Origin of the sequence: Streptomyces luteolus, assembly GCF_029968015.1 — a bacterium.
Taxonomy (GTDB): Bacteria; Actinomycetota; Actinomycetes; order Streptomycetales; family Streptomycetaceae; genus Streptomyces; species Streptomyces luteolus.
Genome location: NZ_JASCIS010000022.1, coordinates 56740 through 114410, shown reverse-complemented (window position 1 = coordinate 114410; position 57671 = coordinate 56740). Strand labels below are relative to the sequence as shown.

Below are 57671 nucleotides of genomic sequence, written 5' to 3'. Positions count from 1 at the left end.
ACGCGGGCCTCCTGCCGGGCGGCATGGTGGACGGGCCTGGCTTGGCCGGAGTGTCCTTGTCGCCGGGGCGGTCGCCCTTGCCGTCCTTCGTCGTCGGCTTCTCGTCCTTCGGCTTGTCGCCTGCCTTTCCGTCCTGGCCGGGCTTCTTACCCTTGTCGTCGTCCCCGCCCGAACCGTCCTTGCCCTTCTCCCCGTTGCCGCCCTTGTCCTTGCCGAGCTTCTGCGCCACGCCCTTCAAGCGGCGGCCGACCTTCGAGACGTACTTGCCGATGCCGCTGAGCAGAGCCTCGTACGCGAGTTCAAGGAGGGCCACGATCCCGGCCGCCACCGCCTTCGCGAAGAGCACGCCGGCGCCGCCCCTGCGGACCGACTTCAGCCACTCGATGACCGCGCCTATCGCACGCAGGATCTCGCTGAGCGCGCCGATCGCCGTCTTGATCGCGTCGATGACAGCCATCACCCAGCCCGCGCCGGGGATCAGCTTCGCGATCACCTTCGTGATGACGATCTCGCCGATGATGAAGGGCAGCATCGGGACGATCGCGTCCCAGGTCTCCTTGGCGATCTTCTCCAGGCTGTAGCCACCCTTGATGAGCTTGTCCAGGATGGCCTTCGGGACACCGATGATCTCTTCGATCTTGGACTGGAACCAGTCCTTCACAGCGGACTTGACCTCGCGGAACAGATGGTTCTTCGCGCCGTCCACCGCCGAGTTCTTCGCGCCGCTGAGCCAGCCGCCCGGGTCCGACATGAAGTCGACCGCGATCATCATGAACTCGCCCAGGGCGCCCAGGAGTTTGGACGCGTACTCAAGGACCGTCTTGATCGCGTCCACAACGGCCTTGACCACGTCCATGAGCATCTTCTTCAGGACGCTCAGGATGCTGCTCAACGCCTTCGCGATTCGGTCGAGCAGGTCCGTGATCGCCTTCTTCAGGGCAGCCGCGAGCTTGGTGACGAACGCGATCGCCGCGGCGACCAGGTCCGTGATGAGCTTCCAGATCCGCTTGGCCAGCTCGACGATCGCCTTGACCAGGTTCTTCGCGAACTCGATCAGGTCCTTGATGAGTTCCTTGACCGCTTCGACGATCGCCTTGCGGGCCGCGTTGATCCAGCCCTCGACCCGCTCCTTGAACTCCTTGATCTTCTCGACGATCGCCCTACGAGCGGCCTTGATGGCCTCGACGATCTTGTTCTTGATCTCGATGACCTTCTTCTTGAGCCAGTCGAAGGCTTTCGAGACCCAGTTCCCCGACTCGTTCGCCGCGGTCTTGGTGTGGTTCTTGGCTTCGTCCTCGCCCTGCTTGCCCCTCCTCTGGATCCTCCCGTCGTTCTCCTTCTCCTCCGTCTTCGCCTTCTCGTCGGTCTTCTTCTCTTCGTCCTCGACGTCCGTACGGGCCTTCTTGTGGCGCTCCGACTTCTTGGTGCCGAGTTTCTTGAGCTCCGCGTCCTGGTCCGTACGCCACGTGCCGCGCTCCGTCTTGACCTCGGCCTTGGCCTTCGCGCGCTCGTCCGCCTGTTCCCTGGTGCTCTTCGCTACCTCGGTCTTGACCTGCCGTTTCTGCTTCTGCTCCGACTCGCGGAAGCCCTGGTCCTTGGTCTTGCGCCCCTCGGACACGCCCTGCGCGCCCTTGCTGAACGCCCCCTGGAACTCGGCCTTCCGGTCGTGCTCGGCCACCTTCGACGCGGCCTCCGCGGGCACCGCGCCCGTCGACGCCTTGCCCGTACGCACCCCGCCCTTGCCGGCCTCGCCGCCCGGCACCTTGGCCTTCAACTGCTCCTTGGGCGCGTCGGGGTAGACCTGGTCCTCGCCCATCGAGCGGCCGGCGTCGTCCCGGCCGGTCTCGACCGCTTCCTGGCCCTTGCTGTCGACCGCCTCGCCCTGCTCGTTGGCCTTGTCGTCCGCGGCGCCCTTCATCTCCACGCCCGGCGCCTGGCCCGACTTGGCCTCCTTGAGGGCGTCGTCCCCCGTCGGCAGACCGGCGAACTTGGCGGCCAGTTTCTGCTCGTCCACCACGGGTTCGTCGGCGCCGAAAACGCTCGCGATCCCGTTCACGAGCTTCCCGCCGACGAAGCCCAGGCCCATCATGAAGGTGTCCCAGCCGCCGGGCTCCTCCATCTTCTCGGCCTCGATCTGGCCCTCGGGGTTCTTCGCTCCCTTGACCTCGGCCTTCTCGTCCTTGGGCGCGTCGGACTTCTTCGCCGCGTCTTCGTTGTACTGGGCGGGCGCGTCGGTCTTCGGCTTCCCCTCCAAGGTCTGCGGCGAGCCCGCCGGACGCTCCACGTTCGGCGGCGCCGAGGCGAGCTTCTTGTGCTCGTCGCCGACCGTACGGTCCACCGAACCGCCCACGCCGCCCATCGCCTCAAGAGCCCTGTGCGGCTTCAGCTTTGACGCCGACGACAGGCCGGCCTCCGGCGACACCTGGGACAGGTTCGGGGCCGGGGGCGAGTCCTTGCTCTTGCCCTTGCCGGAAGCGGCTCCCTTGGCGCCACCGCCACCGCCACCGCCACCGCCACCGCCACCGCCCCCGCCACCCCCGCCGCCCGGCGCCTTGGGCGCGGGGGCCGCCTTGGGCGACGCGGCTGCCGGTTCGTCCTTCGCGGCCGGCTCTTCCTTACGCGCCTTCGTCTCCTGCGCCGTACGCTTCGGTGGGTCCTTCGGCGCGGGCTCCGACTCCTTCGGGGTCGCCTTGGGCGACGCAGCCCGCGTCTCCTTCTCGGCACCCGAGCCCTGCGCCGCCCCGGACTCCGCCGAGCTGCTCGCGCCGCCCGTCTCGGCCCCGTTCGAGCCGCCGGTGACATGTGAATCCCGTGCGGGGGACGGGGACTTGTCGTCCTGCTGCTTACCGTCGGCCTGGCCCGCCGAGTCGCCGCCGCCCTGCTCGGCCTGACCCTTGGACGCGAGGTCCGACTCCGACTTCTGCTGGCCGTCGTTCTTCTGCTCGTCCTTCTTGGACTCCCCGCCCTTGCCCGCCGTCTCCGAGGCGGCCGCCGTACCGCCCGCCGCCTGCTGGGAACCCTTCTCCGGGGCCGCCCCCGCCTTGTCGCCCGCGGCCGGGGAGCCCTTCTCCTCCTTGGCCGCGGGCTCCTTGGCCTCGCCGCCGCCCTCCGTCCTGCCCGGTGCCTCCTGCGCCACCCGCTGCGCGGCGGCCGGACCGTCCTTCGGGTCGGCCCCGTCCTTCGGGTCCTTCGACGGTGAGCCCGGACCAGGACGCTGGTCGGCGCCCTCCAAGCCCGCCCGCTCGTCGCCCTCGGGGCCGCCCTCCGTCTCGACCGACGGCTCGGGCTCCGCGGCCCCCTCCGCCTCCACCGCCTCCGGTTCGGCCTCGGCCTGCTCGTCCTCGGCGTCCTCCGCGTCCCGCTCCGCCTGCACCTTCTCGGCCTTGGTCGGCGGGGGAGCAGGGAACGTCGGGGCCCGGGCCGTACTGGCCGAGTCGGGGCCGATCTTGTCGGCGGTGGGCACGCCGGACACGTCGAGGTCCTTCTCCGGCAGGTAGTCCTCCGGGGCCAGCTTGGTGTCCCAGGCACTCTTCTCGGCGCCGCCGACGTCCACCTCGGAGACGCTGCCCGACCCGAACGGGTCCTCGTCCGCCCGCTCCTCGTCGTCCAGCAGGTCCTGGTTGCGTACGGCGTCCAACCTGCTGGTCCTGCCCGGGAGTTGAGTGTCCCGGCCCACTGCGGGAGAGCCCTCCGGCTGCTTCGCCCCGGCCTTGTCCTCCTCCTTCGCCCGCTGACCCGCCGCGAGCGCGTCGGCCGCGCCGGGACGGTTCTTGGCGGCCGACTCCTCCTTGCTCTCTGCCTCCGCCGCCTGCTGCTCCGGCTGCTCCGCACCCTGCTCGCCGGCCTTCTCCTCCTTGCCGGCGTCGTCCTTGCCGCCCTTGTCGGAGCCGTTCTTGCCCGAGCCGCCCTTGTCGGAGCCGCTCTGCTGGGAGTCCTTCGCGCCGGACTCCTGCTGCTCGCCGCCCTTGGAGGCACCGCCCGACGTCTCCTGATCGGGCGCCTCGGACTCCTGGGCCCCCTGCTCGCCGCCCTGCTCCTGCTTGCCGCCGGTCTGCTCCGGTGACCGTGAGCCGCCGCCGCTCTCCGCCGCCGAGTCGGGCCGTTCCTCCCGCTGGTCCTCCTCGCCCCCGCGCGGCGCATCCGCGCCCTGCGGGGTGCTCCCGCTCCGCGGCGTACCGCCGTTCTGCGGTGTGCTGCCCTGCGCGCCGTCCGCTACGGCCCGGTCCTTCTCCGGGCCCGGCGCCGCGTCCGGCCGTTCCTCTTCGGCCTGCGACTCCGCGGCCGTCTCCTGCTCGGCGGTACGGTCCGCCCGCAACTCGCCCGCCGTGTCCGCCTCGACGGCCGGGGCGTCCTGCGCGGCCCACTCCGCCGAGTCGGCGCCCAGCTCGCCCTGCGCCTCGATCTCGTCGATGAAGTCGAGCACCCGGTCGTGCTCCGAGCCGAGCAGCCGGTTCTCGAGGCGTACGAGAACTTCGTCGACGAACTCCTCGGGCAGCCGGGCAAGCCGCCGGCGGGTCCGCTTCGACAGGTCCTCCGGGTCGCCGCGCAGCGAGCGCACCACGTCGTTCGCCAGGCGGTCCACCAGGGACGACGGGTCGATCTGCTCGGCGCGACTGCGGTCCGCGTCGACCGTCGCGTACCGCAGCCACCCAGGAGTGCCCTGGCCCTCCTCGACGTCGACGGCCGCCCCGTCCCCCTCGGCCCGCTCCGTCGACGTGGGCTCCACCAGCGCCTGCGCCGCCGACTCCGCCTCCCGCTCGATCGCCTGCTGCGCCAGACTCACCGCGCCCAGGTCACGACCCGCGCGCAGCGCACCCAGGCCGTGCGGGTTCTGGATCGTGTGCAACAGCTCATGCGCGAGCAGCGCACGCCCCTGCTCCGTGCCCGGCTGGTACTTGCCCTCGCCGAAGAACACGTCCTGCCCGACCGCCACCGCGTCCGCGCCGAGCAGCTCGGTGAGCGTGCCCGCGTCCCGGTCCGTGTGCAGCCGTACGGAGCCGAGGTCGTGGCCGAGCTGTTCCTCCAACTCCCGGCGTACGCCCGCGTCGAGGGGCTGGCCCGCGCCGCTGACGATGTTCTTCGGCTCGGGCGCCCGGTTCTTCGCGGCGCGTTCCTTGCGTTTGCGGCGGCGTTCCGCCGCGGCCTGATCCGCCGCCTGCGCGTCCTGCGATGCGGACGTGGTCACCGTGCCACCTCCCCGCGCCCCGACAACCCCGAGTGCACCGCGCGCGCCAGCTCCTGGCCCAGGCGGCGCGCCGACAACCCCGCCGGCAGCGGCGGGAGCCCGGACAGCGCGTCCACGGACAGGCCGCCGTCGGCCGCGAGCGGCACTCCGTGTTCGCGTACGAGACGGGTCAACTCCCGCTCGAACGAGGCCGATACGCGCCCGGCGTCCACCGACGGCCCGAAGCCGTCCAGGACCAGTTCGCCGATGTCGACGCGGATCTCCCGCGGCTCGGCCGGCCTGTCGCGATGTGCACCGTTCACACCCATCCGCGGACCTCCGTCGGCGTCAAGGAGCGCTCCAGCTTCAGATACTCCGTACGGGCCGCCGCCAGCATGTGCCGCATCTGCAGCCGGTCGCCCTCCTCGGCGGCGAGGAACGCGCCGGACAGGGCGATGTTGCGGATCGAGCCGCCCGCGACGGTGAGTTGGGCGAGGAGGGCCGGGTCGACGCCCTTCGTCGGGGTCTGCGGCGGCAGCACCCGGCGCCAGATCTCCGCGCGCTCGTGCTCGGCGGGGAACGGGAAGTCGACCACGAAGCGGATGCGGCGCATGAACGCCGTGTCCAGGGCCTTCTTCATGTTCGTGGTGAGGATCGCCAGGCCCCGGTACGCCTCCATGCGCATCAGGAGGTAGCTGACCTCCAGGTTCGCGTACCGGTCGTGGCTGTCCTTGACCTCACTGCGCTTGCCGAACAGCGCGTCGGCCTCGTCGAACAGCAGGAGCGCGCCGCCGCGTTCGGCCGCGTCGAAGACCTTGCGCAGGTTCTTCTCCGTCTCGCCGATGTACTTCGACACCACCTGCGACAGGTCGATGATGAACAGGTCGAGGCCCAGTTCCTTCGCCATCACCTCGGCCGCGAGCGTCTTGCCGGTGCCCGAGCCGCCCGCGAACAGCGCGGTCACACCGAGGCCGCGCCGCAGCGTCGCCGCGAAGCCCCACTCCTGGTGCACGGTCGCCCGCTGCCGTACGTGCGCCACGATCTCCCGCAGCACACTCGTCTGCCGCTCGTGCAGCACCAGATCGCCCCAGCCCGCCTCCGGTTCGATACGGCGGCCCAGCTCGTCCATGCCGATCCTGGCCTCTTCGAGGGCGGCGTTCCAGGCGAGTCGCGCGGGGTCGGTCGCGTCGTCCGCGGTCAGTCCCGGCGTGTCGCGACCGACGATCGACGCGGCCGTACGCACGACATGCGGCGGCAGCTGGAACTGGGCCACCAGGGACCGCAGTTCGTGTTCGTCCATGTCCGTCACACCCTCGAACGCGCCCGCCCACAGGCCGAGTTGCTCCTCGTCGTCGAGGCGCGGCACGGTCACGCGCTCGCCGCGCGCCTGTTCCGTGCGGCGGGGGTCGGGGCTGGACACCACCATCGGCACGGCCGCGCCCGCGAGGAACGCGTCGGTCGCCGCGTGCTGGTCCCGGTCCAACTCGCCGACCTCGACCAGGAGCGCCGCGGGCAGCAGGATCGCCTCGCGCTGCCAGAGCCGGGCGAGCCGGTCGCGCTCGGCGGCGTCCGTCGGGATGTCGTCGGCGGCCATCGCGTACAGGCCTAGCCCGGAACGCGCCGCCGCCGCTGCCGCGATGTCGGCGCGGCTGCGCAGGTCCCCGCCGACCACCTCCACGAGCATCGGCGTGTCGGGCCGCGCCCCCGCCGTCCACGCCCCGGCGAGCCGGCTCGCGGCCAGGTCGTACGACGGCGGCAGCGTGTCCGGCACCGGGGCGCGGCGCAACTGGCCGTGCAGCCGGGCGTCCAGGTACGGCGAGTCGAGCAGGAAGTGCAGGATCCGCTCGTCGAGCCGGAGCCGGGAGGTCGTCAGACGGGTGTCGTCCTCCAGGTCGAGCAGCCGCCAGCGGCGCAGCGGCGCGACCGGCGTGAGCGCGCTCCAGTGCGGCTCGGCCAGCGCGGCGAGCGCAAGGGAGAACGTCGGGTACGCCCGCTCCGGATCCCCGCTCGCGGCGGCACACCGCGCGGCCGTGGTCGGGTCCAACTCCTGGGCGGCGGTGAGGAGTACGAGGTCCCGCTCGAACGTGGAGAGCCCGAAGCAGGTGGCGAGCGCGGTGAGGGGCACGGAGGCGGTGGACACGGCGGGGGTGGTGTCCGGGAGCGGGTTTTCGGTGAGCCCGCCGGTCCGACCCTTGTCCTCCCGCGCGTCGCGGCCGCCCGACCGCGCCGCGTGCGCGTCGATGCGCGCCAGTACGCGGGCGATCTCGGCGGTCAGCGGCAGCGCGCCGCCGCGTATGTGCGCCGAGTCGCCGCTGCCGCCCGCCGCCATGTCCTCACCTGCCCCGGAATTCGCCACGCCCTCGCCTCAGCTCTCCGCGTCCGAGCCGGTGCCGGTGCCGGTGCCGGGGTCCGTGTCCGAGTCGGACTGCGCGCGCTTGCGGGTACGGGGGGGACGGGGGGTACGAGATGTGCCGGACGTACCGGAGCCTCCGGTCGTACGGGAGCCTCCGGTGGCACGGGAAGAGGAAGCGGCCTTCTTCGCCGACCGCTTGGCCGGAGCCTTCGCCGGCGCATCAGCCGTGGCCGGAGCCTTCCTGGGCGTGTCGGACTCGTCCGGTGAGGTCCCGGGAACCTCGGCCTCGGGCGTGTCGGCGGCTGCCGGCCCGGAAGGCGGCTCGGGAGACGGCCCGGACCTCCCCGGCCGTTCCGGCGCCCCCGGAGCCCCGAACGGCGCCACCCGTACGGTGTGCCGCTCCACCGGCCGCGGCGACCGCGGCACTTCGCGCCCCTCGATGAAGATCAGCGCCGCCTGATACACCACGGACAGCGTGTACGGCGTCTGGTGCAGCATGCCCCAGAGCTTGGACGTCTCGTCGATGTCCATGACCGTGGGCGTGAACCGCACCCGCTGCACCGCCTCGGCCAGGTCGCTGCCGACCAAGTACGGCCGCTCCCCGGCGAGTTCGATGACATCGGCGGGAAGGACAGGTATCTCGTGCAGCGTCCGCACCACCGAACCGATCAGCCGCTGTCCGACGAGCTCGCTCTCCTCGCCGTACGCGCTGATCAGGAAGTGCACGTCGAGCGCGGCGGCGGGCCGCTTGAGGAGCGTGCCGTCCGAGGCCCGCGTGGGCAGGTCGTTGTTGCGCTGCGAGGTGTTGGGCGTGACCTGGTACGGGAACACGGTGATCGTCGGCTCGGTCGGCGGGTCGGCCGGGGGTTTGCGCGGCTCGACCTTCACGGCCATGTCGATCTCGGGCTGCAGGTTGGCCTCGATGAGCAGGGCCAGGGCCTGGGTGACGTGGGCGATGGCAAGTGCGTTGCTCATGGGGTCGGTTCCTCGCGTCCCTCGTGCCCTACGGATTCCACCGTGCGTACGTGTACGGCGTCGTTCACTCGCGCCCCCGTGCCAGGTAGTCGGAGAGGCTCACCGTCGCCTCGCGCCGCTCCCGCGCGGCCGGGCGCCGGGCCGTGGGCGCCTGCCCCCCGGCGGTGACCTCAAGGCGCCCGATCTGCACCTGCACGACCTGCTCCGGGGGCTGCCCCCGGCGTCGCGCACCGCTCTGCCGTACGGCCTCCCGGGCGGCCGCCGTGTCGACGCCGCTGGGGCGCAGGGGAGTGGCGGGGCCGGGCGTGGCGGTGCGGTCGGCGGCCGAGGGGCGGACGGGCGCGGGCGTGTCGCGCCGGACCGCCGAATCGGCGTCGCTGTCCGTACGGCGTGTCGCGTCCGGTACGGGCCGCAGCCGGGGCGCGGCGGCGGCCGCGGGGCGAAGGAGCGGCGCGGGGAGGGCGGCGGGGGCCGCCGGGCGCGGTTCCCGCGCGGGCTCCGCCGCGCGGTCCCGCTCTGTGCGGACGACGGTCCGCTCCCGCTCGGTCAACTGCCGCACTTCGCGTAGGGGTGCCCCCAACTCCCCTTTCGAAGCGGGGTGTTGAGCTGCGGTCGGCCACAGAGGTGCCGTCCCCTCCGGCTCTTCCGCGCCCCCGCGTACCGCCTCGGCGCGCTCGAAGGGACCAGCCAGGCGTGGCTGGACGCGTACGACACCGGGGCGCGCCGGAGCGGCCGGCCGGTGCCGGGCGAGCAGCCGGTCGAGGAAGTCGGGGTCACGGTCGCGGGACGCCCCGGTGGAGTCGGTCATGGTGCGCACAGCTCCAGGTAGTAGCGGCGCCGCAGCGGGCTGAGCGCCAGGATCTGGGGTTCGCTCCAGCCGTAGGCGGTGGCCAGGAGGTGGACGTCGAGAAGTACGTCTCGGGCCCAGGCGTCCAGTTCGGTCCACAGGTAGGAGGCGATGTCGAGTTCGGAGCGGGTGGCCGTGGCGCACTCGGGGCAGCTGATCGTGAGGTTCACGTCGGCCGCCGGGTCGGCGGCCTCGGCGGCCTCGGCGACGCGCCGCTCCAGTGCGGCGGGCAGCGAGTCGACGGGCAGCGGCTCCCCGTCGCGTACGACCGCCGTCACGCAGCTGTGGAGCAGCGCACGCCGTGGGTCGGGCCGCCGGGCCGCCGCCGCCAGATCGGCGACGGCCGGCAGCCGGAACTCCACCTTCCAAGGGCCGTCGGAGATGCTCAGCGCCCCGTCGTCGGCCGGGGCGGGAGAGCGGGCGAACTCCCCGGCGTCCAGGTCGAATTCGAGGTCCTCTCCGCACGCGGAGCAGTCGAGCCGCACCTGCATACGGTCCCCGAAAAGAGCCCGGCGCAGCGCGAACAGATCGGCCTCGCGCGCCCCGACGGGCAGCGCGAGCAGCGCCCCGCTGTCCCCGGCGAACTCGGGGCGGGCGGTGCGGTGCAGGAGCAGGGCACGGCCGAAGCCGTCCTGCCCGAGACCGGCCTCCCAGGTGGCCAGGAGGTCGGCGGCCTGTGCGCTCACCTTGCCCGCCCCCGTTTCTTATACCGCGTCGCCCCGACTGTGCTGGTGGTGCCGTTCCCTCAAACCTCAACCGGCCCTTTATCAGGCCGGGTTGAGGAAGGAGGGCTCCTGCGGTTCTGGGACTTCGTAGTCCCGCTCCCAGCCCTCGCACTCCAGCTTCAGCGACTGGATCGCCACCGCGTTGGCGTTGGCGTCCATCTCGCCGAGCACCTGGTACTCGCTCGGCCAGCTGCGGTACAGCTTGTGCGAGACGGCCACCTGACCGGCTTCGTTGAGGACCTGGATGACGATGTCCTTGCGGAAGTCGGCGAGCGACACCTCGGAGCCGAGCCCGGCGCCGACCTGCCAGACCTTGTTGGCCCAGCGGTCGAACTCGGGGTCGTGCGTGACGCCGCGCTCCAGGGTGACGCCCTCGAACTCGGAGCGGCCCGGCGACTTCCGCGGCGAGCTGGGGTCGCCGCCGTGCCGGTGCTTGACGACCTCGGTGGTCCGCTTCAGCGGGCTGATCTTGCTGATGCCCGCGACCGTCCGACCGTCCCACAGGACCAGGAACTTGAAATTCTTGTACGGATCGAATCGTTGGGCGTTGACTGTGAACTCAGGCATCGGGATTCCTTCTCGATCTGCAGGGTTCGTTCTGCAGGGCTCGTTCTGCAGGCTCGTTCCGCAGGTCTCAGAGCGCGAACTGGCCGGCCGTCTGCTGGAGTTTGACGATCACGAACTCGGCGGGCTTCACCGGCGCGATGCCGACGAGCACGTTCACCACTCCGTTCGCGATGTCGTCGTCCGTCGTCGTGTCGTGGTCGCACTTGACGAAGTACGCCTCGCGGGGCGTGCCGCCCTTGAAGGCGCCCTGCCGGAACAGGTTGTGCAGATACGAGGAGGCGCTGAGGCGGATCTGCTGCCACAGGTTCTCGTCGTTCGGCTCGAACACGACCCACTGCAGTCCGCGGTGCAGGCTCTCCTCGACGTGCAGCGCGAGCCGCCGCACCGGCACGTACGCCCACTCGCTGTCCAGGGCGTCGGAGCCCTCCAGGGTGCGCGCGCCCCAGACCAGCGGGCCGGCCATCGGGAAGGTCCGCAGGCAGTTCACGCCCAGCGGGTTGAGCAGGCCGTTCTCCCGGTCGGTGAGCTTGACCGTGAGCGAGTGCACGCCCGCGAGCCGCGCCTCGGTGCCGGCCGGGGCCTTCCACACGCCGCGCTCCGCGTCCGTACGCGCGAACACGCCCGCGATGGCGCCGGACGGCGGGAAGGAGCGCAGCCGGCCCGTGAGCGGGTCGGTGAGCTGGATGTGCGGGAAGTACAGGCCCGCGTGGTTGCCGCGCACCGGCTCGAACGCGGCGAGCCCGGCCCGCGCGGTGTCGACGCTGACCCAGGTACTGGGCGCGTCCACGAGCAGGAAGATCCGCCGCTCCTGGCACAGCCGCTGCGCGGCCGACACGACGGTGAGGATGTCCTCGACCGATTCGTACGCGGCCAGCTCGGGCAGTGCGAGGAGGTTGACGTCGGGCTCGTCGCGCAGGGCCTGGATGCCGGTCTTGCCGGACTCGCTGCCGATGAGGTCGCGCGGCCCGGGCGGGTCGCCGTCCTCGCCGCCCTCCAGCGGGAAGACGGGCGGATTGACGGAGGCTTCGAGGCCCAGGTCGTTGGCGCACTCGCCGACGAAGCGGACGACGTCCTCGGGGTCGGTGGAGCCCGCGACGACCTGGACGCGGCGGCCGAAGGCGGTGACCTCGGCGCCCGCGAAGGCGTGCTTGCCGGGCGCGTCCGGCAGGGCCCGCAGCTTGCGCTCAAGGAGCTGGGCGAGCTCGGTGACGTTGCACGGCGCCTCGCCGTCGCAGTCCGGGTCGTACAGCGTGAACTCGCGCTCCACCTCGCCGATCTTCACCGTCAGGTCGACGGCCAGGTCGGGGAGTTCATGACCGAATGGCTTGGAGACGGTACCCGACGGGTCGGGCCGGCCCTCGTCGAGCGCCTCCACGCGGATCAGCCGGGAACCGGAGTTGATCACCGTGGGTGCGTACCGGCCGTGCGAGGCGTCCATGGACAGGCCGGTGAAGGCCTCGCGGGCGCTGCCGCGCGCGTCGTACACGCGCAGGTTGAAGGTCTCCTCGGGGCAGGGCGTGTCGTAGTCGACGGCGACGCGCAGGCCGTTGCCCCAGAGGCCGGGTTCCTTGGCGTGCACTTCGAGGACGGGGCACTCGCTGCGGCCCTCGGTGGACTCCAGGGTGACGCAGGCCGCCTTGCCGCTGCGGGCCTTGGCGACCCGGACGATCACGGCGACGGTGCCGCCGTTGCCGAAGAACTGGTGCACCGCGTAGCCGACGGCGCTCTGCGAGCTCAGGCCACCGAAGCGGCGCTCGAACTCGGCGAAGCTGGTGATGCGCACCGGCTCGTTGAGCGGGCCGCGCCGGGTGTGTCCCACGAACGCGGTCACCGAGGTCGTGATGGTCGAGATGGTGCGGGCACTGCTGGGAAGCTCTTCGACGTAAACGCCGGGATACGTCGGCTTGGCAGCGCTCACTGCATGCGTCGGCATTCCCCCTCCTATCCCTTCTCAGGCACCGGTTGACAGGCACCAAGAGGCGGCAGAGGGATGTGACACCACGCCGCGCGCCGCCGCGTCTGGCCGGACGCGGCACCACGCGCACTTGATCAGTTTCCCCCGTCAGTGCCCGAGCGTTTCGACCGATCGGGCCAAGCTGTGCGCTTGTGACTCCTGATGCTCGAGTGCTGAACGCAGTATTAGACGCGGGGAGTTGGCGGAACAAGGTGTCTTCAGGACACCTCGGGAGGAGGTTGTGTGAAGAGATGTGCCGTGGGCGTTACTCCCCTAACTCCGCTGCAAATAAACGGAGTTGGTCATCTCCGCCTCGGCGTGGCGGGGTTGACGCGGGGAACCTCGGGAGTCGGGGTCGGGGTCGGGGTCGGGGTCGGTCGTCGGAGGTTCGGTCTGCGTGACATCCCGTCAGTCCCGTCAGTCCCCTCAATCCCGTCAGTCCCGTCAAGGGATGGTGCGGTGCGCGCCGTTGCTCGAAAGCCCCGCCGCGCCCGATCCGGGCGGCGCGCCGCACGCGGCGCACGGCTCGCGTGGCGCGTCCAGCTCGGGCGGCAGCGCCTCCCAGTTCGAGAAGCACGGTTCGAGCCCGGTGAGCAGCAGGACGCGGCGGACTCGGGGGATGCCGCGGACAAGCCGCACCTGGACGTCGCGTGCCGTGCAATGGCGTCTGATGCGGACGAGCAGCCGCAGCCCGCTCGCGTCCAGAAAGGTCACCGGACGGAGGTCCACGACGACTTCACGCCAGGGCAGTTCGACGAGCAGACCCGTCAGGCGTGGCGCCAGTACCTGATGGGCCCATGCGTCGATCTCGCCGTAAAGGACGAGCACGAGTGTCTCGCCCACTGAGCGGTGCTGGAGGCCGAAGGCCGGCTCAGAGAACTTCATGGCCCACCTGGAAGACTCAGCTCCTTATACGAGGAGTGACGAAAAGGGAGTGGCGTCGGCGGCTGCTCCGGCGCCTGTGGCCCCCCGTCAGCTGGGGGAGCGCGACCGTGTCGAAGGCATCATTCCCGCTCAGGGCATTCGTAAGCGTGTTCCGTCGGTACGGACGCCGCTTCGGCGCCACATAAGGCTCGCGTCAGCGTCGACTACGCACAGTAGTGGTACGGGAGTTGGGGCGGTCGACACCCCAACACCGCCCGGATGCAAGGGACTTGACGCGTGCGGCCTGCCTCTTCCCTATTCTTGAAACACGTTCTACCGTGTGCGCCGCCGCAGGACCGCGAGAGTCTGGAGGGGCCGTGCACCTCGAATACACGCCTGAGCAAAAGCGGTTGCGCACCGAGCTGCGCGCCTATTTCGCGGAGCTCGTACCGGATCAGGCCTACGCGCGCTACGAGGACCCCGCCGAGCAGAAGCGGTTCTACCGCGAGACCGTGCGCCGGCTCGGCGGCGACGGATGGCTGGGCGTGGGCTGGCCCCAGGAGTACGGGGGCCGGGGCCTGACCCCGATGGAACAGTTCATCTTCTTCGACGAGGCTGCGCAGGCCGGGGTCCCGCTGCCGCTGATGGCGCTCAACACCGTCGGCCCGACGATCATGCAGTTCGGCACCGACGAGCAGAAGGCGTACTTCCTGCCGAAGATCCTCGCCGGTGAGATCGACTTCGCCATCGGCTACAGCGAACCCGAGGCGGGCACCGATCTCGCCGCGCTGCGGACGAAGGCGGTGCGCGAGGGCGACACGGCCACCGGCCACTACACAGTGAACGGCCAGAAGATCTGGACCACCAACGGCGACACCGCCGACTGGGTGTGGCTCGCCGTGCGCACCACCGTCCCCGAGGAGGGCGTACCGCCGCACAAGGGCATCACCATGCTCCTGGTGCCGACCTCGGACCCCGGCTACTCCTGCACCGTCATCAACACCCTCGCCTCGCACGACACGACGGCCAGCTACTACGAGAACGTCCGCGTGCCCGTCGCGCACCGCGTCGGCGAGGAGAACAAGGGCTGGCGCCTGATCACCAACCAGCTCAACCACGAACGCGTCACGCTCGCCGCGCACGGCACGATGGCGATCCGCGCCCTGCACGATGTCCAGCGCTGGGCCGCCGGCACGAAGCTCGCCGACGGGCGCCGGGTGCTCGACCTCGGCTGGGTCAGGCAGCGCCTGGCCCGGACACACGCCAAGCTCGACGCGATGAAGCTGCTCAACTGGCAGATGGTGAGCGCCGTCCAGAACGGCACGCTCACCCCGCAGGACGCCTCGGCGGTCAAGGTGTACGGCTCCGAGGCGCGGCGTGACGCGTACGCGTGGCTGATGGAGGTCGTGGCTGCGGCGGGCCCGCTGAAGGAGGGGTCTGCGGGGGCGGTCCTCCACGGTGAGCTGGAGCGCGGCTACCGGTCCGCGGTGATCTTCACCTTCGGTGGGGGGAACAACGAGATTCAGCGGGAGATCATCTCTTGGATCGGGTTGGGGATGCCTCGGGTACGGCGGTGAGTTTCGTGCCCCGAAAGGGGCGCGGGGAACTGCGCGACCAGCCACGACGGCGGGTAAGCCGACAGTCAGCCGCTGCAAGCTTTCGGGAAGGGGCGGGGAGGGGAAAGGAGCGCGCCTCAGCCCGCAGCCGCCCGACGCAGCGCGTCAAGCACCGGGCGAATCAGCGGATGCGCCTCCGCCCCGTGCCGTACCGCCGCGAACACCTTCCGCTCCGGGGCCACCGCGTCCACCGGGCGTACCGCCGCCTCCGCCAGGTCCGCCCCGCGCAGTGCCGAGCGCGGGACCAGGGCTACGCCCGCGCCCGCCGACGCGAGGGCGACCACCGCGCGGAAGTCGTCCGATGAGTGCTCGAACTGCGGGGAGAAGCCCGCGTGTTCACAGGCGAGGACGACCACGTCGTGGCACGGGTTGCCGGGGTAGGGGCCGATCCATGTGTCCTGGGCCAGATCCCCGAGCCGGATCCACTCCGAGTCCGCGAGCCGGTGCGTGGCCGGAAGCACCGCGTCGAAGGGCTCCGCGTAGAGCGGTACGCGCGTGATGCGGTCGTCGTCCGCGCCGGGCGCGCCGCGGTACTCCACCGCGACCGCGACGTCGATCCGCCGGTCGAGCAGCATCGGCAGGCTCGCGTCGCCCTCGGTGTCCTGGACGCGGACCCGGATGCCGGGGGATGTGATTGCGAGGTGCCCGAGGGCCGGGCCGACGACCAGGCCGATGCCGGTCGCGAACGAGGCCAACGTCACCGTGCCCGCCTCGCCCGTGCTGTACGCGGCCAGCTCCGCCTCCGCCCGCTCCAGCTGCGCGAGGACGGCGTTGGTGTGGGTCAGCAGGATCTCGCCCGCCGCGGTGAGCCGGACACCCCGCGCGCCCCGCTCGACCAGCTTGTGGCCCGTCTCCTGCTCCAAGGCCGTGAGCTGCTGGGAGACCGCGGAGGGCGTGAGGTAGAGCGCGGCGGCGGCCGCCGTCACGGTGCTGTGGTCGGCCACCGCCCGGAGGATGTGCAGCCGCCGCGCTTCGATCATGTATCCGATTGTCCCAAACCGGTCAGCCGAGCCGCGCCCGGGCGTCGACGAAGGCGTCCACGGCCCGGTTCACGTCCTCGGTGGAGTGCGCCGCCGACAGCTGGACGCGGATCCGGGCCTTGCCCTGCGGGACCACCGGGTACGAGAAGCCGATCACGTACACCCCCCGCTCCAGGAGCAGCTCGGCCATCCGCCCCGCCACCGACGCGTCGCCGATCATCACGGGCGCGATGGCGTGGTCGCCGGGGAGGACGTCGAAGCCCTCCGCCGTCATGCGGGTGCGGAACAGCTCGGTGTTCGCCGCGAGCCGCTCGCGCAGGTCACCCGCCGACTCAAGCAGGTCGAGGACCTTGAGCGACGCCGCCGCGATCACCGGGGCGAGGCTGTTGGAGAAGAGGTACGGGCGCGAGCGCTGGCGCAGCAGGGCGACGATCTCCGCGCGCGCCGCGACGTACCCGCCGGACGCGCCGCCGAGGGCCTTGCCGAGGGTGCCGGTGATGATGTCGACACGGTCCATGACGCCGTGCAGCTCGGGCGTGCCGCGGCCGCCGGGGCCGACGAAGCCGACGGCGTGCGAGTCGTCGACCATGACCATCGCGTCGTACCGCTCCGCGAGGTCGCAGATCTCGGCGAGCGGCGCCACGTAGCCGTCCATGGAGAACACGCCGTCGGTGACGATCAGGCGGCGGCGCGCCTCGGACGCGTCCTTCAACTGCCGTTCCAGATCGGCCAGATCACGGTTGGCGTAGCGGAAGCGGCGGGCCTTGGAGAGGCGGATGCCGTCGATGATCGAGGCGTGGTTGAGGGCGTCCGAGATCACCGCGTCCTCGGGGCCGAGCAGCGTCTCGAAGACACCGCCGTTGGCGTCGAAGCAGGAGGAGTAGAGGATCGTGTCCTCCTGGCCGAGGAACGCCGAGAGCCGCGCCTCCAGCTCCTTGTGCACCTCCTGCGTACCGCAGATGAAGCGCACCGAGGCCATGCCGTAGCCCCAGCGGTCCAGGGCCGCGTGACCGGCCGCGATGACCTCGGGGTGGTCGGCGAGGCCGAGGTAGTTGTTGGCGCAGAAGTTGAGCACCTCGCCGGGCCGGCCGCCCGCGGTCACCTCGACACTGGCGGACTGCGGGGTGCCGATGACCCGCTCGGGCTTGTGCAGCCCGGCCGCGGTGATCTCGTCGAGGGTGCTGCGCAGGTCGTCTCGTACGTTCTCGAACACGGTGAAAGTCCTTCGGGGAGTGGGGAGTTGAGGGCGCGAGGGGATGCCGGGCTCAGCCGGTCCAGTCGAGGATGACCTTGCCGCCACGGCCGCTCGCCGCGTCCTCGAAGGCGGCGTCGAAGTCGGTGTACGCGTACCGGCCGGTGATCACGGGGGACAGGTCGAGGCCGCCTTCGAGGAGGACCGACATCGCGTACCAGGTCTCGAACATCTCGCGGCCGTAGATGCCCTTGATGGTGATCATCGAGGTGACGACGCGCGCCCAGTCGACGGCGAACTCCTCCGCGGGCAGGCCGAGCATGGCGATCCGGCCGCCGTGCGTCATGTTGGCGAGCATCTCGCGCATCGCGGCGGGGTTGCCGGACATCTCCAGGCCGATGTCGAAGCCCTCGCGCAGGCCGAGCTGCCGCTGGCCGTCGGCGATCGTGGACCGCGACACGTCGAGGGCGAGGCTGACGCCGACTTTTCGGGCCAGTTCGAGGCGCTCCTCGCTCACGTCGGTGACCACGACGTTACGGGCCCCCGCGTGCGCCGCGACCGCCGCCGCCATCAGGCCGATCGGCCCGGCGCCGGTGATCAGCACGTCCTCGCCGACCAGCGGGAACGACAGGGCGGTGTGCACGGCGTTGCCGAACGGGTCGAAGATCGCCGCGATGTCCAGGTCCACGGGCACCCGGTGCACCCATACGTTGGACGCGGGCAGCGCCACGTACTCGGCGAACGCCCCGTCGCGGCCCACGCCCAGGCCGACGGTCGCGCGGCACAGGTGGCGCCGCCCGGCCAGGCAGTTGCGGCAGGTCCCGCAGACCAGGTGGCCCTCGCCGCTGACGCGGTCGCCGACGTCGATCCCGGTCACGTCACGGCCGGTCTCGACCACCTCGCCGACGAACTCGTGCCCGACGACGAGCGGCGCCGCGATCGTCGACCGCGCCCAGCCGTCCCAGGCGCGGATGTGCAGATCGGTGCCGCAGATCCCGGTCCGCTGCACCTTGATCAGCACGTCGCCGGTGCCGATGGCGGGCTCGGGCACGTCCGCGAGCCACAGTCCCGGTTCGGCCTTCTCCTTGACCAGTGCCTTCAACGGCTCGACTCCTTCTCGTCGCGCACGCGGGCAGGGCAGGGCACGGCCCGGTACGGGGAGAGCGATGGGTGGGGTGGCGGCCGTCCCACCGCCGCGCATGACTCTTCCGTACGGGCGGCCCGGGGTCCATCGAGGTTTTCTTAAGCGCGGCCGCAGCTTTCCTGCACGCCCGCCGCGAGGCTGGCCTTGACCGGGGCAACTGGCCGATGACCGGCTGCCCCGTGCGGTCTCATCGCGGGCTGCGGGCTGGTGGGGGTTGCTCGCGCCCGCGCGGCGTAGCCGCAAATTGTCACAGCCCCGCGCCCCTGAAGGCTGCGGCTGCGCCGCGCCTCCTCAACTCCCCCCGGAGGGCCGGACGGTGACCCGTACATGCTTCATGATCGGCTGATCGCTCTGCGTGCTGTAGTCGCCGAGAGCGCACAGCACATTCATCTCCGGCATGTATCCGGCCGCGCAGCCCCGCGGAATGTCGTACGGCACCGCCAGATAGCCCTCGACCGACCTCTCGCTGCCGTCGCGCGCGGTGCTCGTGATGTCCACCGGCGCCATCTCGTCGATACCGCGCTCCCGCATGTCGGCCCGGTTCATGAAGACGAGTGTGCGCAGGTTCTTGATGCCGCGGTAGCGGTCGTTGTCGGAGTAGATCGTGGTGTTCCACTGGTCGTGCGAGCGCATCGTGCCCAGCGCGAGCGTGCCCGGCTCGGGGACGACGTTCGGCAGGGGAGCCGCGGAGAACTCGGCGCGCCCCGACGGGGTGAGGAAGACCAGCTCGCGGGCGGGCTGCTTGATGCGGAAGCCGAGGGGCAGCCGCACCCGCCGGTTGAAGTCCTCGAAGCCGTCGAGTGCTTGGGCCATGGTGTCGCGGATGCGGTCGTAGTCCTCGATGTACCAGTCCCAGGGCGTCTCGCTCTCCGGCAGCGCGGCGCGCGCCATGCCCGCGACGATCGCCGGTTCCGAGAGCAGATGCTCCGACGCGGGCCGCCTCATGCCGAGCGACAGATGCACCATGCTCATCGAGTCCTCGACGGAGGTCCGCTGGACGCCCTTGCGCTGATGGTCCTTCTCGGTACGGCCGAGGCACGGCAGGATCAACGCCCGCTTCCCGTGTACCACATGACTGCGATTCAGCTTCGTGCTGACCTGCACGGTCAACGCGCAGTTGCGCAACGCCTCGTACGTGACGGGCGTGTCCGGCGCCGCCAGGGCGAAGTTGCCGCCCATGCCGACGAACACCGTCACGTCACCGCTCCGCATCGCCTTGATCGTGGCCACCGTGTCCAGGCCGTGCTCGCGGGGCGGCTCGATCCCGCAGACCTCGGCGAGCCGGTCGAGGAACGCCTCGGTGGGCCGGTGGTCGATGCCGCAGGTGCGGTTGCCCTGGACGTTGCTGTGCCCGCGCACGGGGGAGGGGCCCGCACCCTCGCGGCCCAGATTGCCGCGCAGCAGAAGGAGGTTGACGATCTCCCGGACCGTGTCGACGCCGTGCTCGTGCTGTGTCAGGCCCAGGCACCAGCTGACGATGGACCGGTCCGCCTCCTCGTACACGCGTGCCGCCTCGAGGATGTCGGCGCGGCTCAGGCCCGACTGCTCCTCCAACTCGTCCCAGGACGTGGCCTCGCAGAGCGAGCGGTACGCGTCGAAGCCCGTGGTGTGCCGGTCGATGAACTCCGGGTCCAGGGCCTTCGGGTCCCGCGCCGACTGCTCCAGGATCGCCTTGGCCATCCCGCGCAGCAGCGCCATGTCGCCGCCGATCCGCACCTGGAGGTTGAGGGTGCTCGTCCTCGTCGTCTTGAACCGGGCCATGTCGAGGAAGTCGTGCGGCACGATCGTGCGCGTCGCGGCCGCCTCCACCAGCGGGTTGACGTGCACGATCTGCGCCCCGCGGTGGTACGCCTCGGCCAGCGCCGTCAGCATGCGGGGCGCGTTGGAGGCCGCGTTGACGCCGAAGATGAACAGCGCGTCGGCGGACTCCCAGTCCTTGAGGTCGACGGTCCCCTTGCCCGTGCCCAGAGCGGCCCGGAGCGCCCGGCCGCTCGCCTCGTGGCACATGTTGGAGCAGTCCGGCAGGTTGTTGGTGCCGAGCTCGCGGGCCATCAGCTGGTACAGGAACGTGGCCTCGTTGCCGAGCCGGCCCGAGGTGTAGAACGCGGCCCGGTTCGGGTCGTCGAGCTCCCGCAGATGCCGTCCGACCAGCTCGAACGCGTCCTTCCAGCCGATCGGGACGTAGTGGTCGGTGTCCGGGTCGTACACCATCGGCTCGGTCAGCCGGCCCTGGTCCTCCAGGTCGTGGTCGCTCCACTCGAACAGCTCCGTCACGGTGTGCGCGGCGAAGAACGCGCGGTCGACCCGCTTCGGGGTCAGCTCCCAGGTGACGTGCTTGATGCCGTTCTCGCAGATGTCCAGACGCAGGCCCTTGGTGTCGTCGGGCCACGCGCATCCGGGACAGTCGAAGCCGGTCCGCTCGTGGTTCATCTTCATGATCGCCCGTGGCCCGTCCACGAACGCGTGCTCGCGCACGAGGAACGACGTCACGCTCTTCGCGGCGCCCCAGCCCGCGGCGGGGTGGTGGTACGGGTGGAACTCGGGCTGCCCGTCGGGGGCGGGACCCACCTCGGGCTCCCGGACGTCCGGTCGCTCCTCGTCGATGCTCAAGACTCTCAGCCCTTCCGTGTACGGGTGCGGGGTTGCCCCTGTGCGAGTGCGGTGGCCCCTGTACGAGTGCGGTGGCCCCTGTACGAGTGCGGTGGCCCCTGTGCGAGTGCGGTGGGCCCCTGTGCGGGTGCGAGGTGCCCCCCGAAGGCGGGCGCCCCGGCCGGCGGTCCGGTCCTCGGGGGTCGGGGGGCCTCGGGGGTCCTCGGGGTGCGTACGCGGGGCTGCACCCTCGGTCGGCCGCACCTAGGCTGGCGCCGACCGATCGGTCCGCTTTGTCACCCTTTGGCGACGTTCTCTGCCATTCTCCGACGGGAGTCCCATGGTCGCAGCGCAACCCGTCATCACCCCGCCCGCCAAGGCCGCGGTCTTCCTGGTCGCCACCGTGAACCCCGGCGGCGAGGACACGGTGCGCGAGACGCTCCAGGACCTGGCCGGGCTGATCCGCTCGGTCTCCTTCCGCGAGTCCGCCGAGGGCCTCTCCTGTGTCGCCGGTATCGGCTCGGACGCCTGGGACCGCCTCGCCGCCGGGCCCCGCCCCCGCGAGCTGCACCCCTTCGAAGCCCTTCAGGGCCCCCGGCACGCCGCCCCGGCCACCCCCGGAGACCTCCTCTTCCACCTGCGCGCCCGCCGCCTCGACCTCTGCTTCGAGCTGGCCCGGCTGATCCTGGACGCGCTCGTCGACGCCGTCACCGTCGTCGACGAGGTGCACGGCTTCGGCTACTTCGACGCGCGCGACCTCCTCGGCTTCGTCGACGGCAGCGAGAACCCCACGGGCGGCGCCGCCCACGACGCGGTCTACATCGGCGACGAGGACCCGCCCTTCCGGGGCGGCTCCTACGTCATCGTGCAGAAGTACGTGCACGACATGGCCGCCTGGAACGCGCTCAGCGTCGAGGAACAGGAACGCGTCATCGGCCGCAGCAAGGCGGACAACGTCGAGATGTCCGACGACGTCAAGCCCGCCGACTCGCACGTCGCGCTCACCACGGTCGAGGACGACGACGGCACGGAACGGAAAATCGTCCGCGAGAACATGCCGTTCGGCCGGATCGGCCAGGGCGAGTTCGGCACGTACTTCATCGGCTACGGGCGCACGCCCGACGTGACCGAGCGGATGCTGCGCAACATGTTCATCGGCGATCCGCCCGGCACCACGGACCGCATCCTCGACTTCTCCACGGCCGTCACCGGCGGCCTCTTCTTCGTACCCAGCGCCGAGCTGCTCGAGGACTTCCCCGCCCCGCCGTCCTCCTCCGCTTCCGCTTCCGCGTCCGAGCCCGGGCGGGCCCCCGAGCCCCGACCCGCCGGAGCCCCCCTCGCCGACCCCGGCCCGTCCGCCGTGGCGGTCCTGCCCACCGAGTCCGTCGAACTCGCCGAGCCCGCCGCACCGGCCGAGGCACCCGAGCCCGCCCCGCAGCCCGTCCGCAGCGGCTCCCTCGGCATCGGAAGCCTGAAAGGAACGCCATGACGCCCCCCGCCGTCACCAACCTGCACCGCGAACTCGCCCCGATCACCCCGGCCGCCTGGGCCGAGATCGAGGAAGAGGCCCGCCGCACCTTCCGCCGCCACGTCGCCGGCCGCCGCGTCGTCGACGTCCCCGACGCCGGCGGCGCCCAGCTCTCCGCCGTCGGCACCGGCCACCTCATCGACATGACCCCGCCCGCCCCCGGAGTCACCGCCCGGCTGCGCGAGTGCAGACCGCTGGTCGAACTCCGAGTCCCGTTCACCGTCGACCGCGCCGCCGTCGACGACGTGGACCGCGGCGCCCAGGACTCCGACTGGCAGCCCGTGAAGGACGCCGCGCGCACCATGGCGTACGTCGAGGACCGCACGATCTTCGACGGGTACTCCGCCGCCCAGGTCGACGGGTTGCGGTCCTGCTCGTCCAACCCGGTCGTGAGCCTCCCGGCCGAGGCGCGCGACTACCCCGACGCGGTCAGCCGCGCCCTCACCGAACTCCGCCTCGCCGGGGTCGACGGCCCGTACCAACTCCTCCTGGGCGCCGAGGAGTACAGAGCCGTCAGCGAGACCTCCGACCACGGCTACCCGATCGCCGCCCACCTCGCCCGCATGCTCGACGGCACCCCGATCTGGGCCCCCGCCCTCAGCGGCGGCTTCGTCCTCTCCACCCGCGGCGGCGACTTCGAACTCCGCCTAGGCCAGGACGTCGCCATCGGCTACGCGAGCCACGACGCCCACCAGATCGACCTCTACTTCCACGAGACGCTGACGTTTCTCGCGTACACGGACGAGGCGGTCGTGGTGCTCGAAGCCTGACCGCACCTCCCAACCCCCTTACCTGGCACCGGAATCGACCATCCGGGGCTGTACGTGATGGAATTCCCCGTGAAAACGCCAGGTGGACGGGGGAGGACCTCAGGTGGGCAGGGCAAGGGACCGGACGCGCGTCGCGGTCGAGCGTGCGCGGGTCGCGGTACCGGCGGGTGAGGTCTTGCGTGGCGCGCACTCGGCCTGCGTGGCGATGCGGGCGCCGAGCCCCGGGAGATTCCGCCGCCCTCGCGGCCTGCGGGGTGAGCGGCGCACGCTGTACAGCTGGTGCATGGCCCCGGCGTACGTCTTCCTGATCCTCTCGACCATCAACCTGGCCTGGGACCCGTTCGACGGCAAGAAGAAGCCCCCCGGCAAGCCCTTCAGCGGCGGCTGGGACAGCCTCGCCGGGCAGCTCATCCGCGGCCTGCACCCACGCACCAAGAACGGCGCGGACACGGTCATGCAGGTCACCGACCGCCGCCTCCAGCTCGTGCACGTCTCCCACGCCGGGTCCTTCCGAGGCACCCCTCGCCGCGTCGAGGTCGGCTGGTCCCTGGACGTGCGGCATGTCAGCTGGATCCGGGACCGCAGCGACGACCACGGCGGCTGCCACGAGATCGGGTTCTCCGACGGCTCGTGGTGCTCGGTGCAGTTCCAGGGCCAGGGCTGGCGCAAGATGCCCGAAGCGTTCCCGTACCGGCTCAGCCACCTCGACCCGCACCCGTACGGAGGCTGAACCCCGCCCCTCCCGCCCGGCGCCCCGCCCGGCCTACCCTGGGTAACGAGCGGCGGGAGGTGCGCGACCGTGCGGGACGTGAGCAGCGGCGAGGGCGCGGACCCCGGGTTCTTCGGGCCCGACACCGTGACCTGGCAGATGCACGCCGACCCGATGATGTGGATCGCCGGGGTCCGCGCGCTGTACCTGCAAGCCCTGCATCCGCGCGTCGTCCGCGGCGTCCTGCAGAACAGCGACTTCCGCCGGGACGCCTGGGGCCGCCTGCTGCGCACCGCGGACTTCGTCGGCACCCTCAGCTACGGCACCACCCGGGACGCCGAACGGGCCGCCGCCCGGATCCGCCGCCTCCACCGCCGGCTCAAGGCCACCGACCCCGACACCGGCGAGGTGTACCGCGTCGACGAGCCCGAGCTGCTCCTGTGGGTGCACTGCGCCGAGGTCGCCAGCTACGTCGAAGTCCTGCGGCGCTCCGGCTTCCCGCTCACCCCGCCCCTCGCCGACCGGTACATCGACGAACAGCGCGAGAGCGCCCGCCTCGTCGGCCTCGACCCCGCCGACGTGCCCGCCGACCGGGCCGCGATGCGGGCGTACTTCGCGCGCGAACTGCCCCAACTCGCCGTCGGCGCAGAAGCGCGGGAGGTGGACGACTTCCTGCGGAGCCCGACCACACCGCCGCTCCTCGTCCCCGCGCGCGAGCTGCTCTGGCGGCGCGTGGCGAACCTCGCGTACGCCGCACTGCCCCCGTACGCCCACGAGTTGTACGGTCGGCGCGCGCCCCAGCAGGGGGTGGTGGACCTGCGGTTGCGCGCCGCCGGTAACATTCTGCGCTGCGTTCCCGCACATCTGCGCTGGCAGCTGCCGCCCAAGCACATCCTGCGGGCGATGGCGCGGCTCGGCCCCGGCAGCCGACCCGCACCGTACAAACTCCGCGGACAGGCAGCCATACTGGACGGGCCGGGGAGGGCGATGCGAGGCGACGACGGGGGCGATATCACGAGATGGCGGACACCAGGCTGATCCAGGGCCGGTACCGGCTGCTCGACCGGATCGGGCGCGGCGGCATGGGCGAAGTGTGGCGCGCCCACGACGAGTCACTCGACCGGCATGTGGCCGTGAAGTGCCTCAAGTCGCTCGGCCCGCAGCAGGGCGACCCGGGCATCGGCAAGGTGCTGCGCGAACGCTTCCGGCGCGAGGCCCGCGTCGCCGCGGCCCTGCAGCACCGCGGCATCACCGTCGTGCACGACTTCGGCGAGGACGACGGCGTGCTCTACCTCGTGATGGAGCTCCTGGACGGCCGCAACCTCAGCCAGTTGATGGACGAGAACGGCCCGGGCCCGCTCTCCGTGCCGGACGTCGTCGACGTCACCGAACAGGTCGCGCACGCCCTCGCGTACACCCACGACCAGGGCATCATCCACCGCGACTTGAAGCCCGCCAACATCATGCGGCTCACCGACGGCACGGTGAAGATCTGCGACTTCGGCATCGCCCGGCTCGGCCACGACGTCGGCTTCACCGCGAAGCTCACCGGCACCAACATCGCCATGGGCACCCCGCACTACATGTCGCCCGAGCAGATCGGCGGCGAGCCGATCGACTACCGCAGCGACCTCTACTCCCTCGGCTGCGTCCTGTACGAGATCGCCACCGGCGCCCCGCCCTTCAACCACGGCGACGCCTGGGCCGTACTCCTCGGACACCGCGACACCACACCCGAGCCGCCCCGCGGCCACCGGCCCGAACTCCCCGAGTTCCTGGAGCAGATCGTCCTCGACCTGCTCGCCAAGTCACCCGACGACCGCCCCGGCGACGCCCGCGAACTCGCCCAGCGCATCACAGCCGCCCGCGGCGGCACCCTCGCCCACCCGGCCCCACGCCCGGCCGCACCGCAGAAGGCCAACGCCCAACTGCCGGACTGGACCCGCGGCATGACCACGGGCCCCAAGGCCACCGGCGCCGTCGACCTGCGCGCCGTCCCGCTCGACGCCGCCGCGGGCCTCACCGGCGAGTGGATCTCCCGTATCGACGGGCGCCGCACCCCCGACGCCGGACAGCCCCGCCGCCCCGAACGCTCCACCGCACCCCCGGAGTTGCTCTCCGTCCTCGCCACCCGGCACACCGCGGGCCTCAGCCTGAGCCGCCTCGGCCGCTGGGACGAGGCCGTCGAGGTGCACCGCGAGGTCGCCGCCGAACGCGAACAGGCCCTCGGCGCCGACCACCCCGACACCCTCGCCAGCCGGTACGAAGTGGCCTTCACCCTCAGCCGCACCGGCCGCCCCGGCGAGGCCCTGCGCGAGTTCGAGCACGTCGCCCGCGGCCGCGAACGCGCCCTCGGCGCCGACCACCCCGACACGCTCGGCGCCCGCCAGGAGATCGCCTACGTACTCGGCCAGCTGGGCCGGCACTTCGAGGCGCACGAGGTCTACTCGGCCGTGCTCGCCGGCCGTGAACGCTCCCCGCGCCTCGGCCCCGACCACCCCGACACCCTGCGCTGCCGCCACAACCTCGCCTACAACCTCAGCCGCCTCGGCCGCCTGGAGGAGGCACACCGGACGGCCGGCGAGGTGGCCGACGCCCGCGCCCGCATCCTCGGCCCGCTGCACCCCGACACGCTCGTCACGCGGTACGAAGTGGCGTACGCCCTGGGCCAGTTGGGCCGCTGGACCGAGGCCCTGCAGAGCTACCGCGAGGTCGCCGAGGGCCGCGGACAGGCCCTCGGACCCGACCACCCGGACACACTCGCCGCGCGCTACGAGGTCGGCATCAGCCTCGGCCGCCTGGGCCACAGCGCCGAGGCCCTCGCCCTCTACCGCGACCTGGCCGCCGACCGCGCCCGCGCGCACGGCCCCGAGCACCCGGAGACGCTCCGCGCCCGGCACGGCATCGGCGTCAACCTGGGCCGCCTCGGCCGCTGGCAGGAGGCCCTGGCGGAGGCACAGGAGGTGTGCGCCGCGCGCGTACGGGCCCTGGGCGCCGACCACTCCGACACCCTGGTCAGCCGCCGCGAGGTGGCGGTCGGGTACGGCTGGCTCGGCCGCTGGGACGAGTCGCTCGCCGAGTACCACCGGATCGCCGACGCCCGCGAGCGCGTCCTCGGCCCCGGCCACCCCGAGGCCCTCGCCGCCCGCCACGACGAGGCGCAGTGCCTGGAGCAGCTGGGGCGCGGCGCGGAGGCGGCGGCACTGTACGGACGGATCGCGGCGCAGCGCAAGCAGTGACCGCCCGCCCTCCCCCGGCACCCGGGCTACGCACCCCTGGCCCCGGCCCACCCCCCGTGTTACGAAGAACCATGCCCACCCCCGTTCGCGATGCCCACGCCTATGACGCCGTGATCGTCGGCGGCGGCCACAACGGCCTCGTCGCCGCCGCCTACCTCGCCCGCGCCGGACGCCGTGTCCTCGTCCTGGAACGCCTCGACCGCACAGGCGGCGCCGCCGTCTCCAGTTACGCCTTCGAAGGGGTGGACGCGCGCCTCTCCCGGTACTCCTACCTGGTCAGCCTGTTGCCGAAGAAGATCGTGCGGGACCTCGACCTGTCCTTCGCGGTCCGCAAGCGGGACGTGTCCTCGTACACACCCGTCACCCGAGGCGGCCGCGACACCGGCCTGCTCATCACCGGCCAGGCCGCGCGCACCCGCGAGGGCTTCCGTGAACTCACCGGCTCAGACCGGGAGTTCACGTCCTGGCAGGAGTTCTACGCGAGGACGGCGCGGCTCGCCGAGCGGGTCTTCCCGTCCCTGACCGAGCCGCTGCCCACGCGGGCCGAACTGCGCGAGCGCATCGACGACGAGACGGCCTGGCGGATGCTGTTCGAGGAGCCGATCGGCGCGGCGATCGAGGCGCACTTCGACGACGACCTGGTCCGCGGAGTGGTCCTCACGGACGCCCTGATCGGCACGTTCGCCGACGCCCACGATCCGTCCCTGCGGCAGAACCGGTGCTTCCTCTACCACGTGGTCGGCGGCGGCACCGGCGACTGGGACGTGCCCGTCGGCGGCATGGGCGCGCTCACCGACGCACTCGCCGAGTCCGCGCGCGCCGCGGGCGCCGACCTGCGCACCGGCCACGAGGTGCTGCACATCGACACCGACGGCAGCCGCGCCGAGGCCACCCACCGCACCCCCGACGGCACCGAGGCCACGGTCACCGCACGGCACGTCCTCGTCAACGCCTCACCCGAGGCCCTGGCGTCCCTGCTAGGCGAGACCCCGCCCGAACCCCCGGCGGAGGGCGCTCAGCTCAAGGTCAACATGGTGCTCAAGCGGCTGCCCCGGCTCCGCGACAGTGCCGTCGACCCGCTCCGCGCCTTCGCCGGTACGTTCCATGTCGCCGAAGGCTACGGGCAGTTGGCCACCGCGTACGCCGAGGCGAGCGCGGGACGGCTGCCCACCGCGCCCCCTTCGGAGATCTACTGCCACTCCCTGACCGACCCGTCCATCCTCGGCGCGGAGCTCGCCGCCGAGGGCTGTCAGACCCTCACCCTCTTCGGCCTGCACACCCCGGCCCGCCTGTTCACCGCCGACCACGACGCGGTCCGCGACGCACTCCTGAAGTCGACCCTCGCGCAGCTCGACTCCTACCTCGACGAGCCCCTCGCGGACTGCCTGGCCGAGGACGCGCAGGGACGCCCGTGCATCGAGGCGAAGACCCCGCTCGACCTGGAACGGGACCTCAGGCTGCCCGGCGGCAACATCTTCCACCGCGACCTGTCGTTCCCGTACGCGCAGGAGGGAACCGGGCGTTGGGGAGTGGAGACCGCGCACGCCAACGTCTTGCTGTGCGGGGCGGGCGCGGTGCGCGGCGGGGGCGTCAGCGGCATTCCGGGACACAATGCCGCGATGGTCGTTCTGGGGCACTGACCAGGGACGGAGGCGGCCCGGCCGGTGTGAAAGGGTGACCCGACGGCGGAACGTGCAAGGTCTGCCCGCCGGGGAGGGAGAACCGTGAGCACTGGCCAGATCCGCACCATGGTGAGGCTGATGGCGCAGGGAGCGCCCGTGGAGGTCACCAGCATGTGGGCGACCGCGGGCAGGCTGTCCCGACTCGCCCACCTCGGTGAGCAGTTCGGCTACCAGTACGCCGACGCCCGCTATGTCAGCAAGGGCACCCAGCTCCTGATGGTCCCCGACACGCAGCCGCAGGCGCAGCAGCGTGCGCAGCAGGCGTGGGCGCAGTTCCCGCAGGCGGCGGCCGGCGGTCAGCTGCCGCCGCTGCCCCAGCAGGCGCCCGAACTCCTCAAGACGCAGGTCCACTTCGACCTCAGCGGCCGGCACAACGAGAAGCGCCGCGTCCTGGCGGTCATCCCGATCACGGTCGTGGTGCTGCTGCGTCTGATGCGGGACGGTGCGGACGCGGCGGTGTTCTGGATCCCCTTCTGGGTTTTCGCGATGTGCCTGGCTGTGGGGATGGTGTTCTACCACCGCAAGCAGCACGCCAAGTACGGGGCGCAGTTGCAGGCGGCCGGGTATGTGCAGGTCCCTGACCCGACGGGTCGGGTGCACTACGTCCCTGCGGGCAGCTCGCTCGCGGCCCATGCGGTGCCGATGGGGCCGCCGGCTGGGCAGGTTCCGCCACAACAGCAACAGCCGTACGGCGGGCAGCAGTTCGGCAACCAGTCGCCGCAGATGGCGCAGCCGCAGTACCAGCAGCAGGCGCCGCCGCAGCAGTACCAGCAGCAGCCTTACGCGCCGCAGCCCCAGCAGCAGCCTTACGCGCCGCAGCCCCAGCAGCAGTCCCAGCCTCCGGCTTACGGCCAGCAGGCGCCGTATGGACAGCAGCCTCCGCAGCAGTACTGAGGTCGGGGCGGGCTGGGGCGTTCTTTCTCCCCTACCCGCCCCTTCCCGAAAGTCCTGCGGACAGCGGCACCGCAGATCGCCCTGCGGGCTCGTCCTCAAACGCCGGACGGGCTGAGTTTGCCGGCCCTGACCGCAGACTTCAGCCCTCCGGGGTTTGAGGTTCAGTCCACCGCCCGCGGGGAGGGCGGTCGGACAGCGTGAGGGCAGGTGCCGGTGTGGCCCGCCGTGCGCGGTGTGGCCATCGCGCCCATGTACCAGTGCTGTTGAAGTGCTCTCCTCCGTGAACGGCGGAGATTCCTGCCTACCTTGCGATGGCGGGCTTGACGCGGCGTGCGCGCCTGACGACTGCCCTCCCGGCAGCCGGGATGAGCACGAGGCCCATCCGGTACAGGTGTAAGACGTTCCGGGCGGCGTTGTTGTCGGCGTTGCCGGACCAGCGGCAGTCGGGGTTCTTGCACACGAACACGGTCTGTGACTCCCGGCTGCCCGGTGTGGTGAAGCCGCACGCCGAACATCGCTGGGAGGTGCCGGGGGCGGGGACCTTGTGCAGGGTGCCACCGTTGCGGGCGGTCTTGTACGTAAGCAGCTCGACCGTGCGACCCCATGCCTCTTGGCTGATGGAGCGGTTCAGGCCGGACTTCTGGGCGACGTTCTTCCTGGGGCTCTCCACTGTTCCCTTGGCGGACTTGACCATGTTCGTGATGGCCAGATGTTCCACCACGATCACGCTGTACTTCGCGGCGATCTGCGTGGTGGTCTGGTGCTGTGCCAGTCCAGGTGCCTGCGCTTGGCTCTCGCACGAAGCGTCCGGATCTGGTCATAGGTGGCCCGCAGGCGCCGGGAGATCTTCTCTCCGTGCTTGCGGAAGGTCTTGCGGTGTGCTGCCCGCTGCTCCAGCCGGAGCAGCTTGGCCTGTTCCTTCGCGGTCAGCCATGCGTCGTGGTCGTACGTCTTTCCGTCCCGAGAGAGCGAGAGGGATGGTGACGCCGACATCGATGCCTACCTCGGGTCCGGTGTGGGGTTCAGGCTTGGGCTCGACGGTCTGGACGCGGAAGGCGATGTGCCAGCCGAGGGCGTCCTTGATAAGACGGGCGCCGGTAATCCGGTTGCTGACGTTCGCCTTCTTGCCCACGGGCAGGTCTTTGGTCCAGCGGAACCGGACGCGCCCGATCTTGGGGATGTTGACCATGCCCCAGCGGCGGTGCACGCGGACAATGTTCAGGTCCCGGCCCTGCGGGATGTCCACCGACATCACCGACCGGAGGCGGGCCTTGAAGTTGGGTGCGTCGGCGCGGCCTTCCCAGCAGTTCTTCCACCCCTGGCAATACGTTTTCAGTACCGCCTGCGCCGCCTGCGCGGAGAGCACCTCCAGCCAGTCGATCTCCTTGCGGGCCTGCCGTATCGCCGCGTCGGCAGCTGCCGGCGAACGGTGCTCCTTGGGGAGCATGGTCCACCAGTCGTGCAGCAAGTTCCACATCGTGCGGGCCGCGTGCGCCTGGTCATCCATGAGCCGGACCTGTGCGGGAGTCAGCGCCAGCCGGGCACGGTGCCCGAACTTCCGCTTCTCCCATGCCAGTTCGCCGCTCATGCGATCACTCTAGAATTTGGCTTATGCCACCATGATGGAATTCCATCCCTGATGTACGCACTGACCGTCATATCGTCCACAACCTTCATGTCTACTTGGTTTTCGTCACCAGGTGCCGGCCAGCGCATTCACCGGACGCCATGCTGAGCAGTTCAACGGCGAGGAAGGCCACGTTCACCTGCTGGTGCACTACCCGCCCAAGGTCCGGCTCTCCAAGCTGCGGTGGGGCACCACTGGCCGTCGTACGCCAGTACATCGAGAGCCAGCAACACCCGCGTGAACGGACGCTTGCGAGGCTGAAGTGCATGCGACACAAAGAATCTGACACCGCATCAGAAAATCTCTTCCGTCGGCCGACGCGCTGCGGCATCCTGCGCGCATGCAGACGGAGCTGAGCAAGAGACTCGGAGTCGAGCACGCCATCTTCGGCTTCACGCCCTTCCCCGCCGTGGCCGCCGCGATCAGCAGGGCCGGCGGTTTCGGCGTGCTCGGAGCAGTCCGCTACACCGCCCCCGACGACCTCAAACGCGACCTGGACTGGGTGCACGCCCACACCGACGGCAAGCCCTACGGCCTGGACGTGGTGATGCCCGCCCAGAAGGTCGAAGCCAAAGGGAATCAAACACTGTCGGAGGCCGATGTCGAGGCGATGATCCCGGCCGGGCACCGGGAGTTCGTCCGGGCCACCCTCGCCAAGCACGGCGTACCCGAACTCCCCGAAGGGGAGGCCTCCGGCTGGCGCATCACGGGCTGGATGGAACAGGTCGCCCGCAGCCAGCTCGACGTCGCCTTCGACTACCCGATCAAACTCCTCGCCAACGCCCTCGGCTCGCCGCCCGCCGACGTCATCGAGCGCGCCCACGCCCACGACATCCTCGTCGCCGCCCTCGCGGGCAGCGCCCGGCACGCGCGCAAGCACGCCGACGCCGGGATCGACATCGTCGTCGCGCAGGGCTACGAGGCGGGCGGCCACACCGGTGAGATCGCCTCCATGGTGCTCACCCCCGACGCGGTCGAGGCGGTCGCCCCGCTCCCTGTCCTGGCCGCCGGCGGCATCGGCAGCGGTGAACAGATCGCCGCCGCACTGGCGTTGGGCGCGCAGGGCGTGTGGACCGGCTCCATCTGGCTCACCACCACCGAGGCCGACCTGCACTCCCGCAAGCTCACCGAGAAACTCCTCGCGGCCACCTCCTCCGACACGGTCCGCTCCCGCGCCCTCACCGGCAAACCGGCCCGCCAGCTCCGCACCGAGTGGACCGACGCCTGGGAAGACCCGGCGGGCCCCGGCACCCTGCCGATGCCCCTCCAGGGCCTGCTTGTCGCGGAGGCGGTGTCCCGGATCCAGAAGTACGAGGTGGAGGCGTTGCTCGGGACTCCGGTCGGGCAGATCGTCGGCCGGATGAACGCGGAGCGGAGTGTGCGGGGTGTCTTCGACGAGCTGACTCGGGGGTTTGAGCGGGCGATTGACCGTGTGAATCGGATTGCGGGCCGATGAGCCGCTGTTACGTGTTTCGTCGTCGTCCGCGGGCCGGTGGGGGTTGCTCGCGCAGTTCCCCGCGCCCCTGAGGCATGCGGCTCCGCCGCGCCTCCCCGGGAGATGGCGCACGCAGTGCCCATCTCAGGGGCGCGGGGAACTGCGCGACCAGCCACGACGCACCCGCACCCGGCCACAAAACGAACCCGGCAGAAGGGATGCCGCAATGCCCAACCACCCCAACGGCTTCTGGGCGCAAGCGACCGCCGACCCGGACCGCACAGTCCTGCACGCCCCGGACGGGGAAGAATGGTCCGCAGCCCGCCTGCACGCCGCCGCCAACCGGATGGTCCACGCCCTCCGCGAGGCCGGCCTCGAAAAGGGGGACGCCTTCGCCGTCGTCCTCCCCAACGGCGTGGAGTTCTTCACCGCCTACCTCGCCGCCGCCCAGGCGGGCTTCTACCTGGTCCCCGTCAACCACCACCTCGTCGGCCCCGAGATCGCCTGGATCGTCTCCGACTCCGGTGCCAAGGTCCTCATCGCCCACGAGCGCTTCGCCGACGCCGCCCGCGCCGCCGCCGACGAGGCGAAGCTCCCCGAGGGGCAGCGGTACGCGGTCGGCACGGTCGAGGGATTCCGTCCGTACGACCGACTCCTGGACGGGCAGCCCGAGTCCGCGCCCGCCGAACGGACCCTCGGCTGGGTGATGAACTACACCTCGGGCACCACCGGCCGCCCCCGGGGCATCCGCCGTCCGCTCTCCGGGAAGCTCCCCGAGGAGTCGCACCTCGGCGGGTTCCTCGGCATCTTCGGCGTCAAGCCCTTCGACGGCAACGTCCACCTCGTCTGCTCGCCGCTCTACCACACGGCCGTGCTGCAGTTCGCGGGCGCGTCGCTGCACATCGGGCACCCGCTCGTCCTGATGGACAAGTGGACGCCCGAGGAGATGCTGCGCCTCATCGACCGGCACGGCTGCACGCACACGCACATGGTCCCCACCCAGTTCCACCGCCTGCTCGCGCTGCCGCAGGAGACCAAGGACCGGTACGACGTGTCCTCGATGCGGCACGCCATCCACGGCGCCGCGCCCTGCCCGGACCATGTGAAGCGGGCCATGATCGACTGGTGGGGGAGCTGCGTCGAGGAGTACTACGCGGCCAGCGAGGGCGGCGGCGCGTTCGCCACCGCCGAGGACTGGCTGAAGAAGCCCGGCACCGTCGGCAAGGCCTGGCCGATCAGCGAACTCGCGGTCTTCGACGACGACGGCAACCGGCTGCCGCCCGGCGAACTCGGCACCGTCTACATGAAGATGTCGACCGGCGGCTTCGCGTACCACAAGGACGAGGCCAAGACCCGGAAGAACCGGATCGGGGACTTCTTCACCGTGGGCGACCTGGGCGTCCTCGACGAGGACGGCTATCTCTTCCTGCGCGACCGCAAGATCGACATGATCATCTCCGGGGGTGTCAACATCTACCCGGCGGAGATCGAGTCGGTGCTCCTCGGCCACCCCGCCGTCGCCGACGCCGCCGCGTTCGGCATCCCGCACGACGACTGGGGCGAGGAGGTCAAGGCTGTCGTCGAGGTCGCCGAGGACCACACCTCCGGGGACGCGCTGGCCGCCGACATCCTCGCCCACTGCGAGGAACGCCTAGCCGGCTACAAGCGGCCCAAGTCCGTCGACTTCATCGCCGCGATGCCCCGCGACCCCAACGGCAAGCTCTACAAACGACGGCTGCGCGCACCGTACTGGGAGGGCCGCGAGCGCGCACTCTGAGGACCGCCGACGCGGCGCCGGGGCCGACGACACCGCTGGTCACAGCCGTGTGGACTGCCTCACGAAGCCCGCGTGTCGGGCCAATCCGGGCAGCGGATCACGCGCACGCCTGAGAGCGTGTGCTCATGGCTTCACAACCCGGTCCCCTCACCAAGGTCGGCACCATCGTGGTGCCCCTGCTCGCCGTCGTCGTCCTCGTCTTCACCTGGGGACGCGACCTGCCGGGGCCCGTGGTGGTGCTCGTCGCGCTCGTCCTCGCGGGAGCGGTGCTCTCCGCCGTTCACCATGCCGAGGTCGTCGCGCACAGGGTCGGCGAACCCTTCGGGTCGCTGGTGCTCGCGGTCGCCGTGACTGTCATCGAAGTGGCCCTGATCGTCACCCTGATGGCCGACGGCGGGGCCAAGACGTCCTCGCTGGCCCGGGACACCGTGTTCGCCGCCGTGATGATCACCGCCAACGGCATCGTCGGCCTCGCCCTGTTCGTCGGGGCCTGGCGCGGCGGCGTCGCGCCCTTCAGCACCGAGGGCACGGTCGCCGCCATCGCCACCATGGCGACCCTCGCCACGCTCAGCCTGGTCCTGCCGACGTTCACCACCGGCAAGCCGGGGCCGGAGTTCACCGGCGCCCAACTCGCCTTCGCCGCCATCGTCTCGCTCGCGGTGTACGGGCTCTTCGTGGCCATGCAGACCGTCCGGCACCGCGAGTACTTCCTGCCCGTCACCCGCGACGGCGAGGTCCTCGACGAGGACGACCACGCCCACCCGCCGACGAACAAGGAGACGGTGATCAGCCTCGTCATGCTGCTGGTCGCGCTGGTCGCGGTGGTCGGCGACACCAAGACCATCTCGCCGGTCATCGAGTCGGGCGTGGAGGCGGCGGGACTCCCGCAGGCCTTCGTCGGTGTGGTCATCGCCCTGATGGTGCTGCTCCCCGAGACCCTCGCCGCACACCGCTCGGCCCTGCGCGACCGCACCCAGGTCAGCCTCAACCTCGCGCACGGCTCCGCCATCGCGAGCATCGGCCTCACCATCCCGGCGATCGCCGTCGCCTCCATCTGGATGGAAGGACCGCTGGTCCTCGGCCTAGGCCCGACGCACATGGTGATGCTCGCCCTGACCGTGGTGGTGAGCATCCTGACCGTGGTCACGGGCCGCGCGACGCTGCTCCAGGGCGGCCTGCACCTGGTGCTGTTCGCCTCGTTCGTGTTCCTGGCGATCAGCCCTTGACCGTGATGGCGGCCGCCGGACAGACCCCCGCCGCCAGCCGGGCAGCCGCGCGGTGTTCGGGTCCCGGCCGCGAGGTGAGCAGCAGCACCCGGCCGTCCTCGTCGTTCTGGTCGAAGACCTCGGGCGCGGTCAGGGCGCACATGCCGGATCCGGCGCAGCGCTCGCGGTCGACGGCGAGCTCGGTGGATTCCATGGTCTTTCTCCTCTCCTCTGGCGTCTCTCCTCCGGCGTCTCTCCTCTGTCGTCTCTCCTCTGTCGTCCGGCGCGTGCTCAGTCCCGGTCCCAGGTGACCGGGAGGCTCCGTACGCCGTAGATGTTGTTCTGCTCGCGCATCGGGACCTCGGACGGGTCGACCGCGAGACGCAGCGTCGGGAAGCGGCGCAGCAGGGCCGGCAGCGCGATCTGCATCTCCACGCGGGCCAGTTGCTGCCCGAGGCACTGGTGCACTCCGTGCCCGAACGCCACATGCCCGGTGGCCCGGCGGCGCAGGTCGAGCCGGTCGGGCTCGGGGAACTGCGCCGGGTCGCGGTTGGCGGCCTGGAAGGAGAGGGTGACCGTCTCGCCCGCCCTGATGACCTGGCCGTCCACCTCGACGTCCTCCAGGGCCGTCCGCACAGCGGGGTCGGCCACCGTGAGGTAGCGCAGGAGCTCCTCTACGGCCGGGCCCGCGAGTTCGGGTTCGGCGCGGAGCGCGGCGAGCTGCTCGGGGTTGCTCAGGAGCGCGAACGTGCCGAGGGCGATCATGTTGGCCGTGGTGTCGAGCCCGGCGGCGAGCAACAGGCCGCCCACACCGGCCAGTTCCTCGTCGGAGAGGTCGGTCCCGGTGAGGTCGCTGAGCAGATCGTCAGTCGGCTCGGCCCGTTTGGCGGCGGCGAGGCCCTTCACGTACGACTCGACCGCGCCGTAGGCCGCGCCCTTGTCCTCGGTGCTCGCGCGCTGGTCGAAGAGGGTCGCCACCTGCCCGGTGAACCGCTCGCGGTCGGCGTACGGGACGCCGAGCAGCTCGCAGATCATCTGGGCCGGAACCGGGTGGGCGTACGCCTGCACCAGGTCGACGCCCGGGCCCTGCGCGGCCATCGCGTCCAGGTGCGCGGCGGTGATCTCCTCGACCCGCTCGGTGAGCAGGCGCATCCGGCGGACCGTGAACTTGCCGGTGAGCAGGCGCCGGTAGCGGGTGTGGTCCGGGGCGTCCATGCCGGTGAAGTCGCCGGGCGCGGCGGGCGGTATCTCGACGCCCTCCAGGCCCGGCATCGGCAGGTGCAGCAACTCGTACCGGGCACTGAACCGCTGGTCCGCCATGATCGCGCGGACCACGCCGTGCCCGGTGGCGAGCCAGCCGTGGTGCCCGTCCGGGTACGTCATCCGGCGCAGCGGCTGCTCCTCGCGCAGCGCGGTGAGCTCGGCGGGCGGGTCGAAGGGGCAGCCGGTGTGGCGTTCCGTGGGGAAGACGGTCACGTCGGCGGGGGTGGTCGTGGGCTTTTGCGTCGCGGGCTCTTGCGTCATGGGCTCTTGCGTCATGGGGTCCTCCGTACGACGGCAGGTCGGTGAGCGAGAGGCTCGGTGACGCCATAGTGGCACATCGATGGCGCCAATGCGAGCGTTTGTGGCGCACGTGCGGCGCCAAAGGCGCCAAAGGCGCCAAAGGCGCCAAGGGCGCCAAAAGATAAGTGGGGCCGGCGAACCGGCCCCACTCGACGCTCACGTACGGTCCCTCGCCCCGCCTACCGCTGCCGCACCTTCACCACCTTCAGCTCGGGCGAGGCGAGGATGTCCCGCTCGCAGAAGCGCGAGGTCACCCAGCGCTTCTGCGCGTAGAGCCGGGTCTGGTCGCTCAGATGCGGCGACTTCGCGTTCTCGGACTGGGAGTACGTCAGCAGCGTGCGCGCCACCGGGCAGCGGCTGCCGTTGAATCCGACCGCCTGGATGTAGCTGGAGCCGTGCGCCGCCTCCGTATAACCGGCGGCCGGGTCCCATGTGGGCTCCAGCTTGTTCCACACGCCGAGCGACTCCGTGCCGCCGTGCACCGGGATCCGGTCCCCGGCCCGCTCCACCGTCTGGTGTGCCGACAGCGGCGCGTCCGGCGCGATGCCCGCCCGGTCCAGCTCCGCGACCGCGTCCGCGAGGGCGCGCGCGAAACCGGGGTGCGCGGTGTCGAGGGTGTGCGGGGTGCGCACCGGGTCGGCGGCGGAGAACGGCACCTTCCACAGCTCGGCCGCCGGAACGCCCGCCACCAGCTTCCGCCAGAACCGGTCGAAGAGCAGCGCGCCCCGACTCTCCGGGTTCATCGTCCGGTCCCAGGCGCCGATCGCCTCACAAGCGGCCCGTACGTCAACTGCCTTGCCGTCGCTGCCCGTTGCTCTGCCGCCGGGCAGCTCCGCGCAGGCCCTCGCCACGTCCTCGGCGGTGCGGTCACCGGCCGGGACGCGGTTCGCGAACTGCTGCTTCTGCAGGTCACGCACCCTGAGCCGACCCCGGTCCGCCATCGCCGCCACGTCCTCGATCGCGCCCCGCGTCCGCATCGACCGCTGCGTGTCCACGGTGCCGAAGACCCGCTCGTACCCGGTCAGCGGCCGGTCCAGGTTGGTCAGCCACGCGCTGTCGTTGGAGTTCTCGGCGTACGGCGCGTCCTCCAGGGTCGGCATCCGGCTCGGCCCGAACACGCCGGGCTGCAGCGCGTCCGGGTCCTTGCCGAGCGCGCACTCCCCGCGCGAGCCGTCGAGCACGGCGAGCCCCGCACTCGGGTACGTGGCCTCGCCCAGCGCCGTCGAGCAGCGCTGCGCCAGCTCGTCCGTGATCCTCGGCAGCACCTGCGACTGCGTGAACAGCGTGTGCCCCGCCTTGTCGGCCGCGATCGTGTTCACCCACGGATGCCCCTGCGTACGGGCGAGCGCCGCCTTGACCTCCTTCGTACTGCGCGCCTTGTTGAGCGCGAGAGCGGCGTCGCTGAGGCGCATGTTGACGGCGTTCGGGTCGTTCAGCGCGTACGCCGTCGACTTGGTCCAGGGCAGCGGAAGGCCGGCGCCGAGCGAGGTGACGACCGGGCCGTAGCGCGTCCACCACTGGGTGCGCGTGACCTGCTCGCCGCCCTTGGTGCCGACGGTGACGGTCCGCTTCTTCATGCGGTGCCGCTCGCCGTCCACGAGGTACGTCGTCGGGTCGGACAGGTCGAGCTTCAGCTCGTGCAGGTTCATCGTCACGCCCGTCGCCACGGTGTGGCTCCACGCCATGGACGCGTTGTGCCCGATCGACACGGAGGTGGCGCCGAGCAACGAGCCGCCGGCGACGTTCAGTTCACCGGGAATCGTCTGCTGCGACTGCCAGAACCTGCGGCCGCCGTGCCACGGATAGTGCGGGTTGCCGAGCAGCAGACCACGCCCGTTCGCCGTGGTCGAGCCCGCGAAGGCGACCGCGTTGGAACCCATGTCGGCGTTCTGTGCGGAGAACAACTCCCGTGCGGCATCGGCGACTTGGTCCCGGTCGGGTGCGGGGGCCTCGGCGTCCGTGGCCGTCGGTGGCCGCGCCGAGGTGATCGCGTCGGCCGCGCGCCCCTGGCCGCCGAGCACGGCGAGCGCGAAGCCCCGCCGGGCCACGTCGAGGGAGGTGATCGGCCGCACCCACGGCTCACCCTTGCACGCCGGGTCGGTGATGCGGTTCTGCTCCAGCCAGGCGTTGTAGCCCGCCGCGTACCCGCGCATCAACTCCCGCACCTCGCGCCCCGGACCGACCGGAGAAGGCACGTCGAGCAGCTTCTCCACGGTCTTCGCGTCCCGCACCCCGCGGAAGAACAGGTCGCTGGAGAGATTCGTGGACGCGGACGACAGCGACTGGTCGGGCTTCCCCTCCGCGCCGAAGTACTTCGACCGCTCGCCGCGCAGCGTCACATGGCCGTCGGCGAGCGTGCACACCTGGTCGTTCGCCTGCGCCCACCCGGTGCCGAAGCCGAGGTTCGCGTAGTCCTTGGCCACGATGTGCGGAATCCCGTACTCGGTGTACCGGATCGTCGCGGACAGCCCGCCGCCCGAGGCCCGCTCCGCACGCCCGCCGCCGTTCCCGGCGTCGGCCGGGGCGGGGGACGCGGTGGCGGCTACGGACAGCAGGGCGGTGGTGAACAGAATGAGCCGTCTCAGGCGGTTTCGCATGGCGCTCCCAACAGGTCTGCGGGCAGGGCCGGTTGAGCGTACTAAGCGGTAGGTCAGTTGGTACAGGGTCCGGGACGGATACGCCCGACACGGCACACCCGGCACGCCCCGCGTCTTGACCGCCCGCCGCGCGGCGACCGAGGATCACGCCATGACGGACGTACGAGGCGAGAACCCCGCGCACGGCGGCGCGCGGGGCGACACGGTCGACGGGATGCTCCGGCGCAGCGCCCGCCGCACCCCCGACCACACGGCACTGCGCTACGCCGACCGCACCTGGACCTACGCCGCGCTCGACGACGCGGTCTCCCGGGCGGCCCGCGTGCTGCTCGACCAGGGCCTGCGCCCCGGCGACCGGGTCGGCGCCTACGGGCACAACTCCGACGCGTACCTCATCGGCTTCCTCGGCTGCGCCCGGGCCGGGCTCGTCCATGTGCCCGTCAACCACAACCTCACCGGCGACGACCTCGCGTACATCGTCCGCCAGTCCGGCAGCGCGCTCGTCCTCACCGACCCCGACCTGTGCGAGCAACTCCCGCAGGGCGTACGGTCGTTGGCGCTGCGCGACGCCGACGACGCGCTCCTCTCCCGGCTCCCGGCGGCTGCTCCGTACGACGGTCCGCAGCCCGGCGCCGAGGACCTGGCGCAGTTGCTCTACACCTCGGGGACGACGGCCGACCCCAAGGGCGCGATGATGACGCACCGGGCGCTCGTGCACGAGTACGTCTCCGCGATCCACGCGCTCGACCTGGGCGAGGCCGACCGGCCCGTGCACTCGCTGCCGCTGTACCACTCGGCCCAGATGCATGTGTTCCTGCTGCCGTACCTCGCCGTCGGCGCGGAGAACACGATCATCGACGCCCCGCAGCCGCAGCAGGTCTTCGACCTGGTCGAAGCGGGCCGCGCGGACAGCCTGTTCGCCCCGCCGACGGTGTGGATCGCGCTCGCCAACCACCCGGAGTTCGCCACCCGCGACCTGGGTCCGCTCCGCAAGGCGTACTACGGTGCCTCGATCATGCCCGTACCGGTGCTGGAGCGGCTGCGCGGCAGGCTGCCCGGGCTCGCGTTCTACAACTGCTTCGGCCAGAGCGAGATCGGCCCGCTCGCCACCGTCCTCGGGCCCGACGAGCACGAGGGGCGGATGGAGTCCTGCGGGCGGCCCGTCCTCTTCGTCGAGGCGCGGGTCGTGGACGAGTCGGGCAAGCCGGTCCCGGACGGCACGGCGGGTGAAGTGGTGTACCGCTCCCCGCAGTTGTGCGAGGGCTACTGGGACAAGCCGCAGGAGACGGCGGAGGCCTTCCGCGACGGCTGGTTCCACTCCGGTGACCTGGCGGTACGGGACGCGGAGGGCTATTTCACCGTCGTCGACCGCGTCAAGGACGTCATCAACTCCGGCGGCGTCCTCGTCGCCTCGCGCCAGGTCGAGGACGCGCTCTACACCCACCCGCAGGTCGCCGAGGTCGCGGTGGTCGGCCTGCCGCACGAGCGGTGGATCGAGGCGGTCACGGCGGTGGTCGTACGGCGCGGTGCGGTGGACGAGGCCGAACTCATCGCGCACGCCCGCGAGTCGCTGGCCGCGTTCAAGGCCCCGAAGAGGGTGGTCTTCGTGGAGGAGCTGCCGCGGAACGCGAGCGGGAAGATCCTGAAGAGGGAGCTGCGGGAAAAAATCAGCCCCTCCGGCGTTTGAGGAGCGGGGGTCCGGGGGCTGGCCCCCGTGACGGCTCCGGCAGCGCCCCCGCCACGATCGCCGCCAACGCCAGCGCGAAGCCCGCGAGTTGGACCAAGCCCAGGGTCTGGCCGAGGACGACCGCCCCCAACACCGCCGCGACCAGCGGTGACAGCAGGACGAGGACCGCGACAGACGTGACGGGCAGCGTCGTCGCGCCGCGGAACCAGAGGGCGTACGCCACGATGCCGCCGATCACACCGAGCCACAGGTAGCCGAGCACCGCCGGGAGGTCGATGGGCGGGAGCGCCGTGCCCTCGAAGGCCAGGGTCAGCGGCACGAGGAACAGTCCGCCCGCGGTGAGCTGCCACCCCGCGAACGCCGTCGGCCCCACCTCGGGCGGGCGGCCCCAGCGCCGGGTCAGCGTCAGGCCGAGAGCCATCGCGCCGGCGCAGCCGAGCCCCGCGAGGACCCCGACGAGATCGAACGCCGCGGCGGGCCCGATCACCACCAGGCCGACCCCGGCCACCCCCACCAGGCCCCACGCAAGGCGCCACCCCGAGAGGCGCTCGCGCAGCACCACCACGGCGAGCAGTGCGACGAGCAGCGGCTGGGCCGCCGCGAGCGTCGCGGCCACACCGCCCGGCAGTCGCTCGGCCGCGATGAACAGCAGCGGGAAGAACAGCCCGATGTGCAGCAGACCGAGTACGGCCGCCTTCCCCCACCACGATCCGCGCGGCAGCGTCCGGGTGAGCGCGAGGGTGAGGAGGCCGGCCGGCAGCGCCCGCAGCACACTCGCGAGCAACGGGTGCCCCGCGGGCAGGAGCTCGGTCGTCACGACATAGGTGGAGCCCCAGGCGAGGGGCGCGAGCGCGGTCAGGAGCGTGCGGGGGAGCGATCGCCCACGGCCGGAACCGCCGGAGTCGCCGGAACGGACGCTGCCGCCGCTGCTTCCGGCTTCGCTCGCCGTGCCGCCGCCGGAGACCTTCAGTGCGGATGAACTGGTCATGCCTCGAAGTCTCCGCCCGCCCCGATCAATGAGTCCAACACATGTTCGTCACTTCATCCATCTCGATCCGAGATGAAAGCATGGAGGCATGGACCTCCAGCAGATGCGGTACGTCGTCGCGGTCGCCGAGACGAACAGCTTCACCCGGGCCGCCGAGCGCTGCCACGTCGTGCAGTCCGCCCTCAGTCACCAGATCGCCCGTCTGGAAAAGGAGTTGGGGGCGCGCCTCTTCGAGCGCACCAGCCGCCGCGTCCGCCTCACCGCGGCCGGGGCGGCCTTCCTGCCCGCCGCCCGGCAGTGCCTGGACGCCGCCGGGCGCGCCGTCGCCGAGGTCGCGGCCGCCGTCGGAGAGGTTCGGGGACGCCTCGCCGTGGGCCTGATCCCCAGCGTGTCCGCCGTCGACATCCCGAGCGCCCTGCGCGCCTTCCACGAGCGGTATCCGGAGGTCCGCATCAGCCTGCGGGTCGGCGCGAGCGAGGAGTTCGTCGAGCAGGTACGGGACGGCGCCCTGGACGTGGCGTTCCTCGGCCTGCCGACCAGTGCTGAGCCCCGTGGTGTGGGCGCCCGCGAGCTGGCCAGGGACCGGCTCGTCGCCGTGGTCGCCCCGGGGCATCCGCTCGCCGATGAGCAGCGGGTCGACCTGCGCAGACTCTCCACCGAGGTGTTCGTGGACCTGCCGGCCAGGACCGCCGGACGCGTCCAGTCCGACGAGGCCTTCGCCGCGGCGGGCCTCGGCCGCGATGTCGCCTTCGAGGTGACCAACGCCGACTTCCTGGCCCGCCTCGTCGGCCAGGGACTCGGCATCGCGATGCTGCCGTCCGGCTATGTCGCCCAGCTCTCCGGCGTGACCACCGTCGACGTCACGGACGCCCCGAGCCGCGTCGAGTACGTCATCTGGAGCCGGGACAGCCGCACGCCCGCCGCGAGCGCGTTCCTCTCCCTCCTGGGAATGCCGACTCCTGACGCGGTGGGCTGAGCTGCCGGGACCAACGCCGTCACATGGGGAACGAGCGCAACCGCAGCTGCCCGGCGGGCCACCGCACGCCGTTCCCGTCCTCGTCCTCCCGCAACGCCGTCCACATCGTGCGCAGCGGCATCACCACCGGCCCGGTGTGCTGCTCGACCAGAACGTCCTGCTCAAGGATGTGCCAGCCGAGCCGCCCGTACAGCGCCACCAACGGCGGGCGGCAGAACAGCAGCGCGTGCCGCGGCCCCATGGTGCGCGCGTGGTCGAGCGCCGCCGAGAGGACCTGCCGGGCGAGACCCCGCCCCCGCACATCGGCGGCGACCGCGACGCCGCCCACGCCGACCAGCTCCAGGTCCTCGTCCCCGACCGTCACCGGCAACCGCAGCAGACCGGCGTGCGCCACCAGGCGGCCGTCGAGCCTGATGCCGAAGTGGACCGCCTTGGGCAGCCAGGTCAGGCCGGTGTCGGCGACGCCGAAGGGGTCGTCGTCGTTGCCGAGGATCTCGACCTGCTCGGCACGGGAGTAGGAGCCGAGCCGAACTGCGCGCAGGCCCAGGGCGGTTGAGGGGGTCACAGGTTCCGTCATGAGTCCATGGTCGCGTACGGGGGTCACGGCAGCCGCTCGGCCACGATCTGCCGCACCTTCGTAAGGGGCCACGGCAGCCGCTCGGTCACGATCCGCCGCACCTTCACACGAGTCACGGGCAGCCGCTCGTCCACGGTCTGCCGGAACGTCGTACGGGGTTACTTCGGGCGCTCGTCCACGATCCGGCGGAACTTGCCGACCGACCGCTCCAGCGTCTCCGGGTCCACGATCTCCACGGCCACCGAGACGCCCACCCCGTCCTTGACCGCCGCCGCGATCGAGCGCGCGGCCTCCACCCGCTGCTCGGGGCTCGTCTCCGTACGGGCCTCCGCGCGGACCGTCAGGGCGTCGAGCCGGCCCTCGCGGGTCAGACGGAGCTGGAAGTGCGGGGCGACGCCCGGGGTGCGCAGGACGATCTCCTCGACCTGGGTGGGGAAGAGGTTCACCCCGCGCAGGATCACCATGTCGTCACTGCGGCCCGTGATCTTCTCCATGCGGCGGAACGACGGGCGGGCCGTGCCCGGCAGCAGGCGGGTCAAATCCCTTGTCCGGTACCGGATCACGGGCATCGCCTCCTTGCTGAGCGAGGTGAAGACCAGCTCGCCCTGTTCGCCCTCGGGCAGCACCTCGCCGGTCAGCGGGTCGACGATCTCGGGGTAGAAGTGGTCCTCCCAGATGTGCAGGCCGTCCTTGGTCTCCACGCACTCCTGGGCGACGCCGGGGCCCATGACCTCCGACAGGCCGTATATGTCCACGGCGTCGATCGCGAAGCGCTCCTCGATCTCCCAGCGCATCTGCTCGGTCCACGGCTCGGCGCCGAAGATGCCCACCTTCAGGGACGTGGAGCGCGGGTCGACGCCCTGGCGCTCGAACTCGTCGAGCAGCGTCAGCATGTACGACGGCGTCACCATGATGATCTCGGGGCGGAAGTCCTGGATCAGCTGGACCTGCCGGGCCGTCATGCCGCCGGACGCGGGCACGACCGTACAGCCGAGCCGTTCCGCGCCGTAGTGCGCGCCGAGGCCGCCCGTGAACAGGCCGTATCCGTACGCGACATGGACGATGTGGCCCGGTCTGCCGCCTGCCGCGCGGATCGAGCGGGCCACGACGTCCGCCCAGACGTCGAGGTCGCGGTCCGTGTACCCGACCACCGTCGGCCGGCCCGTCGTGCCGCTGGAGGCGTGGATGCGGCGCACCCGGTCGCGGTCCACGGCGAACATGCCGAAGGGGTAGTTGTCCCGCAGGTCGGCCTTGGTGGTGAACGGGAAGCGGGCCAGGTCGTCGAGGGATCGGCAGTCCTCGGGGCGCAGGCCGGCCCGGTCGAAGGCGGCGCGGTAGAACGGGACGTTCTCGTACGTGTGCCGCAGGGTGGCGCGCAGCCGCTCCAGCTGGAGGGCGCGCAGGCCGTCCGGGCCGAGCTGCTCCGCCGCGTCGAGTTCCGCTGCCGTCATCGCGCTTCTCCGTCCCACAGCCATCTCGGTCCAGCCAGTACGGACCAGTCATTACGGTCCAGCCATTACGGCTAATCCACTTGAATCGGGCGACCGATCATTCGGTTGCCCTGCTGGGGTTCAGTTATCCAGGGGGCGGGCGGGGGCGTCAAGACGTGTGACGTGATCTTCGTGCGGTCAGACGTAGTCCTCGATCCGGGCCACCGCGAAGCCCTGCTCGGTGATCGTCCGCAGCAGCTCCACGGTGAGCTCGGTGAGGGTCCCGCCGCCGAGGCGTTCGGGCGGGAAGAAGTGGAAGAGGACGATCTCGCCGGGGCGGAGCCGGTCGGTGCCGTTGTCGTAGCGCAGGCCGTCGGGCTGCATGTTGACGCCCCACATCACGGAGGCGCGCAGCCCGCAGTCGGCGACGGCGCGCAGGGTGGCGGGGTCGTAGCGGCCGCGCGGCGGACGGAAGAGGGTGGGCCGCTCACCGAACTCCTCCTGGATCCGGTCCTGTTGACCGCAGATCTCGGCCCGCTGGCGTGCGTACGGCAGTCCGGCGAGGCTCGGGTGGGTGAGGGTGTGGTTCTGTACGCGGTTGCCGCCGCGCCGCAGCCGGTCGAAGTAGCCGTAGTCGTCACCGGCCATGGAGTCGGTGAGGAACATGCTGAACGGCACCCGGAGTTGCCGCATCAGACGGGCGAACTCCGGGTCCTTCGCGATGCCGTCGTCGATGGTGAGGAACACGACGCGGTCGCGCGTCGGCACGCGGTCGAGCACGGGGGCGGACCGGCCGGAGGGAGGGAGTGCGGGCTTCTGGCGCGGTGGCGGCGGGGGGTCGAGGAGGCGGGGGAGCGCGGGGCGGGTCGAGGGCGCGGGCCGTCCCCGCTCCGGGGCGCCGGGGTCCGTGCTGTCCCCTGCGCATCCGCCCGCGAGGAGGGCGGTGGCGAGCAGCGGGGCGACGCACCGAAGCACTGCTGCCGCCCGTCGCACCGGTCTCGCTCCCGTTCCCGTTCCCGTTTCCGTTCTCGTTCCGGTTCCGTACGCTTCCACGTACGGACCTTGCCACCGGGCGGGCCACATCGGGGTGAGCGGCAGGTGAACTTACGGTCCGGGCGCGTCAGCCCATGAAGGAGAGGACGGCCACGGCGAGCAGCAGGACGGAGAGCGGGGCGGAGAAGGAGCAGAGGGTGCGGCGGTTGGACAGGCCCGGGTGGCGGACCAGGGCCCAGGCGATCCACAGCAGGCAGAAGGGCACGAGCAGCCCGTAGCGGAAGATCCCGATGGGCAGCGAGGCGGGCGAGCCCGATTGGTCCTCGACCCCGGAGGCGCCGAGGACCACGAGGAAGTGCGCGAAGAGCGCCAACGGCAGTGTGACCGCCGTGGAGAGCAGTGGGCCCACCCAGGCGAGGCCGATGCGGGTATCGGCGGCGGCGTCGGGTCCCACGGCAGGGGCGGCGGATCGGGGCTGGGAGTTGCTCATGCCTTCATTCAACCCGCGTGCGGCCGCGGCCACATGAGTCGTCGTACTCAGAACCACGAGCCGCGGCCCGGGAAGTCCGCCCCCGCAAGTGCACCTCCCGGGGCGTGTCATCCGGGAAGCCTCAGCCCTTGACGCGGTCCCGGATCCGGATGCCCGCCTCCTTGAGGACGTCCGTGCCCGTCCACTGGTCGCCGCAGTCTGCTGTGCCGTACGAAGAGGCCATCGGCCGGGACTACGGCTTTCCCCTACCCCCCTTCCCGAAAGTCCTGCGGACAGCCACGGGGGCCAGCCCCCGGACCCCCTCCCCCAAGCTCTCGGCTTCGCTCGAGCAGGGGGACCCCCATCTCAAGCGCCGGAGGGGCTGATTTTTCAGCCCCTCCGGCGCTTGAGGAGGCCCGTCCGGCAGGACTTTCGGGAAGGGGCGGGTAGGGGAAAAAGGAACGCCCGGTCGGCCTCACTCCACCCCGTCCGCCTCCGCCGCCACCGCCTTCGCCCACCGATAGTCCGCCTTGCCGCTGGGCGACCTCTGGATGCGGTCCGTCACGACGAGTTGGCGCGGGATCTTGTAGCCGGCGACATGGGTGCGGCAGTGGGCCTGGACGGCCTCCAGAGTCAACTCCCCAGCACCAGAACGGAGTTGCACCACCGCCGCGACATGATTGCCCCACTTCTCATCCGGCACCCCCGCCACCAGCGCGTCGTACACATCCGGGTGCGACTTCAGCGCCTGCTCGACCTCCTCCGGATAGACCTTCTCGCCCCCGGAGTTGATGCACTGCGAGCCACGGCCGAGCACCGTCACGATGCCGGCCTCGTCGACGGTCGCCATGTCGCCGAGCAGCACCCAGCGCAGGCCGCCCTTCTGGAAGAACGTCTCGGCGGTCTTCTTCTCGTCGTTGTAGTAGCCGAGCGGCACGTGCCCCCGCTGCGCGAGGCGCCCCGGCTCGCCCGCGGCCACCGGCTCGTACGTGACCGGGTCGACCACCTTCGTACGCTCGTTGACCTCCAGACGGAAGCCCTTCCCGGGGCCGGAGTCGTCCGTCGCCTTGCCGTTGGAGCCGGACTCCGACGAGCCGAAGTTGTTGAGCAGCAGCACGTTCGGCACGAGGGCCTGGAACTCCGCGCGCACCGTCTCCGACATGATCGCCCCGGATGACGAGACGCTGAACAGCGACGACATGTCGGTGCCCTTGCAGGGGCCGTTCAGCGCGTCGATGAGGGGCCGCAGCATCGCGTCGCCGACGAGCGAGACGCTGGACACCCTCTCCTGCTCGATCGTACGGAGCACCTCCTCGGGCGCGTACTTGCGGTGGATCACCACGCGCTGCCCGTAGTTGAACGCGATGAACGAGGTGAGCGTGGACGTGCCGTGCATCAGCGGGGGAGTGGGGAAGAAGGTGATGCCGCTGCCGCCCGCGGCGACGTTCTCGGCGAGTTCCTCGGGGCGCGAGACCGGCTCGCCCGCCGGGTCGCCGCCGAACAGGCCCGCGAAGAACAGGTCCTCCTGGCGCCACATCACGCCCTTCGGCATGCCGGTGGTGCCGCCCGTGTAGATGATGAACAGGTCGTCGGCGGAGCGGGGCCCGAAGCCCCGCTCCGGCGAGCCGGTCGCCTCGGCCCGTGCGAACGGCACGGCGTCCAGGTCGGGTGCGCCCGCCGGGACCGTACCCGCCCGCACGAGGTGGCGGAGCTTGTCGGTGCGGGGCAGGGCGGCGGCGACGCGCTCGGTGAACTCGGCGTCGAAGACCAGCGCGGCGAGGTCGGCGTCCCGATAGAGGTAGACCAACTCCTCCTCAACGTAACGGTAGTTGACGTTGACCGGCACGATCCGGGCCTTGAGGCAGGCGAGCACGGTCTGCAGATACTCGACCCCGTTGTAGAGGTGCAGGCCCAGATGCTCGCCGGGGCGGATGCCGCTGTCGACCAGGTGGTGGGCGAGGCGGTTGGCGGCCGCGTCGAGTTCCGAGTAGGTGAGGCGGCGTTCCGAGCCGGTGCCGGGGTGGTCGACGTACACGAGCGCCTCGCGGTCGGGCACCACGTCGACGACGGACTCGAACAGGTCTGCAAGGTTGTACTCCACCGCTCCTCCTGACCCCGGAAGTTGTTGGCTCGGCCGTCATTAGAGCGTTGCCCGGCACAACTGGGAAGGGGTGCGTCAAGAAATCTGACTGTCTGTCAGAAAGCTATTGAACTGGGACCCGGGCTCCTGCAACCTGTTCTAGGTCTGAGACGGGAGGACCCAACGCATGGGACCAAGTGGTGGGACGGAACACGGTGGGACGGAACACCTGGACGTACGGCGCGAAGGCGCCACCCTGGTGCTCACACTCAACAGGCCCGAGGCCAAGAACGCGCTCTCGCTGCCCCTGCTCGTCGGGCTCCACGACGGCTGGGTCGAGGCCGACGAGGACGACGGGATCCGCTCCGTCGTCGTCACCGGCGCGGGCGGCGACTTCTGCGCCGGAATGGACCTCAAGGCCCTCGCGGGCCGGGGCATGGCGGGCGAGCAGTACCGGGACCGGCTCAAGGCCGACCCCGACCTGCACTGGAAGGCGATGCTCCGGCACCATCGCCCGCGCAAACCCGTCATCGCCGCCGTCGAGGGGCACTGTGTCGCCGGCGGCACCGAGATCCTCCAGGGCACCGACATCCGCGTCGCCGGGGAGTCCGCCACCTTCGGGCTCTTCGAGGTCAAGCGCGGCCTGTTCCCCATCGGCGGCTCGACGGTGCGGCTGCAGCGGCAGATCCCCCGTACGCACGCGCTGGAGATGCTGCTCACCGGGCGGCCCTACAGCGCCGCCGAGGCCGCGTCCATCGGGCTGATCGGACAGGTCGTGCCCGACGGCACCGCCCTCGACAAGGCCCTCGAAGTCGCCGAGCAGATCAATGCCTGCGGGCCGCTCGCCGTCGAGGCGGTCAAGGCGTCCGTGTACGAGACCGCCGAGATGACCGAGACGGACGGGCTGAAGTCCGAACTGGAGCGCGGCTGGCCGGTGTTCGCGACCGAGGACGCCAAGGAAGGTGCCAAGGCCTTCGCGGAGAAGCGGCCGCCCGTCTACCGGCGAGCCTGACACCTTAAGGAGTACGAGCGTGCCCGAAGTCCTCAAAGCCCCCCTCATCGTCGAATTCCCCTTCACCCGCTCCCTCGGCCCCGTCCAGAGCGCCTTCCTCACCGGACTGCGCGAGCGGACCGTGCTCGGGGTGCGGACCAGTGCGGGGAAGGTGCTCGTCCCGCCCGTCGAGTACGACCCGGTGACCGCCGAGGAGATACGCGACCTCGTCGAGGTCGGCGCCACCGGCACCGTCACCACCTGGGCCTGGAACCACGAACCGCGCCCCGGCCAGCCGCTCGACACCCCCTTCGCCTGGGTCCTGGTCGAACTCGACGGCGCCGACACCGCCCTCCTGCACGCCCTCGACGCCGAAGGCCCCGACAGCGTCCGCACCGGGATGCGCGTCCGCGTCCGCTGGGCCGCCGAACGGACCGGCACCATCAAGGACATCGCCTGCTTCGAGCCGTACGACGGCGAGCAGCAAGCCCAACCTCGGCCGCACGGCGGGGAGTTCGAGGACGCCGTCACCGGAATCGTCGCGCCCGCGCGGCTCGACTACACCTACTCGCCGGGGCGCGCCCAGACCGGCTACATCAACGCGCTCGCCGAGCAACGCGCCGTCGGCCAGCGCTGCCCCTCCTGCCGCAAGGTGTACGTGCCGCCGCGCGGAGCCTGCCCCACCTGCGGCGTCGCCACGGACGAACAGGTCGAGGTCGGGCCCGCCGGGACCGTCACCACGTACTGCATCGTCAACATCAAGGCGAAGAATCTCGACATCGAAGTCCCGTACGTCTACGCCCATATCGCCCTCGACGGCGCCGACCTGGCCCTGCACGGACGCATCGCCGGGATTCCGTACGACCAGGTCCGGATGGGGCTCCGGGTCGAGCCGGTGTGGCGGGAAGGCGGGCGCTATCCCGATCACTACCGGCCCACCGGTGAGCCCGACGCCGACTACGAGACGTACAAGGAGCTGATCTAGATGGCCGCCGCAGGGCCCCTGAGGGACGTCGCGATCGTCGCCTTCGGGCAGAGCGACCACACCCGCACCAGCGACGAGCACTCCGAGGTGGAGATGCTCATGCCCGTCCTGCACGACGTCCTCGCCCGGACCGGCCTGAAGACCAGCGACATCGGCTTCACCTGCTCGGGATCCTCCGACTACCTCGCGGGCCGCGCCTTCTCCTTCACCATGGCCCTCGACGGGGTCGGGGCGTGGCCGCCGATCTCCGAGTCCCACGTCGAGATGGACGGCGCCTGGGCGCTCTACGAGGCCTGGGTGAAGATCCTCACCGGCGAGGTCGACACCGCACTCGTCTACTCGTACGGAAAGTCCTCGCCCGGCCCCGTGCGCGACGTCCTCACCCGGCAGCTCGACCCGTACTACGTGGCCCCGCTCTGGCCCGACTCCGTCGCGCTCGCGGCGCTCCAGGCGCAGGCGCTGATCGACGCGGGGGAGACGGACGAGGCCGCGCTCGCCGGGGTCGCCGCCCGCAGCCGCGAGTCCGCGCTGGCCAACTCCCATGCGCAGGTGCGGGGTGCGCGCCCGCAGGGGGACTATCTCGTACGGCCGCTGCGCACCGGGGACGTGCCGCCCGTCGGGGACGGCGCGGCCGCCGTGATCCTCGCCGCCGGGGACCGGGCCCGTGAGCTGTGCGAGCGGCCCGCCTGGATCCGGGGCATGGACCACCGCATCGAGGCGCACTCGCTGGGCGTACGCGACCTCACCGACTCGCCGTCCGCCCGCCTGGCCGCCGAGAAGGCCGGGGCGTTCCAGCGGCCGGTGGACACGGCCGAGTTGCACGCCCCCTTCAGCTCGCAGGAGGTCGTCCTGCGCAAGGCTCTGCGGCTGGGCGACGAGGTGACCGTCAACCCCTCCGGCGGCGCCCTCGCCGCCAACCCCATGATGGCCGCCGGGCTGATCCGGCTCGGCGAGGCCGCCGCCCGCGTCCAGCGCGGTGAGTCCGACCGCGCCCTCGCCCACGCCACCTCCGGGCCGTGCCTGCAACAGAACCTGGTCGCCGTACTGGAGGGGGAGGCGCGATGAGCGTGTCGTCGAAAGAACCCGTGGCCGTCGTCGGCGTCGGCCAGACCAAGCACGTCGCGTCCCGCAAGGACGTCTCCATCGCCGGACTCGTCCGGGAGGCCGCACAAAAGGCCCTGGAGGACGCCGAGTTGACGTGGGCCGACATCGACGCCGTCGTCATCGGCAAGGCGCCCGACTTCTTCGAGGGCGTCATGATGCCCGAGCTGTACCTCGCCGACGCGCTCGGCGCCGTCGGCAAACCCATGCTCCGCGTGCACACCGCAGGCTCCGTCGGCGGCTCCACCGCGCTCGTCGCCGCGGGCCTGGTCGCCGCCCGCGTGCACGGCACCGTGCTCACCCTCGCCTTCGAGAAGCAGTCCGAGTCCAACGCCATGTGGGGGCTCTCGCTGCCCGTGCCGTTCCAGCAGCCGCTGCTCGCAGGGGCGGGCGGGTTCTTCGCGCCGCACGTGCGCGCGTACATGCGGCGCACCGGCGCCCCGGACACGGTCGGCTCGCTCGTCGCGTACAAGGACCGCCGCAACGCCCTGAAGAACCCGTACGCGCACCTCCACGAGGAGGACATCACCCTGGAGAAGGTGCAGGCGTCCCCGATGCTGTGGGACCCGATCCGGTACTCCGAGACCTGCCCCTCGTCCGACGGGGCCTGCGCGATGGTCCTCACCGACCGTGCGGGCGCGGCCCGTTCACCCCGGCCGCCCGCCTGGATGCACGGCGGCGCGATGCGCAGCGAACCCACCATGTTCGCCGGGAAGGACTTCGTCTCGCCGCAGGCGGGCAAGGACTGCGCGGCCGACGTGTACCGGCAGGCGGGCGTCACCGACCCGCGCCGCGAGATCGACGCCGCCGAGATGTACGTGCCGTTCTCCTGGTACGAGCCGATGTGGCTGGAGAACCTCGGCTTCGCCGCCGAGGGCGAGGGCTGGAAGCTCACCGAGTCAGGCGTCACCGAACTCGACGGCGACCTTCCGGTCAACATGTCCGGCGGCGTCCTCTCCACCAACCCCATCGGCGCCTCCGGCATGATCCGCTTCGCCGAGGCGGCCCTGCAGGTGCGCGGCCTGGCGGGCGAGCACCAGGTCGACGGGGCGCGCAAGGCACTCGGGCACGCGTACGGCGGCGGCTCGCAGTTCTTCGCGATGTGGCTGGTCGGGGCGGAACCGCCGACGAGTTGAGCGCTGGGCGTGCCGGACCGGCCGGATCCGGTGGGGAGGTTCAGGGTCCTCCTTCCGTGGCCTGTCCGGCGACCGCGCCGCTCGCTAGGCTGGCCGCAGACCGAACGGGCAGTACCGGGAGGAGCACGGACGTGGCCGAGAGCACCACCGCCCAGCAGACCTTTGCGAGTTGGCAGAAGCCCGACCTCGATCTCAGCGACGCCGCCTGGCAGTCCAGCAGCCAGGGACGCGGTGACGTGCAGATCGCCTTCGTCGAGGGCTTCATCGCGATGCGCAACGGCGGCAGTCCGGACAGCCCGTCCCTGATCTTCACCCCGGCGGAGTGGCGGGCCTTCGTGCTCGGCGCGCGCGAGGGCGAGTTCGACCTGACGTGAGCCCTTCGCGGGCTGTGCGCCGGGGCTCTGCCCCGGACCCCGCTCCTCAAGCGCCGGAGAGGCTGATTTTTCAGCCTCTCCGGCGCTTGAGGAGGCCCGTCCGGCAGGACTTTAGGGAAGGGGCGGGGAGGGGAAAATATCGCCCTAGTTCACGACATCCTGAGGCCGCTTCCCCTCCAAGTACGACGCCACATTCTGCGCCGCCGCGATCGCGATGCGTACGACCGTCTCCCGGGTCACACCGCCGACGTGCGGGGAGAGGACCACGTTGGGGGCACGGAGCAGCCGCAGGGACGACGGCGGCGGCTCCGGGTCGAAGACGTCGAGGCCCGCGCCCGCGAGCGCGCCCGACTCCAGGGCGTCCGCCAGCGCCTCCTGGTCGATCAGCGCGCCGCGCGCCGTGTTCACGACGAACGCCGTGGGTTTGAGCAGAGCCAGGCGCTCCGCGGAGAGCAGGCCCCGGGTGGCGTCGGTGAGCGGCGCGTGCAGGCTCACGTAGTCCGATGTGCGCAGCAGCTCGTCCAGGTCCAGATGCCGGGCGCCGAGCCGCTCCTCGACCGAGGGTTCCGCGCGGCGGCGACCCGCGTACACCACGTCCATCGAGAACGCGCGGCCCCTGAGCGCCACTTCCTGCCCGATCTGCCCGAGGCCGACGATCCCGAGGGTCTTGCCGGACAGTTCGGTCAGGGACGGCTTCAGCCGGGGCAGGGCCCAGTCGCCCTCGGCCAGGGCGGTGTGTGCGGGGACCAGCTGCTTGGCGAGCGCCAGCATCAGCGCGAAGGTCTGCTCGGCGACGCATCGCTTCTCCGCGTCGCTCGAACCGATCGTGCACACCGGTATGCCGCGGTCGCGTGCCGCCGCCACGTCCACGTAGTCGAAGCCGTGGCTGGAGCACTGCACCAGCTTCAACTCCGGCGCGGCGGCGAGGTGTTCGGCCGTCACCGGGGCCAGCGCGGTGATCAGTACGCGGGCGGTGCGCAGCGCCCGCGGGTCCTCGTCGACGGACTCGACGACCGTGACCTTCGCCGGGTCCGGCAGCAGGGCCGCGAACCCGGACCCGGCCGCGCGCCCGCCGACGTGTGCGGGGACGACGGCCAGGACGTGCTGCTCCCCGGCGGCTGCGGATGAGGCGGTCGCGTCGGTTGAGTCGGTCATGCGGTCTCCGTCTCCAGATCGTCCGCCGACACCGTGCCCGGCGCGGCGTGCCCGGTCAGGGCGAGGGTGAGGTCGAGCTCCGCGAGCAGGCAGCGGATCACGTGCTCGACACCGGCCTGACCGTCGAGGCCGAGCCCGTACGCGTACGGCCGTCCCACGAGCACCGCCCGCGCGCCGAGCGCCAGGGCCTTGAACACGTCGTCCCCGGTGCGTACACCGCTGTCGAACAGCACGGTCAGCCGGTCGCCGACCGCCTCGGCCACGCGCGGCAGGGCGTCGGCCGCGGCGACCGAACCCGCCACCTGGCGGCCGCCGTGGTTCGAGACCACCACGCCGTCCATGCCCGCGTCCGCCGCGAGCCGCGCGTCGTCCGGGTGCAGGATGCCCTTCAGGACGATCGGGCCGTCCCAGTTCTCCCGCAGGAACGCCAGGTCGGGCCAGGTCTTCGCCGGGTCGGCGAACATGCCCACGAAGTGCGTGACCGCCGCGTTCGGGTCCTCGTGCACCGGCTTGGCCAGACCGGCCCGGAACGCCGGGTCGGTGAAGTAGTTCGCGGTGCCCACACCGTGCAGGAACGGCAGGTACGCCTGGTCCAGATCGCGTGGCCGCCAGGCGAGCAGCGGGGTGTCGAGGGTGACGAGCAGGGCCGTGAACCCGGAGGCCTTCGCACGGTCGAGGAAGCTCTTCGTCACCTCCCGGTCCTTGGCCCAGTACAGCTGGAACCACCGCTCGGCGTCGCCCATCGCCTCCGCGACCTGCTCCATCGGCGTGCTCGACGCCGAGGACAGCACGAACGGGACGCCCTGCGCGGCCGCCGCCCGCGCCGCGGCGGACTCCGCGTCCGGGTGCATGATCGACAGGACGCCCACGGGCGCGAGCGCGAGCGGCGCGGGCAGCGAACGCCCCAACACCTCGACGGACAGCTCCCGTTCATGGACGTCCCGCAGCATCCGCGGCACGATCCGGCGCCGGTCCAGAGCCGCCCGGTTCGCGGCGGCGGTGCTGCCGCTGCCCGCGCTGCCCGCCACGTAGCCGACGGGCCCGGGCCCGAGCCGCCGCTCGACCAGCTCTTCCAGGCGTGTCAGATCCGTGGGCAGCCGGGGCACCGCCCCCGTCATGCCGTTCAGATAGATCTCGTACTGAAAGTCCGCCCAGTGCTGCGCCATCCGAACTCCCGCCTCCCGGGTCGTGGGTCCCGCGTCGTGCGTGCTCCGGGAGATCTTGGCACGGAGTGCCGTGCCGGGCGTAGGGGGTGGACAGCGGTCTTTTCGGGGCCGGGGAGGCGGCGGTCAGCGGGTACGGCGGATCAGCCGGCGCAGCCCCCGCGACGGTCCGCGCCGCGACCGCGCCCGCCGCGGGAGCCGCGGGAGCCGCCCACGGGCACCGGTGGGCCCCGCCGGGCGGACCACGGGCCGCCACTCCTCGTCGGGCGCGAGCAGCGGACTCTTCCGCCGCGCCTGCGCCCGCACCTCCACATGCGCCTCGTACGACGTGACCTTGAACGCCTCGTCGTACGCGGCCATCGCGGCACTCACCGCACCGCCCGCCGCACCCCGGCGCCGCACATGCACCGCGAGCAAGGCGCAACCGGAGAGGACGGCCAGCATGCCGAGCGCGATCAGGAGCAGGGGCAGGGCATCACTCATGCCGTCGAGGGTACGGGAGCGACCCATACGCCGTACGAGAACGTCCACGCCGAAGATCGCCGAGGCCTGGAACCGCGACCGCCTCTCGGGCACTCTTGCCTTCCGTGTCATCCGTACCGCAGCAGCAGACCCAGTCAACTTCCGCCGCGCCCCGCATGGTTGTGTGCGGTGACGACGCGCTCGGCCAGCGGCTCGCCGAGGAGATCCGCGAGGTCTACGGGCAGCGCGTGACCCTCGTCGTGCCGACCACCGGGGACAGACGGGTCCAGCCGCTGTCGGTGCGCACCCGGGCCAGCACCTTCTTCGGACGGTTCACCGCCGCCATGGGCCGGGCGGCGGGCAACACCACCGACGACGAGCCCGCCGACAACCCCGCGGGGCCCCTCATCGAGGCGTCCGAGCTGACCGACGAGGTCCTCCTGGAAGCGGGCATCGCGCAGGCCGAGGCACTCGCCCTCGTCAACGACGACGACGAACTCAACATCAGGGCCGCGCTCACCGCCCGCCGCCTCAACCCGCACCTGCGCCTCGTCATCCGGCTCTTCAACCGCAAGCTCGGCCAGCACCTCGCCGAACTCCTCGATCAGGCAAGCGCGTTGGCGTCCCCGGACCTCGACACCGCCGACGCCGCCACCACCGTCCTGTCCGACGCCGACACCGCGGCGCCCGCACTCGCCGCCACCGCCATCGCCGCCACCAGCAAGGTCGTCGAGGTCGACGGGCTGATCCTGCGCGCCGCCGAGCGCGCCCCCACCCGCAGCGGACAGCGCACCGACGGCGGACTGTGCACCCTGGCCCTCCTCTCACCCCCCGACGACGCCCCGGGACAGCGGGGCGGCGGCACCGTGGAGTGCGAGCTGCTGCCCGACGACGCCGCCGTGGCCGCCGCCGCCGGACGCGGCACCGTCGTCCTGGAGACCGTCGAGTACAACGGGCCCGAAGCCGCACCGCGCCGGGTGCGGGGCGCGCCCATCGGCCAGCTGTTCTCCCGCCGCCTGCGCTGGACCGTCGCGGGCCTGTTCGTCTGCGTACTCGCCCTCGCCGTGGCCACCTGGCTGACGCAGGACTACAGCCCGCTGCACGCCAC

At 71.6% G+C, this 57671-nt stretch carries 45 protein-coding genes and 2 pseudogenes (2 of these 47 only partly in view); 20 read left to right on the top strand and 27 right to left on the bottom strand.

The window, feature by feature from the left end; translation table 11 throughout:
• The 9 genes from QIT00_RS22205 to QIT00_RS22165 all read right to left on the bottom strand — a co-directional run.
• On the bottom strand, nucleotides 1-5185 hold the 5' portion of the coding sequence (locus tag QIT00_RS22205) for an eCIS core domain-containing protein (RefSeq protein ID WP_282537091.1). Its footprint begins 1922 nt before the window's first position; 5185 of the gene's 7107 nt are visible here — the first part of the coding sequence; its start codon is at nucleotides 5183-5185; its stop codon lies beyond the left edge, outside the window.
• Nucleotides 5182-5493 (bottom strand): hypothetical protein, encoded by a 312-nt coding sequence (locus tag QIT00_RS22200; RefSeq protein ID WP_282537090.1) that lies wholly within the window; start codon nucleotides 5491-5493, stop codon nucleotides 5182-5184. The genes QIT00_RS22205 and QIT00_RS22200 overlap by 4 nt, the downstream gene beginning before the upstream one ends.
• Nucleotides 5484-7493, bottom strand: coding sequence for an ATP-binding protein (locus QIT00_RS22195; protein WP_282537112.1), 2010 nt, complete (start codon nucleotides 7491-7493; stop codon nucleotides 5484-5486). The genes QIT00_RS22200 and QIT00_RS22195 overlap by 10 nt, the downstream gene beginning before the upstream one ends.
• Before the next feature lie 36 nt (nucleotides 7494-7529).
• Nucleotides 7530-8492 carry a DUF4255 domain-containing protein gene (locus QIT00_RS22190; RefSeq protein ID WP_282537089.1) on the bottom strand — a complete coding sequence of 321 codons (963 nt, stop codon included), beginning with the start codon at nucleotides 8490-8492 and terminating at the stop codon, nucleotides 7530-7532.
• A gap of 64 nt (nucleotides 8493-8556) precedes the next feature.
• Entirely contained in the window at nucleotides 8557-9300 is a 744-nt protein-coding gene (locus QIT00_RS22185; protein WP_282537088.1) for a hypothetical protein, read from the bottom strand.
• Nucleotides 9297-10025, bottom strand: a complete 729-nt coding sequence (locus tag QIT00_RS22180) for a T4 family baseplate hub assembly chaperone (RefSeq protein WP_282537087.1) — start codon at nucleotides 10023-10025, stop codon at nucleotides 9297-9299. The genes QIT00_RS22185 and QIT00_RS22180 overlap by 4 nt, the downstream gene beginning before the upstream one ends.
• Nucleotides 10026-10106: 81 nt before the next feature.
• Nucleotides 10107-10631: a phage tail protein gene (locus tag QIT00_RS22175; RefSeq protein ID WP_282537086.1), complete on the bottom strand. Its 525-nt coding sequence runs from the start codon at nucleotides 10629-10631 to the stop codon at nucleotides 10107-10109.
• Nucleotides 10632-10698: 67 nt separating this feature from the next.
• Nucleotides 10699-12564 carry a phage tail sheath family protein gene (locus QIT00_RS22170; protein WP_282537085.1) on the bottom strand — a complete coding sequence of 622 codons (1866 nt, stop codon included), beginning with the start codon at nucleotides 12562-12564 and terminating at the stop codon, nucleotides 10699-10701.
• A 465-nt stretch (nucleotides 12565-13029) separates the two neighbouring features.
• On the bottom strand, nucleotides 13030-13470 hold the full coding sequence (locus QIT00_RS22165) for an STAS domain-containing protein (RefSeq protein ID WP_282537084.1): 441 nt from the start codon (nucleotides 13468-13470) through the stop codon (nucleotides 13030-13032).
• Between the two features lie 356 nt (nucleotides 13471-13826).
• On the opposite strand from QIT00_RS22165, the gene QIT00_RS22160 reads away from it, so the two are divergent.
• The gene (locus QIT00_RS22160) at nucleotides 13827-15026 is read left to right on the top strand and encodes an acyl-CoA dehydrogenase family protein (protein WP_282537083.1); all 1200 of its coding nucleotides are present in this window, start codon (nucleotides 13827-13829) and stop codon (nucleotides 15024-15026) included.
• A gap of 116 nt (nucleotides 15027-15142) precedes the next feature.
• On the opposite strand, the gene QIT00_RS22155 is transcribed toward QIT00_RS22160, so the two are convergent.
• The 4 genes from QIT00_RS22155 to QIT00_RS22140 form a co-directional block, all read right to left on the bottom strand.
• Nucleotides 15143-16045 (bottom strand): LysR family transcriptional regulator, encoded by a 903-nt coding sequence (locus QIT00_RS22155; RefSeq protein WP_282537082.1) that lies wholly within the window; start codon nucleotides 16043-16045, stop codon nucleotides 15143-15145.
• Between the two features lie 22 nt (nucleotides 16046-16067).
• Nucleotides 16068-17258, bottom strand: a complete 1191-nt coding sequence (locus QIT00_RS22150; RefSeq protein WP_282537081.1) for a glycine C-acetyltransferase — start codon at nucleotides 17256-17258, stop codon at nucleotides 16068-16070.
• Nucleotides 17259-17310: 52 nt separating this feature from the next.
• Entirely contained in the window at nucleotides 17311-18339 is a 1029-nt protein-coding gene (gene tdh / locus QIT00_RS22145; protein WP_282537080.1) for an L-threonine 3-dehydrogenase, read from the bottom strand.
• A gap of 333 nt (nucleotides 18340-18672) precedes the next feature.
• On the bottom strand, nucleotides 18673-20991 hold the full coding sequence (locus QIT00_RS22140) for an FdhF/YdeP family oxidoreductase (RefSeq protein ID WP_282537079.1): 2319 nt from the start codon (nucleotides 20989-20991) through the stop codon (nucleotides 18673-18675).
• 319 nt (nucleotides 20992-21310) lie between these two features.
• On the opposite strand from QIT00_RS22140, the gene QIT00_RS22135 reads away from it, so the two are divergent.
• Nucleotides 21311-22459 carry a Dyp-type peroxidase gene (locus tag QIT00_RS22135; protein ID WP_282537078.1) on the top strand — a complete coding sequence of 383 codons (1149 nt, stop codon included), beginning with the start codon at nucleotides 21311-21313 and terminating at the stop codon, nucleotides 22457-22459.
• Entirely contained in the window at nucleotides 22456-23268 is an 813-nt protein-coding gene (locus QIT00_RS22130) for a family 1 encapsulin nanocompartment shell protein (protein ID WP_282537077.1), read from the top strand. The genes QIT00_RS22135 and QIT00_RS22130 overlap by 4 nt, the downstream gene beginning before the upstream one ends.
• A gap of 99 nt (nucleotides 23269-23367) precedes the next feature.
• Here QIT00_RS22130 and QIT00_RS22125 read toward each other — a convergent pair whose 3' ends face one another.
• On the bottom strand, nucleotides 23368-23553 hold the full coding sequence (locus QIT00_RS22125; RefSeq protein ID WP_282537076.1) for a hypothetical protein: 186 nt from the start codon (nucleotides 23551-23553) through the stop codon (nucleotides 23368-23370).
• Here QIT00_RS22125 and QIT00_RS22120 point away from each other — a divergent pair.
• The 5 genes from QIT00_RS22120 to QIT00_RS22100 all read left to right on the top strand — a co-directional run bounded on the left by QIT00_RS22120 (nucleotide 23552) and on the right by QIT00_RS22100 (nucleotide 29792).
• Nucleotides 23552-23998: a hypothetical protein gene (locus tag QIT00_RS22120; protein ID WP_282537075.1), complete on the top strand. Its 447-nt coding sequence runs from the start codon at nucleotides 23552-23554 to the stop codon at nucleotides 23996-23998. The two genes, QIT00_RS22125 and QIT00_RS22120, sit on opposite strands and share 2 nt — an antisense overlap.
• 138 nt (nucleotides 23999-24136) lie before the next feature.
• Entirely contained in the window at nucleotides 24137-25015 is an 879-nt protein-coding gene (locus QIT00_RS22115; protein WP_282537111.1) for an oxygenase MpaB family protein, read from the top strand.
• On the top strand, nucleotides 24997-27216 hold the full coding sequence (locus QIT00_RS22110) for a serine/threonine-protein kinase (RefSeq protein WP_282537074.1): 2220 nt from the start codon (nucleotides 24997-24999) through the stop codon (nucleotides 27214-27216). Before QIT00_RS22115 ends, QIT00_RS22110 begins: the two co-directional genes overlap by 19 nt.
• A 71-nt stretch (nucleotides 27217-27287) precedes the next feature.
• Complete coding sequence (locus QIT00_RS22105; RefSeq protein WP_282537073.1) at nucleotides 27288-28856, top strand: phytoene desaturase family protein; 1569 nt, start codon at nucleotides 27288-27290, stop codon at nucleotides 28854-28856.
• A gap of 84 nt (nucleotides 28857-28940) precedes the next feature.
• Nucleotides 28941-29792: a hypothetical protein gene (locus QIT00_RS22100; protein ID WP_282537072.1), complete on the top strand. Its 852-nt coding sequence runs from the start codon at nucleotides 28941-28943 to the stop codon at nucleotides 29790-29792.
• A gap of 301 nt (nucleotides 29793-30093) precedes the next feature.
• Here the strand turns inward: QIT00_RS22100 and QIT00_RS22095 are convergent.
• A pseudogene (locus tag QIT00_RS22095) lies at nucleotides 30094-31299 on the bottom strand (RNA-guided endonuclease InsQ/TnpB family protein).
• 125 nt (nucleotides 31300-31424) lie between these two features.
• Between QIT00_RS22095 and QIT00_RS22090 the strand changes: the two are divergent.
• The 4 genes and pseudogenes from QIT00_RS22090 to QIT00_RS22075 form a co-directional block, all read left to right on the top strand.
• A pseudogene (locus QIT00_RS22090) lies at nucleotides 31425-31600 on the top strand (IS200/IS605 family transposase); the annotation flags it as partial.
• Between the two features lie 159 nt (nucleotides 31601-31759).
• Nucleotides 31760-32875 carry an NAD(P)H-dependent flavin oxidoreductase gene (locus tag QIT00_RS22085; RefSeq protein ID WP_282537071.1) on the top strand — a complete coding sequence of 372 codons (1116 nt, stop codon included), beginning with the start codon at nucleotides 31760-31762 and terminating at the stop codon, nucleotides 32873-32875.
• Nucleotides 32876-33080: 205 nt separating this feature from the next.
• On the top strand, nucleotides 33081-34631 hold the full coding sequence (locus tag QIT00_RS22080) for an acyl-CoA synthetase (protein ID WP_282537070.1): 1551 nt from the start codon (nucleotides 33081-33083) through the stop codon (nucleotides 34629-34631).
• Between the two features lie 125 nt (nucleotides 34632-34756).
• Nucleotides 34757-35857 (top strand): calcium:proton antiporter, encoded by a 1101-nt coding sequence (locus QIT00_RS22075; RefSeq protein ID WP_282537069.1) that lies wholly within the window; start codon nucleotides 34757-34759, stop codon nucleotides 35855-35857.
• Here QIT00_RS22075 and QIT00_RS22070 read toward each other — a convergent pair.
• The 3 genes from QIT00_RS22070 to QIT00_RS22060 all read right to left on the bottom strand — a co-directional run bounded on the left by QIT00_RS22070 (nucleotide 35847) and on the right by QIT00_RS22060 (nucleotide 39996).
• Nucleotides 35847-36050 carry a ferredoxin gene (locus QIT00_RS22070; protein ID WP_282537068.1) on the bottom strand — a complete coding sequence of 68 codons (204 nt, stop codon included), beginning with the start codon at nucleotides 36048-36050 and terminating at the stop codon, nucleotides 35847-35849. The two genes, QIT00_RS22075 and QIT00_RS22070, sit on opposite strands and share 11 nt — an antisense overlap.
• 77 nt (nucleotides 36051-36127) lie before the next feature.
• Nucleotides 36128-37360: a cytochrome P450 gene (locus QIT00_RS22065; protein WP_282537110.1), complete on the bottom strand. Its 1233-nt coding sequence runs from the start codon at nucleotides 37358-37360 to the stop codon at nucleotides 36128-36130.
• A 218-nt stretch (nucleotides 37361-37578) separates the two neighbouring features.
• Nucleotides 37579-39996, bottom strand: coding sequence for a penicillin acylase family protein (locus tag QIT00_RS22060; RefSeq protein WP_282537067.1), 2418 nt, complete (start codon nucleotides 39994-39996; stop codon nucleotides 37579-37581).
• Between the two features lie 151 nt (nucleotides 39997-40147).
• Between QIT00_RS22060 and QIT00_RS22055 the strand changes: the two genes are divergently transcribed.
• Nucleotides 40148-41683 carry an acyl-CoA synthetase gene (locus QIT00_RS22055; RefSeq protein WP_282537066.1) on the top strand — a complete coding sequence of 512 codons (1536 nt, stop codon included), beginning with the start codon at nucleotides 40148-40150 and terminating at the stop codon, nucleotides 41681-41683.
• On the opposite strand, the gene QIT00_RS22050 is transcribed toward QIT00_RS22055, so the two are convergent.
• On the bottom strand, nucleotides 41664-42671 hold the full coding sequence (locus QIT00_RS22050; protein ID WP_282537065.1) for an EamA family transporter: 1008 nt from the start codon (nucleotides 42669-42671) through the stop codon (nucleotides 41664-41666). The two genes, QIT00_RS22055 and QIT00_RS22050, sit on opposite strands and share 20 nt — an antisense overlap.
• 88 nt (nucleotides 42672-42759) lie before the next feature.
• Here QIT00_RS22050 and QIT00_RS22045 point away from each other — a divergent pair, with 88 nt between their 5' ends.
• On the top strand, nucleotides 42760-43647 hold the full coding sequence (locus QIT00_RS22045) for a LysR family transcriptional regulator (RefSeq protein ID WP_282537064.1): 888 nt from the start codon (nucleotides 42760-42762) through the stop codon (nucleotides 43645-43647).
• A 19-nt stretch (nucleotides 43648-43666) separates the two neighbouring features.
• Here QIT00_RS22045 and QIT00_RS22040 read toward each other — a convergent pair whose 3' ends face one another.
• The 5 genes from QIT00_RS22040 to QIT00_RS22020 form a co-directional block, all read right to left on the bottom strand.
• Nucleotides 43667-44224, bottom strand: coding sequence for a GNAT family N-acetyltransferase (locus QIT00_RS22040; protein ID WP_282537063.1), 558 nt, complete (start codon nucleotides 44222-44224; stop codon nucleotides 43667-43669).
• A 158-nt stretch (nucleotides 44225-44382) separates the two neighbouring features.
• Nucleotides 44383-45675 carry a phenylacetate--CoA ligase PaaK gene (gene paaK, locus QIT00_RS22035; RefSeq protein ID WP_282537062.1) on the bottom strand — a complete coding sequence of 431 codons (1293 nt, stop codon included), beginning with the start codon at nucleotides 45673-45675 and terminating at the stop codon, nucleotides 44383-44385.
• Nucleotides 45676-45852: 177 nt separating this feature from the next.
• Nucleotides 45853-46647 (bottom strand): polysaccharide deacetylase family protein, encoded by a 795-nt coding sequence (locus QIT00_RS22030; protein ID WP_282537061.1) that lies wholly within the window; start codon nucleotides 46645-46647, stop codon nucleotides 45853-45855.
• A 127-nt stretch (nucleotides 46648-46774) separates the two neighbouring features.
• Nucleotides 46775-47137 carry a hypothetical protein gene (locus tag QIT00_RS22025; RefSeq protein WP_282537060.1) on the bottom strand — a complete coding sequence of 121 codons (363 nt, stop codon included), beginning with the start codon at nucleotides 47135-47137 and terminating at the stop codon, nucleotides 46775-46777.
• A 454-nt stretch (nucleotides 47138-47591) separates the two neighbouring features.
• Nucleotides 47592-49217 (bottom strand): acyl-CoA synthetase, encoded by a 1626-nt coding sequence (locus QIT00_RS22020; RefSeq protein ID WP_282537059.1) that lies wholly within the window; start codon nucleotides 49215-49217, stop codon nucleotides 47592-47594.
• Nucleotides 49218-49383: 166 nt separating this feature from the next.
• Here QIT00_RS22020 and QIT00_RS22015 point away from each other — a divergent pair, with 166 nt between their 5' ends.
• The 5 genes from QIT00_RS22015 to QIT00_RS21995 all read left to right on the top strand — a co-directional run bounded on the left by QIT00_RS22015 (nucleotide 49384) and on the right by QIT00_RS21995 (nucleotide 53783).
• Nucleotides 49384-50208: a crotonase/enoyl-CoA hydratase family protein gene (locus QIT00_RS22015; RefSeq protein ID WP_282537058.1), complete on the top strand. Its 825-nt coding sequence runs from the start codon at nucleotides 49384-49386 to the stop codon at nucleotides 50206-50208.
• Between the two features lie 19 nt (nucleotides 50209-50227).
• On the top strand, nucleotides 50228-51172 hold the full coding sequence (locus tag QIT00_RS22010; RefSeq protein WP_282537057.1) for a Zn-ribbon domain-containing OB-fold protein: 945 nt from the start codon (nucleotides 50228-50230) through the stop codon (nucleotides 51170-51172).
• Nucleotides 51173-52237 carry a thiolase domain-containing protein gene (locus tag QIT00_RS22005; protein WP_282537056.1) on the top strand — a complete coding sequence of 355 codons (1065 nt, stop codon included), beginning with the start codon at nucleotides 51173-51175 and terminating at the stop codon, nucleotides 52235-52237.
• A complete protein-coding gene (locus QIT00_RS22000) occupies nucleotides 52234-53409 on the top strand; it encodes a thiolase domain-containing protein (protein WP_282537055.1) in 1176 nt (391 codons plus the stop codon). The genes QIT00_RS22005 and QIT00_RS22000 overlap by 4 nt, the downstream gene beginning before the upstream one ends.
• 131 nt (nucleotides 53410-53540) lie before the next feature.
• Complete coding sequence (locus QIT00_RS21995; RefSeq protein WP_282537054.1) at nucleotides 53541-53783, top strand: DUF397 domain-containing protein; 243 nt, start codon at nucleotides 53541-53543, stop codon at nucleotides 53781-53783.
• Between the two features lie 144 nt (nucleotides 53784-53927).
• Here the strand turns inward: QIT00_RS21995 and QIT00_RS21990 are convergent, their stop codons facing one another.
• The 3 genes from QIT00_RS21990 to QIT00_RS21980 form a co-directional block, all read right to left on the bottom strand.
• Nucleotides 53928-54938, bottom strand: a complete 1011-nt coding sequence (locus tag QIT00_RS21990; protein WP_282537053.1) for a 2-hydroxyacid dehydrogenase — start codon at nucleotides 54936-54938, stop codon at nucleotides 53928-53930.
• Nucleotides 54935-56104: a lactate 2-monooxygenase gene (locus tag QIT00_RS21985; RefSeq protein WP_282537052.1), complete on the bottom strand. Its 1170-nt coding sequence runs from the start codon at nucleotides 56102-56104 to the stop codon at nucleotides 54935-54937. Before QIT00_RS21985 ends, QIT00_RS21990 begins: the two co-directional genes overlap by 4 nt.
• A gap of 123 nt (nucleotides 56105-56227) precedes the next feature.
• Nucleotides 56228-56584: a hypothetical protein gene (locus QIT00_RS21980; RefSeq protein ID WP_282537051.1), complete on the bottom strand. Its 357-nt coding sequence runs from the start codon at nucleotides 56582-56584 to the stop codon at nucleotides 56228-56230.
• A gap of 155 nt (nucleotides 56585-56739) precedes the next feature.
• On the opposite strand from QIT00_RS21980, the gene QIT00_RS21975 reads away from it, so the two are divergent.
• On the top strand, nucleotides 56740-57671 hold the start of the coding sequence (locus tag QIT00_RS21975; protein WP_282537109.1) for an NAD-binding protein. 949 nt of this gene lie beyond the right edge of the window; 932 of the gene's 1881 nt are visible here — the first part of the coding sequence; its start codon is at nucleotides 56740-56742; its stop codon lies beyond the right edge, outside the window.

Bases quoted from the DNA above. Each gene is read 5' to 3' on its own strand.
- QIT00_RS22200 (WP_282537090.1), bottom strand. From the start codon at position 5,493: ATGGGTGTGAACGGTGCACATCGCGACAGGCCGGCCGAGCCGCGGGAG.
- QIT00_RS22195 (WP_282537112.1), bottom strand. From the start codon at position 7,493: ATGGCGGCGGGCGGCAGCGGCGACTCGGCGCACATACGCGGCGGCGCG.
- QIT00_RS22190 (WP_282537089.1), bottom strand. From the start codon at position 8,492: ATGAGCAACGCACTTGCCATCGCCCACGTCACCCAGGCCCTGGCCCTG.
- QIT00_RS22185 (WP_282537088.1), bottom strand. From the start codon at position 9,300: ATGACCGACTCCACCGGGGCGTCCCGCGACCGTGACCCCGACTTCCTC.
- QIT00_RS22175 (WP_282537086.1), bottom strand. From the start codon at position 10,631: ATGCCTGAGTTCACAGTCAACGCCCAACGATTCGATCCGTACAAGAAT.
- QIT00_RS22170 (WP_282537085.1), bottom strand. From the start codon at position 12,564: ATGCCGACGCATGCAGTGAGCGCTGCCAAGCCGACGTATCCCGGCGTT.
- QIT00_RS22165 (WP_282537084.1), bottom strand. From the start codon at position 13,470: ATGAAGTTCTCTGAGCCGGCCTTCGGCCTCCAGCACCGCTCAGTGGGC.
- QIT00_RS22155 (WP_282537082.1), bottom strand. From the start codon at position 16,045: ATGATCGAAGCGCGGCGGCTGCACATCCTCCGGGCGGTGGCCGACCAC.
- QIT00_RS22135 (WP_282537078.1), top strand. From the start codon at position 21,311: ATGGTCGCAGCGCAACCCGTCATCACCCCGCCCGCCAAGGCCGCGGTC.
- QIT00_RS22130 (WP_282537077.1), top strand. From the start codon at position 22,456: ATGACGCCCCCCGCCGTCACCAACCTGCACCGCGAACTCGCCCCGATC.
- QIT00_RS22120 (WP_282537075.1), top strand. From the start codon at position 23,552: ATGGCCCCGGCGTACGTCTTCCTGATCCTCTCGACCATCAACCTGGCC.
- QIT00_RS22125 (WP_282537076.1), bottom strand. From the start codon at position 23,553: ATGCACCAGCTGTACAGCGTGCGCCGCTCACCCCGCAGGCCGCGAGGG.
- QIT00_RS22115 (WP_282537111.1), top strand. From the start codon at position 24,137: ATGCACGCCGACCCGATGATGTGGATCGCCGGGGTCCGCGCGCTGTAC.
- QIT00_RS22110 (WP_282537074.1), top strand. From the start codon at position 24,997: ATGGCGGACACCAGGCTGATCCAGGGCCGGTACCGGCTGCTCGACCGG.
- QIT00_RS22105 (WP_282537073.1), top strand. From the start codon at position 27,288: ATGCCCACCCCCGTTCGCGATGCCCACGCCTATGACGCCGTGATCGTC.
- QIT00_RS22085 (WP_282537071.1), top strand. From the start codon at position 31,760: ATGCAGACGGAGCTGAGCAAGAGACTCGGAGTCGAGCACGCCATCTTC.
- QIT00_RS22080 (WP_282537070.1), top strand. From the start codon at position 33,081: ATGCCCAACCACCCCAACGGCTTCTGGGCGCAAGCGACCGCCGACCCG.
- QIT00_RS22075 (WP_282537069.1), top strand. From the start codon at position 34,757: ATGGCTTCACAACCCGGTCCCCTCACCAAGGTCGGCACCATCGTGGTG.
- QIT00_RS22070 (WP_282537068.1), bottom strand. From the start codon at position 36,050: ATGGAATCCACCGAGCTCGCCGTCGACCGCGAGCGCTGCGCCGGATCC.
- QIT00_RS22065 (WP_282537110.1), bottom strand. From the start codon at position 37,360: ATGACGCAAGAGCCCGCGACGCAAAAGCCCACGACCACCCCCGCCGAC.
- QIT00_RS22060 (WP_282537067.1), bottom strand. From the start codon at position 39,996: ATGCGAAACCGCCTGAGACGGCTCATTCTGTTCACCACCGCCCTGCTG.
- QIT00_RS22055 (WP_282537066.1), top strand. From the start codon at position 40,148: ATGACGGACGTACGAGGCGAGAACCCCGCGCACGGCGGCGCGCGGGGC.
- QIT00_RS22050 (WP_282537065.1), bottom strand. From the start codon at position 42,671: ATGACCAGTTCATCCGCACTGAAGGTCTCCGGCGGCGGCACGGCGAGC.
- QIT00_RS22045 (WP_282537064.1), top strand. From the start codon at position 42,760: ATGGACCTCCAGCAGATGCGGTACGTCGTCGCGGTCGCCGAGACGAAC.
- QIT00_RS22040 (WP_282537063.1), bottom strand. From the start codon at position 44,224: ATGACGGAACCTGTGACCCCCTCAACCGCCCTGGGCCTGCGCGCAGTT.
- paaK (WP_282537062.1), bottom strand. From the start codon at position 45,675: ATGACGGCAGCGGAACTCGACGCGGCGGAGCAGCTCGGCCCGGACGGC.
- QIT00_RS22025 (WP_282537060.1), bottom strand. From the start codon at position 47,137: ATGAGCAACTCCCAGCCCCGATCCGCCGCCCCTGCCGTGGGACCCGAC.
- QIT00_RS22015 (WP_282537058.1), top strand. From the start codon at position 49,384: ATGGGACCAAGTGGTGGGACGGAACACGGTGGGACGGAACACCTGGAC.
- QIT00_RS22005 (WP_282537056.1), top strand. From the start codon at position 51,173: ATGGCCGCCGCAGGGCCCCTGAGGGACGTCGCGATCGTCGCCTTCGGG.
- QIT00_RS22000 (WP_282537055.1), top strand. From the start codon at position 52,234: ATGAGCGTGTCGTCGAAAGAACCCGTGGCCGTCGTCGGCGTCGGCCAG.
- QIT00_RS21990 (WP_282537053.1), bottom strand. From the start codon at position 54,938: ATGACCGACTCAACCGACGCGACCGCCTCATCCGCAGCCGCCGGGGAG.
- QIT00_RS21985 (WP_282537052.1), bottom strand. From the start codon at position 56,104: ATGGCGCAGCACTGGGCGGACTTTCAGTACGAGATCTATCTGAACGGC.
- QIT00_RS21980 (WP_282537051.1), bottom strand. From the start codon at position 56,584: ATGAGTGATGCCCTGCCCCTGCTCCTGATCGCGCTCGGCATGCTGGCC.